At 34.5% G+C, this 54,656-nt stretch carries 49 protein-coding genes, 1 rRNA gene and 3 pseudogenes; 32 read left to right on the top strand and 21 right to left on the bottom strand.

The annotated features are described in order from the left end of the window. Positions 1 to 488: hypothetical protein (locus tag M3183_RS21450; RefSeq protein WP_251472812.1), on the top strand; the 488-nt coding region annotated here is incomplete at its 5' end. Positions 489 to 907: 419 nt separating this feature from the next. Beyond that, positions 908 to 1,027, top strand: a complete 120-nt coding sequence (locus M3183_RS21445; protein WP_251472811.1) for an anti-repressor SinI family protein — start codon at positions 908 to 910, stop codon at positions 1,025 to 1,027. 86 nt (positions 1,028 to 1,113) lie between these two features. Here the strand turns inward: M3183_RS21445 and M3183_RS27625 are convergent. Both M3183_RS27625 and M3183_RS21440 read right to left on the bottom strand, forming a co-directional pair. Beyond that, positions 1,114 to 1,515, bottom strand: a pseudogene (locus tag M3183_RS27625) (hypothetical protein). A gap of 339 nt (positions 1,516 to 1,854) precedes the next feature. Then, complete coding sequence (locus M3183_RS21440; protein WP_251472810.1) at positions 1,855 to 2,283, bottom strand: hypothetical protein; 429 nt, start codon at positions 2,281 to 2,283, stop codon at positions 1,855 to 1,857. A gap of 887 nt (positions 2,284 to 3,170) precedes the next feature. Here M3183_RS21440 and M3183_RS21435 point away from each other — a divergent pair. Beyond that, positions 3,171 to 4,373 (top strand): MFS transporter, encoded by a 1,203-nt coding sequence (locus tag M3183_RS21435; RefSeq protein WP_251472809.1) that lies wholly within the window; start codon positions 3,171 to 3,173, stop codon positions 4,371 to 4,373. 86 nt (positions 4,374 to 4,459) lie between these two features. Here the strand turns inward: M3183_RS21435 and M3183_RS21430 are convergent, their stop codons facing one another. From M3183_RS21430 to M3183_RS21415, 4 genes are read right to left on the bottom strand one after another with little or no spacing between them, the layout of a single operon-like run. Then, positions 4,460 to 5,455: an NAD(P)/FAD-dependent oxidoreductase gene (locus M3183_RS21430; protein ID WP_396953748.1), complete on the bottom strand. Its 996-nt coding sequence runs from the start codon at positions 5,453 to 5,455 to the stop codon at positions 4,460 to 4,462. Between the two features lie 11 nt (positions 5,456 to 5,466). Next, on the bottom strand, positions 5,467 to 6,291 hold the full coding sequence (locus tag M3183_RS21425) for an ABC transporter ATP-binding protein (RefSeq protein WP_251472807.1): 825 nt from the start codon (positions 6,289 to 6,291) through the stop codon (positions 5,467 to 5,469). Positions 6,292 to 6,305: 14 nt separating this feature from the next. Further along, entirely contained in the window at positions 6,306 to 7,325 is a 1,020-nt protein-coding gene (locus tag M3183_RS21420) for a FecCD family ABC transporter permease (protein ID WP_251472806.1), read from the bottom strand. After that, complete coding sequence (locus M3183_RS21415) at positions 7,325 to 8,371, bottom strand: FecCD family ABC transporter permease (protein WP_396953747.1); 1,047 nt, start codon at positions 8,369 to 8,371, stop codon at positions 7,325 to 7,327. The genes M3183_RS21420 and M3183_RS21415 overlap by 1 nt, the downstream gene beginning before the upstream one ends. A gap of 250 nt (positions 8,372 to 8,621) precedes the next feature. On the opposite strand from M3183_RS21415, the gene M3183_RS21410 reads away from it, so the two are divergent. Continuing rightward, on the top strand, positions 8,622 to 9,575 hold the full coding sequence (locus tag M3183_RS21410; RefSeq protein ID WP_251472803.1) for an ABC transporter substrate-binding protein: 954 nt from the start codon (positions 8,622 to 8,624) through the stop codon (positions 9,573 to 9,575). A 437-nt stretch (positions 9,576 to 10,012) separates the two neighbouring features. Here M3183_RS21410 and M3183_RS21405 read toward each other — a convergent pair whose 3' ends face one another. Further along, the gene (locus M3183_RS21405; protein ID WP_251472800.1) at positions 10,013 to 10,477 is read right to left on the bottom strand and encodes a CBO0543 family protein; all 465 of its coding nucleotides are present in this window, start codon (positions 10,475 to 10,477) and stop codon (positions 10,013 to 10,015) included. A 1,581-nt stretch (positions 10,478 to 12,058) separates the two neighbouring features. Continuing rightward, the gene (locus tag M3183_RS21400) at positions 12,059 to 13,177 is read right to left on the bottom strand and encodes a hypothetical protein (protein ID WP_251472797.1); all 1,119 of its coding nucleotides are present in this window, start codon (positions 13,175 to 13,177) and stop codon (positions 12,059 to 12,061) included. A gap of 1,483 nt (positions 13,178 to 14,660) precedes the next feature. Between M3183_RS21400 and M3183_RS21395 the strand changes: the two genes are divergently transcribed. The 3 genes from M3183_RS21395 to M3183_RS21385 all read left to right on the top strand — a co-directional run bounded on the left by M3183_RS21395 (position 14,661) and on the right by M3183_RS21385 (position 18,743). Continuing rightward, the gene (locus M3183_RS21395; RefSeq protein WP_251472814.1) at positions 14,661 to 16,121 is read left to right on the top strand and encodes a DHA2 family efflux MFS transporter permease subunit; all 1,461 of its coding nucleotides are present in this window, start codon (positions 14,661 to 14,663) and stop codon (positions 16,119 to 16,121) included. Positions 16,122 to 16,593: 472 nt separating this feature from the next. Continuing rightward, a complete protein-coding gene (locus M3183_RS21390; RefSeq protein WP_251472794.1) occupies positions 16,594 to 17,079 on the top strand; it encodes a hypothetical protein in 486 nt (161 codons plus the stop codon). Then, complete coding sequence (locus tag M3183_RS21385; protein WP_251472792.1) at positions 17,076 to 18,743, top strand: helix-turn-helix domain-containing protein; 1,668 nt, start codon at positions 17,076 to 17,078, stop codon at positions 18,741 to 18,743. Before M3183_RS21390 ends, M3183_RS21385 begins: the two co-directional genes overlap by 4 nt. Positions 18,744 to 19,047: 304 nt before the next feature. Here the strand turns inward: M3183_RS21385 and M3183_RS21380 are convergent, their stop codons facing one another. Beyond that, positions 19,048 to 19,272 (bottom strand): helix-turn-helix domain-containing protein, encoded by a 225-nt coding sequence (locus M3183_RS21380; RefSeq protein ID WP_251472791.1) that lies wholly within the window; start codon positions 19,270 to 19,272, stop codon positions 19,048 to 19,050. Between the two features lie 203 nt (positions 19,273 to 19,475). Here M3183_RS21380 and M3183_RS21375 point away from each other — a divergent pair, with 203 nt between their 5' ends. Continuing rightward, a complete protein-coding gene (locus M3183_RS21375) occupies positions 19,476 to 19,967 on the top strand; it encodes a hypothetical protein (RefSeq protein ID WP_251472788.1) in 492 nt (163 codons plus the stop codon). A gap of 201 nt (positions 19,968 to 20,168) precedes the next feature. On the opposite strand, the gene M3183_RS21370 is transcribed toward M3183_RS21375, so the two are convergent. Next, positions 20,169 to 20,798, bottom strand: a complete 630-nt coding sequence (locus tag M3183_RS21370; protein ID WP_251472786.1) for a hypothetical protein — start codon at positions 20,796 to 20,798, stop codon at positions 20,169 to 20,171. Continuing rightward, positions 20,779 to 21,273, bottom strand: a complete 495-nt coding sequence (locus M3183_RS21365; RefSeq protein ID WP_251472784.1) for a hypothetical protein — start codon at positions 21,271 to 21,273, stop codon at positions 20,779 to 20,781. Before M3183_RS21365 ends, M3183_RS21370 begins: the two co-directional genes overlap by 20 nt. A gap of 714 nt (positions 21,274 to 21,987) precedes the next feature. Here M3183_RS21365 and M3183_RS21360 point away from each other — a divergent pair. After that, complete coding sequence (locus tag M3183_RS21360) at positions 21,988 to 22,182, top strand: hypothetical protein (RefSeq protein WP_251472783.1); 195 nt, start codon at positions 21,988 to 21,990, stop codon at positions 22,180 to 22,182. Continuing rightward, on the top strand, positions 22,182 to 22,835 hold the full coding sequence (locus tag M3183_RS21355; protein ID WP_251472782.1) for a zeta toxin family protein: 654 nt from the start codon (positions 22,182 to 22,184) through the stop codon (positions 22,833 to 22,835). Before M3183_RS21360 ends, M3183_RS21355 begins: the two co-directional genes overlap by 1 nt. Before the next feature lie 269 nt (positions 22,836 to 23,104). Here M3183_RS21355 and M3183_RS21350 read toward each other — a convergent pair whose 3' ends face one another. The 4 genes from M3183_RS21350 to M3183_RS21335 all read right to left on the bottom strand — a co-directional run bounded on the left by M3183_RS21350 (position 23,105) and on the right by M3183_RS21335 (position 26,674). Next, positions 23,105 to 23,650 carry a JAB domain-containing protein gene (locus M3183_RS21350; protein WP_285880696.1) on the bottom strand — a complete coding sequence of 182 codons (546 nt, stop codon included), beginning with the start codon at positions 23,648 to 23,650 and terminating at the stop codon, positions 23,105 to 23,107. 1,129 nt (positions 23,651 to 24,779) lie between these two features. After that, positions 24,780 to 24,929: a hypothetical protein gene (locus tag M3183_RS21345; protein WP_251472780.1), complete on the bottom strand. Its 150-nt coding sequence runs from the start codon at positions 24,927 to 24,929 to the stop codon at positions 24,780 to 24,782. Positions 24,930 to 25,410: 481 nt separating this feature from the next. Further along, entirely contained in the window at positions 25,411 to 25,908 is a 498-nt protein-coding gene (locus M3183_RS21340; protein WP_251472779.1) for a hypothetical protein, read from the bottom strand. Beyond that, positions 25,874 to 26,674 (bottom strand): ParA family protein, encoded by an 801-nt coding sequence (locus tag M3183_RS21335; RefSeq protein WP_251472777.1) that lies wholly within the window; start codon positions 26,672 to 26,674, stop codon positions 25,874 to 25,876. The genes M3183_RS21340 and M3183_RS21335 overlap by 35 nt, the downstream gene beginning before the upstream one ends. A 1,564-nt stretch (positions 26,675 to 28,238) precedes the next feature. Between M3183_RS21335 and M3183_RS21330 the strand changes: the two genes are divergently transcribed. Further along, on the top strand, positions 28,239 to 28,571 hold the full coding sequence (locus tag M3183_RS21330; protein WP_251472775.1) for an MmcQ/YjbR family DNA-binding protein: 333 nt from the start codon (positions 28,239 to 28,241) through the stop codon (positions 28,569 to 28,571). A 294-nt stretch (positions 28,572 to 28,865) separates the two neighbouring features. Here the strand turns inward: M3183_RS21330 and M3183_RS21325 are convergent, their stop codons facing one another. Continuing rightward, positions 28,866 to 29,051: a DUF2187 family protein gene (locus tag M3183_RS21325; protein ID WP_251472773.1), complete on the bottom strand. Its 186-nt coding sequence runs from the start codon at positions 29,049 to 29,051 to the stop codon at positions 28,866 to 28,868. A 462-nt stretch (positions 29,052 to 29,513) separates the two neighbouring features. On the opposite strand from M3183_RS21325, the gene M3183_RS21320 reads away from it, so the two are divergent. Together M3183_RS21320 and M3183_RS21315 are read left to right on the top strand one after the other, a co-directional pair. Continuing rightward, entirely contained in the window at positions 29,514 to 30,542 is a 1,029-nt protein-coding gene (locus M3183_RS21320) for a DNA/RNA non-specific endonuclease (RefSeq protein ID WP_251472771.1), read from the top strand. 499 nt (positions 30,543 to 31,041) lie between these two features. Further along, positions 31,042 to 31,260 (top strand): NUDIX hydrolase, encoded by a 219-nt coding sequence (locus tag M3183_RS21315; protein ID WP_251472769.1) that lies wholly within the window; start codon positions 31,042 to 31,044, stop codon positions 31,258 to 31,260. A gap of 257 nt (positions 31,261 to 31,517) precedes the next feature. Here M3183_RS21315 and ltrA read toward each other — a convergent pair. From ltrA to M3183_RS21300, 3 genes and pseudogenes are all read right to left on the bottom strand, one after another. Next, positions 31,518 to 33,315 (bottom strand): annotated as a pseudogene (gene ltrA / locus M3183_RS21310) (group II intron reverse transcriptase/maturase). 820 nt (positions 33,316 to 34,135) lie between these two features. Further along, entirely contained in the window at positions 34,136 to 34,825 is a 690-nt protein-coding gene (locus M3183_RS21305; RefSeq protein WP_311315396.1) for a class I SAM-dependent methyltransferase, read from the bottom strand. A 126-nt stretch (positions 34,826 to 34,951) separates the two neighbouring features. Continuing rightward, entirely contained in the window at positions 34,952 to 35,140 is a 189-nt protein-coding gene (locus M3183_RS21300) for a hypothetical protein (RefSeq protein ID WP_251472767.1), read from the bottom strand. 378 nt (positions 35,141 to 35,518) lie between these two features. Between M3183_RS21300 and M3183_RS21295 the strand changes: the two genes are divergently transcribed. Both M3183_RS21295 and M3183_RS27485 read left to right on the top strand, forming a co-directional pair. After that, the gene (locus M3183_RS21295; RefSeq protein ID WP_251472765.1) at positions 35,519 to 36,097 is read left to right on the top strand and encodes a hypothetical protein; all 579 of its coding nucleotides are present in this window, start codon (positions 35,519 to 35,521) and stop codon (positions 36,095 to 36,097) included. Positions 36,098 to 36,423: 326 nt separating this feature from the next. Beyond that, positions 36,424 to 37,035 (top strand): CBO0543 family protein, encoded by a 612-nt coding sequence (locus tag M3183_RS27485; protein WP_396953746.1) that lies wholly within the window; start codon positions 36,424 to 36,426, stop codon positions 37,033 to 37,035. A 265-nt stretch (positions 37,036 to 37,300) separates the two neighbouring features. On the opposite strand, the gene M3183_RS21290 is transcribed toward M3183_RS27485, so the two are convergent. Next, positions 37,301 to 37,495 (bottom strand): helix-turn-helix transcriptional regulator, encoded by a 195-nt coding sequence (locus M3183_RS21290; protein WP_251472813.1) that lies wholly within the window; start codon positions 37,493 to 37,495, stop codon positions 37,301 to 37,303. 319 nt (positions 37,496 to 37,814) lie between these two features. Between M3183_RS21290 and M3183_RS21285 the strand changes: the two genes are divergently transcribed. The 16 genes and pseudogenes from M3183_RS21285 to M3183_RS21210 all read left to right on the top strand — a co-directional run bounded on the left by M3183_RS21285 (position 37,815) and on the right by M3183_RS21210 (position 52,190). Further along, a complete protein-coding gene (locus M3183_RS21285) occupies positions 37,815 to 38,291 on the top strand; it encodes a hypothetical protein (protein ID WP_251472763.1) in 477 nt (158 codons plus the stop codon). A gap of 332 nt (positions 38,292 to 38,623) precedes the next feature. Continuing rightward, positions 38,624 to 39,448: pseudogene (locus M3183_RS21280) on the top strand (ComEC/Rec2 family competence protein); the annotation flags it as partial. A gap of 326 nt (positions 39,449 to 39,774) precedes the next feature. Further along, positions 39,775 to 39,987 carry a DUF3006 domain-containing protein gene (locus tag M3183_RS21275; RefSeq protein WP_251472759.1) on the top strand — a complete coding sequence of 71 codons (213 nt, stop codon included), beginning with the start codon at positions 39,775 to 39,777 and terminating at the stop codon, positions 39,985 to 39,987. A gap of 723 nt (positions 39,988 to 40,710) precedes the next feature. After that, positions 40,711 to 41,088: an IS200/IS605 family transposase gene (gene tnpA / locus M3183_RS21270; RefSeq protein ID WP_251472757.1), complete on the top strand. Its 378-nt coding sequence runs from the start codon at positions 40,711 to 40,713 to the stop codon at positions 41,086 to 41,088. A 465-nt stretch (positions 41,089 to 41,553) separates the two neighbouring features. Next, the gene (locus M3183_RS21265; RefSeq protein ID WP_251472754.1) at positions 41,554 to 42,342 is read left to right on the top strand and encodes a hypothetical protein; all 789 of its coding nucleotides are present in this window, start codon (positions 41,554 to 41,556) and stop codon (positions 42,340 to 42,342) included. 14 nt (positions 42,343 to 42,356) lie between these two features. Further along, a complete protein-coding gene (locus tag M3183_RS21260; protein ID WP_251472752.1) occupies positions 42,357 to 42,686 on the top strand; it encodes a CagC family type IV secretion system protein in 330 nt (109 codons plus the stop codon). Positions 42,687 to 42,702: 16 nt separating this feature from the next. Beyond that, complete coding sequence (locus tag M3183_RS21255; RefSeq protein ID WP_251472749.1) at positions 42,703 to 43,107, top strand: hypothetical protein; 405 nt, start codon at positions 42,703 to 42,705, stop codon at positions 43,105 to 43,107. Continuing rightward, positions 43,094 to 43,753, top strand: coding sequence for a TrsD/TraD family conjugative transfer protein (gene trsD, locus M3183_RS21250; protein WP_251472746.1), 660 nt, complete (start codon positions 43,094 to 43,096; stop codon positions 43,751 to 43,753). The genes M3183_RS21255 and trsD overlap by 14 nt, the downstream gene beginning before the upstream one ends. A 21-nt stretch (positions 43,754 to 43,774) precedes the next feature. Further along, positions 43,775 to 45,748 carry a VirB4 family type IV secretion system protein gene (locus M3183_RS21245; RefSeq protein ID WP_251472743.1) on the top strand — a complete coding sequence of 658 codons (1,974 nt, stop codon included), beginning with the start codon at positions 43,775 to 43,777 and terminating at the stop codon, positions 45,746 to 45,748. Between the two features lie 17 nt (positions 45,749 to 45,765). Further along, positions 45,766 to 47,115 (top strand): type VII secretion protein EssB/YukC, encoded by a 1,350-nt coding sequence (locus M3183_RS21240; RefSeq protein ID WP_251472740.1) that lies wholly within the window; start codon positions 45,766 to 45,768, stop codon positions 47,113 to 47,115. After that, a complete protein-coding gene (locus tag M3183_RS21235; protein ID WP_251472738.1) occupies positions 47,116 to 48,171 on the top strand; it encodes a bifunctional lytic transglycosylase/C40 family peptidase in 1,056 nt (351 codons plus the stop codon). Positions 48,172 to 48,183: 12 nt separating this feature from the next. Further along, positions 48,184 to 48,780, top strand: a complete 597-nt coding sequence (locus tag M3183_RS21230) for a hypothetical protein (protein ID WP_251472736.1) — start codon at positions 48,184 to 48,186, stop codon at positions 48,778 to 48,780. A 38-nt stretch (positions 48,781 to 48,818) separates the two neighbouring features. Further along, a complete protein-coding gene (locus M3183_RS21225) occupies positions 48,819 to 49,268 on the top strand; it encodes a hypothetical protein (RefSeq protein WP_251472735.1) in 450 nt (149 codons plus the stop codon). Then, entirely contained in the window at positions 49,258 to 50,808 is a 1,551-nt protein-coding gene (locus M3183_RS21220) for a VirD4-like conjugal transfer protein, CD1115 family (RefSeq protein ID WP_251472733.1), read from the top strand. The genes M3183_RS21225 and M3183_RS21220 overlap by 11 nt, the downstream gene beginning before the upstream one ends. Before the next feature lie 36 nt (positions 50,809 to 50,844). Then, positions 50,845 to 51,333: a hypothetical protein gene (locus M3183_RS21215; protein ID WP_251472731.1), complete on the top strand. Its 489-nt coding sequence runs from the start codon at positions 50,845 to 50,847 to the stop codon at positions 51,331 to 51,333. Positions 51,334 to 51,347: 14 nt separating this feature from the next. After that, on the top strand, positions 51,348 to 52,190 hold the full coding sequence (locus M3183_RS21210) for a conjugal transfer protein TrbL family protein (protein WP_251472730.1): 843 nt from the start codon (positions 51,348 to 51,350) through the stop codon (positions 52,188 to 52,190). A 652-nt stretch (positions 52,191 to 52,842) separates the two neighbouring features. Here the strand turns inward: M3183_RS21210 and M3183_RS21205 are convergent. Further along, the gene (locus M3183_RS21205) at positions 52,843 to 53,616 is read right to left on the bottom strand and encodes an SDR family NAD(P)-dependent oxidoreductase (RefSeq protein ID WP_251472728.1); all 774 of its coding nucleotides are present in this window, start codon (positions 53,614 to 53,616) and stop codon (positions 52,843 to 52,845) included. Between the two features lie 915 nt (positions 53,617 to 54,531). Here M3183_RS21205 and M3183_RS21200 point away from each other — a divergent pair. Continuing rightward, positions 54,532 to 54,656 (top strand): 16S ribosomal RNA (locus M3183_RS21200); the annotation flags it as partial.

Genomic DNA, 54,656 nt, shown 5'->3' with positions numbered 1-54,656 from the left:
CGTACCCATGTGATGGAATAGTTTCACATAATATAAAAATATTGTTAGAAAATCGTGTCGAAAAATATTTTTTTGACACCCCACCAACGGGTCAAACCGTTGATAAATCAACATTTATAGAGGGAGGTTGTATCTTAATGGATACTCATTTATTGACAGTAAATGTTGAAAAGGCAAAAGGTAGAATTGAAAAATTACAAAACAAAATTGAGGAATTTCAATCTTTTATTGATAGTGCTAAAAATTATGATCCTTGTACTTTTGAACAAACAGTGATTAAGGAATACGCCAATTTAGGCAGCATTGCCAAAGTACTTAATCTAGTGAATGAGAGGAATTATACGAAGATACAGGATAAAAAGTATACTTCAAGCGACATTACAACGATTTTAGAAAGTAAGCCAATGGATGAATTACATAAGTATGTACAGAAAATATATCGAACAAACAAAAAGAATGGACATCAAAAAAAGCGTGGGTATTATTGATGATGAAAAGAGATAAGTGAAAAAAAGGAAGAAGAGTCAATTCAATCTGGACAGGTAGAATATAAGAATACGGGGACTAAATGAGTAAACTTAGGAATGTCCTTTCTATTAATTGAAAAATCTCAATATATCACTATAAATGACATTTTAATCAACTATCCCGGCTTTAACATAAAAAGTAATAAAATTAAAGAGCCTAATTAGGCAGACCCTAAGCTTATTGTGCATTAGGCTCCTTTTCCATTCGTAAATAAAGCTGACATAAACAGCATTGCATTAATTAGTTGCCGAACACATTTTGTCCCATACTTTCTTTTGATTTATAGATCCTACTTAATCCTTTTTTAAAATTCCCTTCTCCTTTTCACAAAAGGTTTCGACTGTGTTTTTACTCCCATAAGGGGGGCCTGCGGAATATTATGAATGCAAATACTAGTGAGGAAGAATTAGATGAAGAATGGGTAAAACTTATTAAAATGACTCTTGAGTTAGGAATAGCAGCTGATGAAATTAGAAATTTTCTAAATAAGTCTTCTTGATCTCTACGAGGGCTTTTTTTTGCACAGTTTTCATCAAATAATTAACTATCTTAATAAATTGAGAAGGGCTTTTTCCTTCTCTTAATTCATTCCAAAAATAAATGTCTTAATCTTTTTATGCCTTCAAATGCCATAGCAGACGTCCAGAACCTCATTCGTCCTTCATAACCATGTGGAAAATAAGCATATTCCACAAAATCTTCATTTACATTAACAGGTTCAGAAACCTTAATTTTAAATTCTTTCATCTTACTTTTTAACTGAACTAATTATTTTCGCAATTCCTTTAATTTTAATTTAATAAAATTCCGATAGACATCCGGTATTTTAAAATTCAATGTGCGTGTTACACTACAGTCTTTTTCAAGAATTTGTATCAAATATGTTGTGTAAATATAGTCAACGATAAGGTTCTCCTCAGCTTCGTGTATTGGCGCCTTCACTATGATTGTCTCCTCTTTTATTAAATGGTTGGAATCTAATAACATACACTAGTTTTTAGGATATTTGTTGTTTTAACTTTCCCATACATTTTATTCTTACCTCATGCATTGAGGTTAAGCAAACATGAAATTTCCCTTTTTTTATTTTACAAAATCAGTTTATTTTCATTGAAAAATAAACTAATTATTCTTGGGATGTTAGAAATAAAATAAAACTCATCTCATATATTATTCTAGTCCTCATTTAATCGATTAACTTTGTATATATTATAAGCAAATTAGGATTAGCTAGTAAAAAAAATGGTTAAAATTAAATCGTTAGAATAACTTAAAACGCCTTTAAATGTAAAATGGAAATAAAAAAGTAGCTATGGTAAACCATGGCTACTTTTTCTGCAAGTTTGAAACAAATTCAATCAAAGAATTAAGCTTTTCTTTAAGTTTATCGTATTCTGCTTTTAATTCTTCATATTGCTGCTTATCACTTTTCTTCTCAGTTAAAAAATTTATGACCTCATCATAAGTCAAATTGCTTTTAGATATGTTGGGGAATTCCGGCTCTTTAACCTCAATAGATTGGTCCTCGTTCTGTTTACTTTTCTTTAATCCCTTTAAATCCACATCAATTTCTTTACGGAGTTTCTTATTCCACCTGAACCCAACTGAACCGGCAGTTCTATTTAATTTGGCAGCAACGATTTCAAATGCATCTAATAGCGTTTTTCCTTCCTTTATGGCACCAATAACTGTTTCTTTTAGTAAGTTATCTTCATCGGCAGACCAGGTACGTTTTTTACTTAATGAGTTTGTCATTTTAAAACCTCCTCTAAATGCCTTCAATTTTAATATATTATTGAAAGAGGTTATATATGATTTTCAGCCAAAGAAGGAGCGGTTATTATTAAGTTTAAAAGGCAAATATGGAACCATATGCAATATTCAAAAACGCCGAACCACTTCTGAGACATTAGAAATACGAAACGAATTCTTATAGGAAATAGAAGCTAAATCAGTGTAAGTCGAAACCAGTACTTTCGTATTTATAGTAACATGCTGAATATGAATCTTTCGCTCGTTGTTTTTGAGGTTCATTGGTTGTTTTTCGTGTTGTAAGCCTTAATTTGGGCAAACTCTTGTAGTCTGTTGCTAGATCAATGCATAGCAGAGCAGTTGGATTAATACAATTTCTTCAGCTTTGACCACCCTGGACAAACTTTTAGGGTATCGATAGATTATGTTCTGTGCCTCTCTTACAATGAATTTTTGTTATAAATTCCATTTTTTATTTAAAACCTTGACCTTACGCTATGTTAACTTCTCTTCCACCACTACCGAATACAATATTTTTACCACAGCAGCGAGTAGATGTCATTGCATCTTCAATACAAAGCTTGCACTCCTTCTTGTTCTGTTTCATTTACAGCACCAACTTTTATTAACTGCTACATTGCCAGTTAATTAACTAAGCGCTCTTTTAATTTTATTTAGATCAAATTCAGAAATAGTAATTAAAACTCGCAATTGGTTTGCGAGATCTTCAATTACATCAGCATCTAAATCCCTTTACGAATACTATATGAGTCTGTAGCGTCAGTCACTTTTTTTAATCCTTCATCATTTACTAATTTTTTTCCCTTTTAATAATGTACTGACTGTAGTATTTTTGAGGGTGGGATATAAGTTGATTGAGAGGGCCTATTATGTGGAGAAACAGAAATGTGTGGATTATTTTATCAGGAGAGTTTATTACCGGTCTCGGCCTCTGGATGGGTATTATCGGTAATTTGGAGTTTATGCAAGATAAGCTACATTCAGATTTCCTAAAGTCGCTTTTACTGGCAGTCGGAATTCTTGCAGGGGTGTCTGTTGGGCCATATGCAGGCAGACTTACAGACCGGACAAAAAAGAAAACGGTGATGCTGATAGCTGGAATTGTCAGGGTAGTCAGTGTCGTGTTTATGTTCATTGCTATTGCTACAGGGTCCATCTGGTGGATGGCCGTTTTCCTTGTTTTACATGAAATTTCAGCGGCATTCTATTTCCCCGCTCTTCAAGCAGCTATCCCGTTAATCGTGGATGCTTCGGATTTACTTCGGCTAAATGGCATTCATATGAATGTTTCGACCCTTTCACGAATAATTGGAACTGCTGCAGCCGGCATATTAGTAATCATTATGCCTTTATCCGTGCTCTATGCAAGTTCGCTTGTCGCTTATATCGGACTTTTGATCCTTGCATGCTTCCTAAATATTGATGAAAGCAAGACTTTACAACAGGAACAGGTAAGTACCTTTGGTGGAAGCAATTTCAAAGAAATTTTCCCTTTAATAAAAGCTCTGCCGATTGTTTTTATAACTCTAATCATGACGCTGGTTCCTGTTCTTTTTCTCGGAGGATTCAATTTGATTGTTATTAATATCAGTGAAATTCAACATAATTCTGCGATTAAAGGATGGATATATACCGCTGAGGGGACTTTCTTTATGATTGGTGCATTATTCATTAAAAGAATTAGTGAGAAGATCTCACCCTACGTTATTTTGTTTTCCTGCTCATTACTGATTGGTCTATCCCAGTTTCTTCTATTGTTCGCTGAATATCCAGTAATAAGCGTGGCTGCTTTTGTAGCGTTCGGTTTTTCTGTTGGGTGCTTTTTTCCGACAGCTGCTACGATTTTTCAAACAAAAGTACCAAAGGATTTCCATGGTCGTTTCTTCTCCTTCCGAAATATGCTGGATCTGCTAAGTTACCAGATTATCCTCCTTATAACCGGTCTTTTGCTGGATATAATTGGCCTGCAAAATACGTGTGCCCTTTTCGGAGGCTTATCAATCCTGATCACCACAGTCTTCTTTATACGGCACAAACAATTTAAATCACATAACCTCAGACAAGAAAAATAATACAAACAAGGCACGAACCAACTATATGGATCGTGCCTCTATACATAATTGGCCGCAAAAGGTGCTGATTCTAAAATACCACCCAATTAAAAGTGGGTGGTAGAGTAGATTGGTTTTAGTTCTTTTTCCGGATGGATATAGGCTTTGGCACTGTTGACGGCAGTGGGGCCTTCAAAGAATCCTCCTGCAATTAAATGCAGTTTGTTTTGATAGCTTGCAATATCACCAGCAGCGAAGATTCCTTTAATATTTGTTTGCATGAACCGGTCCACTTTGATCCCGCCTTTTTGAAATTCCAGACCCCATTCCTTCATTGGACGTGAATCTATTAAAAAGCCATGGTTCACAAGTACTTCATCCGCTTCAATCATATGCACCTTTCCTGTTTCTAAATTTTTCACAGAAGCACAACTGAGATTCTGTCCATCTCCGTGAAGTTCTTCTATTATATATGGCGACAAAATAGCTGCCGAAGAGTTTCTCAGGTTGGTGATATATCTTTCAAGTCCGGAAAATTCATTCCGACGGTGGACAACGGATAACTGTTTCGTAATGGGCAGCAACTCATTTGCCCAATCCAATGCTGAATTGCCCCAGCCTGAAATTAACACACGTTTGTCTTTGAAGCATTCCAGGGATTCCACGGTATAATGCAAGTGGCGTCCTTCATACTTCTCTGCACCTTCGACATCAAGTTTGGTACTTTTTAATACGCCGAATCCTGTCGCTAAAATGATCGTTTTTGTATGATGCTTTTCCCCGATATGGCTGGTTAGCAGAAATGTTCCATCCTCCAACTGTTCTAACCCGACTACCTGTTGGTTCAAGACAATGGTTGGGTCAAAGGTTCTCGACTGTTCCTCCAGCTGTTTAATCAGTTCCTCACCAGTTATTGCCGGAATACCACCAATATCACGAATGGTTTTCTCAGGGTAAAAATAGGAAACTTTCCCTCCTAGAAAAGGCAAATATTCAATAATTTTTGTTTCCATTTCCCGCATCCCACAATAAAAAGCAGTGAACAAACCAATTGGACCACCGCCAATGATGGTCACATCGTATAGTTTCATTTCATTCCCCATCCATTCAACTATTAAAAGTTTACAACCTTTTGTTTATCCGACTGCTGATGCTTTTGGATTAAATCATAAGAAAGACATACAGGCTTTTTCGTCCTTGGATCCTTTACTATTTCCGCATCAATTTGAAAAACTTCTTTTAACACATTTTGGGTCATGACCTCTTCAGGTGTTCCTTCCTTCACCAAATTTCCCGCTCGAAGGGCCGCCATATGGTGGGAAAAACGGGCCGCAAGGTTAAGATCATGAATGACCATCACAATAGTCCTTCCTTCCTCCCTATTCAATTTTTCCAACAGTTGCAAAATCTCCAATTGATGGGCCATATCTAAATAAGTAGTTGGCTCATCCAAAAGCAATAGGTCTGTTTCTTGAGCAATCGCCATGGCAATCCAAGCACGCTGCCGCTGTCCTCCCGAAAGTGCATCAACAGGCCGGTCCGCAAAATCTGACAGTCCTGTGACATCCAAAACCCAATCAATAACTCGCTTATCCTCATTTGACAGTCTGCCAAAGCCGCTTTGATGGGGCGAACGTCCGAATGAAATTAATTCATATACCGTCAGACCGGTTGGTACTTCCGGGCTTTGCGGCAAAACCGCCATCTTTTTAGCAATTTCTCTTGTAGGAATCTTATGAATCATTTTACCATCAAGATAAATAGAACCTGATTTGGCAGGGTGAACGCGGGCAATTGTCTTTAAAATGGTTGATTTTCCACAGCCATTTGCACCGATAATCGTAGTAATTTGTCCTTTATTAATCTCCAAATTCAAGCCTTCGACAATGACTTTGTTTCCATACCCGATTTGAAGATTTTCTGTAGAAAGTGAAACCACTTTTTCGTTCCCCCTTATTTTGCTTTCATTAATAAATATATAAAATATGGTGCGCTAAAAACCGCTACAATAATCCCAACTGGTATTTGAGTAGGCGCCAGCAGATTTTTTCCAAGAGTGTCTGCCAAAAGCACCAAAAATGATCCCAATAAAGCGGTTAATGGAAGCAGGAGCTGGTGTCTCGGTCCAATCAGTCTTCTTGCAATATGCGGGGCAACCATGCCTAAAAAGGCAATTCCTCCTCCCGCTGCCACACTAAATCCGGCAAGTCCCACTGAAATAAGAAGCAAGAGCCGCCGTTCTTTTTCTACTTTTAATCCAAGACCAGCCGCTACTTGTTCTCCTAAGTTTAGTTGATTTAGGATGTGACCTTTATAAATGGCAAAGGGAAGCAGCAAAAGTATTAGCGGAGTCAAAACGCTGACCATTTTCCAATTTGCTCCCCAAATATCACCAGAGAGCCATACAGCTGCTTGCATAAAGTCTTGCGGATTCATTTTTAATTGAAAAATAATAATCGCTGCACCAAAAGCAGCATTAACACCTATCCCGACTAGGATTAAACGGACCGGATCAATTCCCTTTTTCCATGCTAAGAGGTAAATCATGAGTGCCGCGGTAACCGCTCCAACTAGACCAAAGAGAGGCAATAAAAAGATGCCTAATGTACTGATACTATTCATTGATCCTTGAAAAAAATAAATAAACAAAATCACAGCGAAACCTGCGCCAGTGTTAATTCCCAATATCCCCGGATCAGCCAAATCATTTTTGGCTACTCCCTGTAGAATGGCTCCAGCCGTCGCTAATCCTGCACCAATAAGCAGGGATAAAACCATCCGCGGCAGCCGGAAATCGACTAAAACCAGTTGATCCCGGTCTGTCCCCATTCCAATAAGCGTTTTAAACACATCCAGAGGAGCAATCCGAACAACACCTGTATTCAGACTAAAGATAAAAACGATTATTGTCATGATAAGCAAAAGGCTAAATATTAAAATAAACCTATGAAGTTTTTCTCTTAGCACATTCATTACAGCCCTCTCCTTTCTCCTCGTGCAAGATATAGGAAAAAGGGAACACCAATGATGGCTGTTATGGCACCAACCGGCGTCTCAAAAGGGGCGTTTACCATTCTTGCCGCAATATCGGCGAGAACTAATAACAGCCCTCCAAATACGGCAGATAACGGAATAATCCAGCGATAATCCGAACCAATCATAAATCTGGTAATATGAGGGATCACAAGACCAATAAACCCAACAGCACCTGCAATAGACACCGCTGCACCAGTCAACGCCAAAACTACAATCACTCCGAGTGATTTTACGAGAAGTGTATTTTGGCCCAGCCCTTTTGATACTTCTTCACCAAGGCTTAAAATTGTAATTGAACGTGAAATAAACATGGCAAGTAAAAGCCCGATAATTCCCGCAGTAATCAAAATTTTAACAGATCCCCAATTAACCATTGTTAATCCCCCAGCATACCAGAAGCTCATATCTTTGGCCACTTGAAAATGCAAAGCTATCGCATTGGAAATCGCATTTAACATCGCTCCGACAGCTGTCCCGGCAAGTGCTAGTTTTACGGGGGTCAACCCTCCTTTAGAAAAAGCGCCAATCAAAAATACAAGAACGACACCAAGCCCCGCACCTATAAAAGAAGAGAAGGTAAGAATTATAATAGAAGCAGCTGGGAAAAATGAAAGTGTAACGACCAGGGCAAACGCAGCCCCCTCTGTAACTCCCATAATCGAAGGAGAGGCAAGCGGATTGCGTGTCAATCCTTGCATCACAGCACCAGAAACCGCAAGTAACGCTCCTGTTAACACCGCTCCTATTGCTCTAGGTAATCGGATTTCCCGTATGATTTGATGTGAAGAGGCATCCGGATTAAAGTGGCTAACTGATTCCCAAACCGTAGCTAGTTTAATGTCGGCAGCGCCATAGGCAATCGAAAAGCCAATCAAGATAATGATCAATAAGAGACCTGTTATTAGCAATATAATACCTTTAATCGATGTTTTTAATATTGTTTTCTTATAGTCATGTTGTGATAAAGTGGCATTTTCATTCAAAAAAGAGCACCCTTTCTATAATAAACCACTTACTGATGATAAAAATAATGATAATCATTATCATTAAGTATAATAATGGATCATTAATTTTTCAATAATATATAGGATAAAAACGATCATACAATAAATACCTTCAAATAATTTTCATAATTTAAGGGAATTTTACCGTTTTCCTATTGACTCCACAGTTGAAAATGATTATCATTTGCAGTATTGGAAAGAAATAATACTATTTGAGGAGGAAAAATCAATGTTAGCAAAACGTTTTTATTTATCTTTTTCCCTTTTGGTGATGTTATTTTTAATATCCGCTTGCAGTGCAACAGATAAATCTGATACTGCTAAAACTAAAGACGCTAAAAAAACGGAAGTTACATTAACCGATGCTATGGGAAAGGTGACAATTCCTGCAAATCCCAAACGTATACTGGCCCCGTATATGGAAGATTCTTTGATTGCTTTAGGGGTGAAGCCTGTTGCGCAGTGGTCTATCGGGAATACAGTATTGGATTATTTACAGCCGGAGCTTAAGGGTATTCCGAAAATCAGCTGGGACCTCCCTCTAGAACAAACCATCAACCAAAACCCTGATTTAATCCTATTCAGTTCACCCACTGCTATTCAAAAGGGACAATACGAAGAATATAGAAAAATTGCGCCTACATATGTTTTTAAGGATGAGGTAAGTGCAGATTGGAGGAAACAGCTTACACAAATGGGAGAAATCCTAAATAAACAACAAGAAGCCAAAAAGGCTCTGGAGAAATATGATGAAAAGGTTTTGGAGGCAAAGGGAAAAATTCAGAAATCCATTGGTAATCAAACTGCTGCTATCCTCTGGGTCATGGCAGATAAAATTTATTTAATGGAACATGATCGGTTTAGCGCAAAAGTTCTTTATAACGATTTGGGCATCATACAGCCTGATTTCGTCAAAAATTTAGGACCTGCCGCAACACAATGGGATCCAATCTCTCTTGAAAAACTGCCTGAAATTAAGGCAGACCATATCTTCTTAGTAAGTAAAAAAGGAGAAGCCGGGTTAGAAATTTTATCAAAAAGCTCTATTTGGAATGGACTAGCTGCGGTCAAAAACGGGCATGTCTATGAAATGAATGACCCTAGCAATTGGACCATCAACGGACTAATCGCCAGTGAAAAAACTGTAGATGATGTGGTAGAAGCATTAACTAAAAAATATTAATACACTTAAAAGGTCTACCTGTGAAGCTGTAGACAAATACCATTCATAACAAAAAGAAGATGAATTCCTTTAACATCTAGGGTTTATCTTCTTTTTGATTAGTGTCAGGAAGTGTAACAATTTAGTTGTCATACCCCCTTATTTAATTCTTTCCTTCACTATCCTTACCCTCTGTAGATGCAAAATAAGTTCCTGGTATCATTTTTAAAAAGTAATAAAAAAAGAAACTTTAGGTATTTTCGAATCCACAACAAAGCGTTCCAAGTAAAACATAAATGGAACCATATGAAACTGATATATGCTAAGTTCTTATGATAAAAAAAATATACTTCAACAGTAATCGAACTAATGGAAGGCTATAATCACTCACTAATGGGCCTCCTTGAAAATAGAAGTGCAATCTACAATCTTTAGTTTGTATAGTCGATTTCATAATCCTAGACCATATTGTTCGACTGTCTAACAAACTTTCGAACTAATTTTAAAATAAATGCAAGAAGATAGAAGAGAGCTGGATAGCAAAAGGCAGAGTACCAGTAATTCCACCCATTATGATAGAAATAACCTGATTTTACAGCTGCAAATTCATAAAGAACTGCAAATCCACTCCAACCAAATATATATCCTAGTTTATATATCACTTTTTTGTGAAAAGGATAGTAATTTAGAAAAATTGTGGTGATTGCGGGATAAATCCCTATAATAGCTATTAAGGCAGACCATTGGGGGCCTTTTGTGAAATACCCATATAGATTTAATTTTAAATCCAGATAAACATCTACGTTATCTTGCAAAGTTGCCGCAAAGAATATAGTGGAGAATATCTCAATTGGTGTTAATTTTTTTGGCATAAAAATGGAATATAAACTAAATACAAGTGCGGAAAGTATAAGGAACCACATCGATTATTTACACCACCTAAGCGTACTTAGTTTAACTAATAGGGATTTACAAGTTGCTACTTATACAATAAATGCGCCTTTCCATTTATTGTATTGATTGTAATCAAATCTGTATAATCAAGAATTAAAAATGCAATTTATTTCATTTCACCAATTTTCACATCAAAAATATTTAACAACGATACAATAATTATTATTGATAATAGCCAAGCTGCCAGAGGTCTTTTGTGATGTATAGGCAAAATAAAAAAAATAATACCTGTAAATAAAACCGACCACCACATATTCCATCCATTATGATATGTAATAAATCCAAGTTTATTGTTAAAATACTCTGCACCTATATATACATACCCATAACAAAAACCATAATAACCGTTTTTTCCATCCTTCAGGAAACCTTCCTAGGTATATTAATACAGTTGCAGAGTAACATAGAACCATAGCTAAAATTGTAATCATTGTATGATTAGGTAGGATTAAGTCGTGGAAAATCCACATCGGTTTTTTATAAAGTAAAAATTATATAAAAGATCTCCAATAATTAAATATAAAATGGATGGATAATACCTTTTCCAATTTCTCAAATTGCCCCATATTATCCCTGCTATGATATAGAGTGCGTTTATTAAAATATACATAATTTCATTCCTTTAGAAAGATTAATACTATACTTTCCAACAAGTATAAATTTTATAAACAACATACTCAGAGTAAATCAAATAATTTATATCTTAAAAAACATATTTAATAAAAAAACAATATTATTAAAAGAACCAAATAAAATAAAAAGACAAAATTAATAAGCGTTTAATGGAGGACCGGTTTATCCGTTTGGTAGTAAAGTATTGGGCAATCTTGGAGTATTGTAATACCAAAATTTGCACAATACCAGAGAGCTTGAAAAATAAAATGCACATAATTATCAAGGCTTCTTTTGAACTAGTTACATACTCACAACTTTATAATTTTTATATCTACTAATTCACAAGTAATTAGTCGGAATATGTATGCAAACAAATTATTCCCTTTCGATAAAAACAGTAAGTGATTAAAAAAGAATTGAGAAGGAATAATTGTTTAATTATGCAAATCTTTAAAATGTACTAATTAGCATGATTCATGAAATCAAATATCTAATATCGTAAAAAACATATTTAGTAAAAAAATCAATATTAATAAAAAAACCAAAATATAATAAAAAGACAAAACTAATAAGCATTTAACGGAAGAACGGCTTATCCGTTGGGGAGTAAGGGATTCGGCAACCTTAGAGTATAGCAATACCAAAGTTTTCACAATTTCACATAGATTCAAAAATAAAATGCACATAAATACAAGGTTTCTTTTGAATTAATTACATATTCACAGATTTATAATTTTTATATTCACTAATTCACAAGTAATTATTCGGAACATGATAAATGCAAAAAATTATTCCCTTTCGAAAATCTAGCTAAAGATTAGAAAAGGAATGTAGAAGGAATACATTTTTAATTATGCAATTTTATATATGTTTATTTTTACTAACACGAATAGCCTTCTGAAACATTAATTTTTTCACAAGGCTGATTTTTATTATTAAATTATACTGTAAAGTGTTGGAACTTGACCTTTCACGGTAAATTCTCTAATTTTAGCTTCATGGATTAGGTCGTATGGAACCTTTTTTAAAGCCTCTGGAAGATATCTTCTGAAAGCCATTCTGAAGAAGGCACCAATAGAGTAAAAGTGGAAGGATCCTTTTCTATCCACTTCTGTATGTATGTAAGTTCCAATCTGATCCATTGTTTCTAAAAAAATCTTTTTTATTAAACGATCACGTACTGTAAAGTTCTCTTTATCTTCATCTAAGAGATAGTTTAGTTTACTTACAACCTCTTGCTTAAAAGAAATCATAACGTCTATTTGATCTCTAGGTTTATATTTTACTTGATGGCCATCTAAAAAGTATGTAAGCTCATTTGCTAATTTAGCCATGAGAGGGTTAACATTAAATTCATCTGTGTTCTCTGCTACGCATTCAGGCTTTAAGGAAAAGGAAACTTTCTTTATCCACAATTGTTTCCCTCGAAGTTCAATTCCGGAATACTCAATCGAAAATAGAGCCTCTAAAACGCTTAAAATTTTACGGACACCTTTTGCATTTTTATTTAGTTGGGATTTAAGTGTTTTCATTGTTCGCTCTTGTGTTATTTTTTCCACTTTACCTGATTTGCTGAAAGACATGCCAGTTCGAAATTGGTTAAGTAGGGATAAAAGAAGTTCAATGCCTTCTGGATTTGACGTACGTACAAATTCAGCTAAGATATTTGTATCAAATAGAGCATGTGGAATGATTAAGTAGTTAAGCACCCCCCCATTACGTTCAGGAGTATTATACTTTTCAACATCCTTTAATACCAAAACAGGCAATCCCTCGTGAATCTCCTCTTTTACAAAATGATGCTTTTCTAAAAATTTCTTACCTCCCCAAAGGGTAGAGTATGAGATTCCAAGCTTCTTTGCCCAGAAAGAAAGATTGTATTCTTTTAATATACCGCGTTGGTTTTGTTCAACATGCAATTGCTTTAACATGGTCAAATAGACAACGTAGGAAGAGGCAGCCGGACGCTCAAAGGATTCATCACGAAGAAAACGGAATTCTTCTAATATGGCATGATGCATTCTAAATCCGTCGATTCGTATTTTTTTCTCCATTTAGGCCCCTCCTCTCATCTATTTTCCTAGTTTGAATTATAGCAAAGTGGAATTGGAGGAAATTACGCCCTTTATTAGAGGATTTTAAAAGTTGCACAAAGCACTTCAATCCCTTGCAGGACAAGGGGTTGGAAAAAATTCGAAAAAATTTTATGTGAGAGGAAACGTCACGTTTTTTTGAAAAACATGCACATTGTGAGAGGAAACGTCAATGCCTTTCAATTCAATAAATGTAGAGAAATGCTGATATATCAACCTTTTCACCATGAAGTGCTACTAATAGGAAAAGAAAAAGCTAAATATCTGTACACCATACTGTGCAAGTTTGTGTGAGAGGAAACGTCATTTTTTCTCATATTTAAACAATGTGCAGCTAAAATTGTGCATGATTTTAGCTTTATTTGGGAATATACGTTATTTTTTTTGTTTATTTATGTCTTATATACTGACAGAGAAATGTAGTTCTATCATGGGTGCGTGCACATTGTGAGTGCTAGCGTCATAAAAACTATAAGATGCACATATGTATTGTTGGTTTTGTGTGATAGGAATCGTCATAGATAGTGATTACCTTAAGAATAGTGTGCAAGTAAATGTACTGTGTTGAAAGTTGGTACAAGTAATTGAAATTGTCTCAATAGGTATTACTATTAAAGTGCACATTGTTAATCGAGGCGTCATAGAGAAGGTGTTATCTCTTATGTACAATTTACATTTAGCTTTCATAAACGGTGGAAGGCGGGCCAATTGTTATGTTGAGCGTTAAAGATAATTGTGCACATTGTGAAGGGAAACGTCATAGGAAGAAAAAGTTCTGTGTGCAAGATACAGGAATGATTTCAAAAACGCCGCAAGGAACAAACTGATACTGAACATCTTAACTTAAAAAATGTGCACATTGTGAAAGAAACCGTCATACAAGGAAAAATATAAAACCTAAAATGCACAACTACATTTTATTTAAAACTACTGCTTATAATTATGGTGGAATAATTTTTTAACGGGAAAAGTTATGTGCAGATTGTGAGAGGAAACGTCAAATGAGATCTTTTTAATTGCCAATATGGCTAGCTTTCTTATAAGTATCTGGATAATCGGGCTTTAAAAATAAAATCATATTATTCCATTAAAGAGCAATATTCTTGATTAACATATTGAAGAAAATGGATCTGAACTTTAAAGATTAGAGTAGGTACTGGTTTATTTATTCGAAGCAAAATTCTTTGGGAACTTATTGACACAATTTATAATAATAAACGGTAAATAAACAATTTAAAAGCTTTCCTTACTACAGGAAAAGCAAGAATATTTCATTACAAGTTTTCCTTCTTATCTCACGATAAAGTCTAGAGAAACTTTAGGCTTTCGTTTATATAATCATTTACTTAAGGAATAATACAAAATACAAAGAGGGGGAATTTACTTGTCAGCCGAAGAAAAAAAATCAACGCAGCCACTCCGAATAATACCCATTTTTACAGTTATGCTGGCCGGTGGCTTTGTAGCATTTTTAAATCAAACCGTTATTAATGTGGCTCTGCCCCCAATTATGAATTCCTTTAAAGTTTCAGCAGATACTGCCAACTGGTTAAGTACTATTTTCTTATTAACAAACGGTATTGTTATTCCGATTACTGCCTTTTTAATGCAACGATTTACAACTAGACAATTATTTTTGTTTTCAATGGGCATTTTCTCAATTGGAACCATTATATGTGCGGTGGCACCTGCCTTCTCCGTTATCTTAGTAGGGAGGGTTGTTCAGGCTATTGGCGCAGGAATTCTTTTTCCATTAATTACGAATGTTATTTTTACGATATTTCCAATAGAGCGAAGAGGGTTTGCCATGGGGATATTTGGGGTCGCTCTAAATTTCGCACCGGCGATAGGACCGACATGGGCCGGCTGGATGATCCAAACCTATTCCTGGCATGTAATGTTTTATGTTATTGCACCGATTGCTTTTATTGACTTTATTTTGGCTATTTTCTTTGTGAAAAATGTTACGGAAACCAGTCGGCCAAAGCTTGATGTACTGGGTGTGATTTTATCAACGATTGGATTTGGCGGTTTACTTTATGCTTTTTCAATTGCAGGAACAAAGGGCTGGGGAGACCCAGAGATTGTTACTTTGTTTATTATCGGTGGGGTAAGTTTGATCTTGTTTGTATGGCGGCAACTAACGGTAGATTATCCCATTTTAGAATTCAGGATTTTCAAATATAAGATGTTTTCGTTAACTACTCTCATTAATGTTATTATTACAATGGCCATGTTCTCAGGCATGATTTTAACGCCTATCTATATGCAAAATGTCCATGGCTTTAGTCCTATGGAAGCTGGCCTATTGCTCTTGCCTGGCGGAGTGGTGATGGGTGTTATGTCACCAATTACTGGAAAACTTTTTGACCGATATGGGGCAAGGTGGTTAGCCATTATCGGCTTAGCGATTACGATTATTACCACCTACGGTCTGACAAAGCTTCAAACCAATACAGCCTTTTCTTATGTTTTATGGGTTTATACGATAAGAATGTTTGGTATATCCCTTCTAATGATGCCAATCTTTACAGCAGGTCTTAATGACCTAGGGATTAGTTTGAATAAATATGGTACTGCTATGATTAACACATTAAGGATGGTTGCTGGGGCTGTCGGATTGGCTTTTTTTGTCTCCATCATGACCAATCAAGGGAAAAGCCATTTTCAATCGATTATGAGTCAAAATCATATTTCTCCCACGGATAAAGTTCATATGGCGATGGCTGTTAAGCAAGGAACGGTGATGGGAATTAATGATGCATTTATGGTTGCTACCTATCTAACTATTTTAGCCTTTATATTGGCATTCTTTATTCGAACAGGAAAAAATGCAAAAGAGGGGGAAGTAGCTAATCAAAGGAGAGGTATTAGGAAAGTACCTGGGTCACATTCAACCATCTAACGTAGGGCCGATATGAAATTTTGAACATTAGATGACTTGGTTAAAGTAAGAGTATCCCCACCCGCGATAGCCCCAAATTGGATCTACTTATGGTTTTAAAGTAGCGGAATGTGATGGGAAAAGGTGGTCTTTATTTAAAAAGTTCATGTTTAACGGGTGCTTTAGTAAAAAAACAATTGGATTGCTGTTTCGGCAGTCCTTTTTCATTTCGTTATTCAAGTAATGGTGCTTTTCTGGAGTAACGCAATGATTCTCCATAGTAATAAGAAGAAATTGGTCTTTTTTATATTATTGCTGTTTCCTTAACGTTGTAATTCGCATCTTTCTGACCTTTTCGCAACCTACCTTTTAATGATCCGTATTGAGGAAGATATAAAGATATCAAATGTGGGGATTAAAAAAACAAATGTTGACAAAGGCAACAATTACAACTCATAATAATCTTATACTTTATATTATGAGGAGATAAATAATGGATTTCTTAGTGGGGGTAAAGGAAGCTTCTGAAATTCTTGGATGGGATCGGAGAAAGGTCTCTACTTATCATTCGCGTGGTGTGTTACCTAAACCAATAGTTAATTTATCTAGCGGACCTATATGGTTTAGAAAACAAATAGAACGGTACAAAGCTGGTAAAGAGGGCGGTATAACTGCTTATTATATTTCTGGTGAGACTGTATATGAATGTAAGCAAAATCATCCAATTAAAGAAACTTGCTATTCACCTGATGAAATCTTAGAATCTAGTGGTGATTACAGCGTCTTTTTAGAAAAGGAAATTGAACAGCTAAAAAATATAATTTTAGAAAAAAAACCGATTATTCAATTCCTTTCTTTAGAATCCATAAACTATTTACATGAATTAGGTATTTTGGAGACGGAAGTTTACGGTCAATACGCTCAACATTACTCTTGTACAATAGGAAACTCTAGGGAAGGACGGAATGAACAACCATGATAAATACTCTCCAAAGTAAATTTTTAAATGTTATAAAGGAGATCTTTCCAGACTATCCTCAGTTGATTGTTGAGTGGAATGATGACATCCGACAACTTATGATAAATCAAGAAGACTTCCAGCCTAGCCAATCCTTAAAAGCGTTTATTGTTATCATGGATCGTTTAACTAAAGAACATCAATTAAATATTGAGGATTTGGAAAAATGGGCATCTAACTATAAAAGTGAGATAAGAGGGTTTGTTCTTCCACATATACGAATAATAGAGGAGGAAAATGCTCAGTATTCCTTAAAATCTAACAATAGACAAGTAATAAACTCATTGTTAAATCAGAATTTTGTAGAATCCGGTTCAGCTTTATTATTTCATAGATTAAGAGAAACAATCAGTAAAAATGAATTTGATATCGCTACAGAAATTCCAACAGCCCGCATTGCTGAAAAGGCAATTGAAGCGACTGCCCAGGTGAGATCTGAGAATGCCAACCTAAAAGTGAAGTCCCATGCTGCAATTGAACAATGGAAGAACTTAACCTCACAGGCCATTACTTCAATGGATGATTTAACAGCAGATATTTTTGATATTGTTTCAATTCTATGGATGCAGCAAGCAACTCATAAAGACCAAATGATTCATTTCCATACAGATGACGCTTTAAACCTTCGTCGAATACAAGGACGAAAACAGGAAACTGACGGTTATCAATCCTCTTACCGAAAAAAAGAACGTGATGATATTATGAAGAGGCTGGCAGCTCTTACCACCATATGGATTCGGATTGAACGGGAAAATCTAAGATTTATTAATGAGGACCAAGAAAGTTTTGACGAAATTGGCCGAGTGCAATTTAATCCTTTGTTTGTGGTTGATAGTGTTACGGTAGCCTATCGTGGAGAGAAGCCGATTGGTATATATGAATGCAGTATTCGTCCAGGGGAACTGCTCTCGAACTTTTTATTTGGCTCACAAAAAAGTAGTGGGCTGTTGGCATTAAAGACTTTAGAATACCATCCAACAAAACAAAAATACCACAAACGATTATCAAGATATTTATCCTGGCAGTGGAGAATTCGGCAAAAGAGTGCAGACTATTTAAGGGCCTATCACATTGGCGGAGAGAAGGGGCTGCTAAAGGTCATGGATTTGGAGGTAAATCCGCGGTACGGATCAAGAATTAAGGAGCAATTTGAGGAAATTCTAGATACCTTACAGCAGGACGGTATTATTAAGGAATGGAGCTATAAAGAAAAGAATATTGAGCAGCAAATTGAGCAGGAACGAAATTGGTTTGCAAACACCTGGTTAAAGGCTCGTGTTCAAATCATCCCACCTACTGAAATCACGGGAATTGGGGATGATCGGGACATATTGCTAATTGATGACAATGACTACGAAACAGTAAATTTTTCGACCATGCTAAAAGGCATGACTCAAACTGAAACAGCTGCGGCTATAGAGATAATTGAAGAAAAGGGGGTTACCCCTGAATCCATCCACGATGAAAGAAAGAAACGGGGATTAACCATTGTAGAAGCAGCAAATGAACTAGGTATGTCACATAGCACTTTGTCCAGGTACGAAAGAAACCTAATAAAGCGTCCATATAAGGAAAACTTAGAAAAAATGAAAAAATGGTTAAATGAAAAAAAAGCATCAATTTGATGCTTTTTTTTTCATTTAACAACTTTATTCTGTTCATCAGTAAGCGAAACAAATCAGTAGTTAATAGTCAGAAGTAACGGAACTTAATAAGAGCATCACAAGTATATAAATATACGTTAATTTTGACAAAAAACACAATTATGATGTTACACTTAATGTTAACATATATTTTAATACTAACATTATAAATAACATATATTACACAAACAATGATTGATTAATTTTTTATAGTGATAATTTTTACACTATTATTTTGATTGTGTTCTCCCCTTCTAAATAAATAATAGGTGAAAAGGAAAATAATTTATAAATCCCAAAAGTCACTCATTTTCGCATTCGGGTCTATTTTTCTTATTGCCTTCAATATCTTTTTTATGACGTCTTGACGAGGGATGTAGTCACTATCACTGCATGCTTTCGTAACTGTATTTTTACTGATATTGGCATTTTTTGCGAGATCTTTCTGTTCTAGCCCGTTGTGATCCATCCACTTTCCCAATTTACTTCTCCGTTTTCCTATACCCCACATGATAAACTTCTCCCCTTTCATTTTTTTGTACAAACAGTCTCGACTGAAAATCCCATTAATATTCAATTGAATCCCAAAAAGTTGGGAATATTGGACAGGCTTATCATCATATCTTGTACTAAAGGACGTCATATGGCGTCAATGGACGTCAAAAGAAGGGTGATATTTTTGAGGAATTAGGTGAATGGGAATTTTATGGATGATTGGCAAAATGGTTATTCATGGTTATTGTTTCTTATCATATGATTGGGGGTTTTACAGTGGTATATAGACCGACTGTACGATATGATGAATTATTTAGAGACTATGTAGATTCTTTATTTCATGCGACTCATTTAGACCGGAATCAAATTATAAGAGGTGCCCTTTTTGCGGCTGCACATTCTAAGGAGTTTCATTTATTATTAAATTCTTACAAAAAGAGAGACGTCCCTATCCCCCCTGCTCCTTGGTTACTCGAGGAACAGAGTTTATGGCTAAATCAGTCTCATAAGGGAATAAAAGAAGAGAAGAACATTGAAATGGTTTCAAATAACGAAGGAGACGCAGTAAACAACACTGATAAAATCTTAAAGCAACATATAGACAGTGCAGAAAAACAACTAATTCCTGGTGAACAAGAGATTAAGCAGGCTGGAGAGATTCCTAGTTTACCAATTAAATGCACCGGTGGATTGTTCTTTAAGCTTGAATAACATTAAGAAATGTAGAGGCAAAATAAAGAGTTTAATATTTATAAGTGAATTTAAGGCAGGAAAAAGAGGATTTTTAGCTTAGATATTTTTGGAAAATTCGATAATAAATATAATGTTTAAATGTCTAATTCAGAGGGATTTATTAGAAAAGCTATATAGTACACCATCCGCTTAAAAAATAATGGTTTCTCACCTGGATCATTATTGTGCTGATTTCAGGTGAGAAAGAATGTTTTTTTGAACTTTAACAGAATTCCCTTCCTCTTTTACTTGAGCAATGAAATCTAAATAAAGAATCGTTAATAAATCCTCAATGGTTATGTGTTGGTCGTTAAGATATGGGGAAAGGTCATGAAGGAAGATCTCTCCTCTTAGGATTTCCGTTTCTTTCATTTGTATTGTGATATGGGCTTTCTTTTCTTTTTCAAAGTCTTCCTCAATGACTTCCTTCTCAATGGTTTCGAATGTAAATAAGTGATCCGACAATGCCTTCATCACTCTTTTTTCTACTTTTACCTCCCCCATGTATTGTTCTTTTTTTGACATTAAAAACCCAGCAACCTGTTTGTTTATATTCCCTTTTTTGATTTGGTTCAAGAAATCCTTATAAAGAAGATGAATAAGGACAGCCAAATTAAACCCATGTGGGACGTCTTCATACATATCGAACATATCGTCAATAAATACTTCCCCTCTAATATAATCATAATATCCAATAATAATCTTTAGGTACCTTCGGTTGCCGAATATATAGTCAAATAAGCCTTTAGAGGGAGACAGGCCTTGTAATTTTCTTTGAAGAAGATTTAATCTACTGTAAGATTTCTTCAAGAGAACCACCCTTTTCAATCCAATTTATGACGCTCATCATAATAAAGAAAACAACTTTGCGTTCGGAAAGCTGCTTCTGAATAGCAAGACCATAAGGCCCTCCAATGGTTTGATAAAGACTTTCTTTTAGCATGGTATGCATATATATTTTTGTATCTTCATAGTCAATATTCCAGTCAACTATTTCCATATGATGTAATCCAAATTGTAAAAGTGAAGTATTAAAAGCGGTTTGACTGAGGGCTTGTCCATCTTCCCTTTGGTAAAATCTCTTTGTTTGTTTACAGTAGGTGCGCAGCTTCATCTGCATAATGGGTGTTACAGGGAATTTTATATTGTGACACTTATCTGATCGTGTTTTTCTTTTTTTCTTTTGCTGATATTCAGGAACTTTTTTTTCTACAACTTCTTTTTTTGAAATTATTTTTTTGTTATTTGCGTTTTGGAACATCGGATTTAAGCTCTCCACTTTCAAGACTCCCCCCTCTATTTTTTTATTTACCTCATGGTCACTTTTCCATTTTTCCATGTTTTATTAGATATATAGTAAGGGGGGAGGAAGAATAGAACCCTTTTGAATATTTTTTTAGAATAAGGGAATAATGGTTACTACAATTCTCTTAAAGGAAGGAAAGATAGGAATATGCCGAAAAAAAATAAGGGGAAAAATGTATCAAAACAGATAAAAAAAGCAGTGAAAGATGCAAAAAAGGCCGGAGTGAAATTGGTTAAAGTAGAGATTCGCTAAAAAATCAATTACTAGAAGTGATTAAATTTTATCTTTAGCTGAGGACAGCATCACCGGGTAACCTCCAGCTAAAGAATCTAATAATTTATTTCTGATACTTGAAGACCTAATAATTATTATCATTGTACACATACAACAAATTGCGTGAATAAGCCGTTATGTCCAATGGAACTTAGATGGTAATAACCGATAGTAATGTTACTTATATTTTGTATACATTTTTGTAAACATAAATTTTATAGTCTTTTAAATTAAAAAATGAGGATGAATGCATTATTAACATATATGTTATTCTTAATGTTATTAATGATATATATGTTATTGATAATAGCGTGACGTTTTTAATGGTAACAATATTTACATTTCTTTAAATAGGCCTATGAGAACTACTTATAAAATGAGGTTAGAATCTGATATAATGAAACAAAGGTGGTGTTTTATATGTTAGAGGAACAAAACAGTGAACCTAAGCGAAAATATGCCTGGATTGGTAAATGGGCAAAAATGACGGGTGAACGAGCAAGAATTGATGCAAAAGTGAACAACACCTATATCATATATGAAAAGAACGGGAAACTTGTAAAGGAATTTCCGAATGGGAATGTTATTCCGTTTCAAAAAGATGGTGAATCTTAATGCATTCGCATCAACCAATCTTTTTTGTATTCGCCGGCAATAATGGAAGTGGAAAAAGCACCTTCCGCAACTTAATCATTGATAAAATAGGTCTTGATATAAATCTTGACCCTGATGCAATTGCCAGAAGAATCGATTCGGAAAATCCAGAAAGTAAAAGATTAGCTGCTGGTAAAGAAGTGATTAAATCCGTTAAAAAGTACATGAAAGAAGGTAAAGATTTCTCAATTGAGACAACACTTGCTGGGACCAATGCCATCAGACAAATTCAAGAAGCAAAAAAGATGGGATATGAAGTCACCATGTTTTATGTTGCTCTTCGTCATGTAAACCAAAATATTGAAAGGGTAGCCATGAGAGTGAAAAATGGCGGCCACAACATTCCAACTGAAGATATCCTTAGAAGAAATACCACCTCTTTCAAACATCTTTACAAGTATGCCCATATGATTGATAATCTGATTTTAATCGATAATAGCGAAGACCGTGGTGATATTGTATTAGAAATAAATGATGGTTGTATCACCTACCAGGCGCATCCCCTTCCTTCGTGGGCCCTTCCAGTTGCGAACAATTTAAGGGAGATCAATAAAAAACGCTTAAGACAAAATATACCCGGTTTACTTAATGATGGAATGGACCATTTGCCTTAGCAAGTGGTTTCCTTTCTCCCTTGAGCCTTCTTTCAAATGGTTGCGCTAGCAACCGTAAAGCAGGTTCGATGCCTGCGTTTTATAATCAAAAAAAACGGATGTTTTTTACCATTCGTTGGTGAAAAATTGATGCTGATTAATCCAGTATTTTTTAAGGGCAAACTCCCCTCTCCCAATTCTTCTTCACATCTTTAATCTGAAATACCAAATAATGATAAATTATCTTCAATGCAAAGGGGAAAGTTCCCCTTTGCTAGATACATAGTTTTTTAGAGATATCCTTTTTCCTTTAAGCTAACGTGCTTACCGGTATGTGTGACAATAATATGGTCAAGCACTTCGATTCCTAAAACTTTCCCTGCTTCTGCAAGCCTTTTGGTTACTTCAATATCTTCTCTGCTAGGGGTGGGGTCTCCGCTTGGGTGCTGATGACTAATGATAATTGATGCTGCATTATTGAGAATAGCGCATTTCATTACCTCTCTAGGATGAACAATACTTGAATTTAAACTCCCTACATGGGCTCTATGTAACCCTACTACCTGATTTTTCGTATTTAGCATCAACACAAGTAGCACTTCCCGGTCCTCATCCGCTATGTAAGAAGCTGCTAACTGCTGCGCATCTTCTGGTGAGCGGATAGAATACTGTACAAACGGCTCCTGAGATTCCTTAATTTCCTGCTTGATTCGTACTACTTCAAAGATTGACATAAATTCCATTTTTCCTAACTCCCTTTCTTTTTGTTTTTTCATTTTTCTTGCCTTGCGAAGCGAATAATTTCCCCAAAGGGAATTATTTTTCCCCTTTGGCATGGAGAAACGAAAAACACGCATAGGCGGTCGGTCAAGGGATTAGCATAAAAAGTTTTTTTCTGTTGCGTAAGCGCCCCTTAAGGAAAAAAACTTTTTTGCCCCTTGATTGGCCGAATAGCCGTCTTATCTTTCAGCCGGGAAGGTTCGGGTGCCCTAACGGATGAAGGATTAGACGGCTTGCGATGTTTTACGATTCGTAAGGCAAAAGGGAAAAATAAACAAAAAATAGCAGCCTGAAGGCTGCTTTCCTATGGCCATTATGTATTTGGGTCTTAGGTTCGTTTGGTACGGCGGCATGCCGTAAATGGAACAGGAACCTACGGAATGTTGGCTCTAGCCTTACAGACCGTGGTTATCGGGCCATTTAGTGCCAAAGCGACACGTACAAACTGTTAGAAAGTTGTCTTCCTTCTTACAGTTTGTAGTGCTGCCTCCCAGGATAAGAATATGGGGTTTTATTTTGGAAAGGATTTAACGCTTTGAAAAGTATAAAACTCTTTTGCTAAAAGATTTTTATTAAAAATCATGATTCCCTGGGCAAAATGGAGAGGTCTTAAGGAAAATATCAACTTATGGTGAGCGAATACTTAAATAGACTTTATTGAAGGATGTGTTAAAAATGGTTGATTTAAATCGTAAAGAAGAAATTGTAGGATTAAATTTAAAGTATTGCCATATTGAACATGATATTAGAAGATGATTTATATAACAAAGAAAAGATGAACCATGATTTAACAAATCTTGTTGCCTATCTTGCTTTACTGGGATGAAAAGGTTGTAGGAATGAATCCAAATTTTTAGTCAGCAGTATCAATAATGGTAAAGAGAATTCGAATTCTAATTTGTAAATTTGAAATAAGGTATTATCTCGTAAACAATCTTTGGGTAAAAAAGAGGATCGTCCCTATATTGGGTAAACGATCCTTTCTATATATATTCAAATATTGGTTAAGAAAATATCCCTCTTTGTTGCTTTTTTCCATAACGAACTCCTAAGATGTACATCAATAACATTAGCATGTATTTAGAAATTCCCATTACTAACATCTTTCTTCTTATTTCTAAGGCTATTTATTCAATCAATATCAATATTTTGGTGGTTGTGGACCGGTTCATTTTTAAGTGCAGCTTATTTTGTTGCAATCCATTGATTTATTTTATCTTCCCCTTGCTTTGATACATCCTTCAATTGGTCAATTAGATAAGTAAGATAGGAATTGAGATCAAATCGATCGTTATGAATAAATTCAGATAAGAGTTGATTATTTTCTAAACCCATTTATATTCCCCTCCGTTTTTTCTTTCCTTATCTACATGTTTCCCAAGTTATTAATCTTTTATACATACAAATTACAAATATATTTTTAAAAAATCTATTTTGAACAGTATGGATCCTAAGAATTTCCAACACCATTCGAAAAAGGATTTATTTACTTCGCTTCGCTATTCTTTAGCGGCAGCCTTATACGGTGTAATTATGTTTATCATCAGTAATGATAACAATCTTAATTATAAATTAATTGTTATTGCTAACATATATTATATTGTTGTTGATGTATTATATATAAACGTAATTTAGACTGGTCACTTCAATTACAACTATTGAAAATGGCAAGGTGTTAGATGTTTGTCCAATAATAGAAACTTTATTTATAATTAAAAAAGGACACCCTTTAATAAGGGAGTCCCATAATCGGTTGGATTATGAATAATTAATCTTATTAACTCAATGTTTTTTATAAAATAAATATAGAATAAGCTTATTTTTTTTCAATAGCCCCATATTCTTCTAACAATTTTCTTATTCCCAAGTTAATTAATTTTGATTTGTCTCCTTTTTCGCCTCTTGCTGCTATTTTGTCAACAATTACAGCTAAGTCTGGATCCATATAAAACGAAGTGAAAACTTTCTTGTTTTTCTTTTTTATTGGTTTTTTTCCTGTAGCTAGTTCCCTAAGATATTCATCGTCTTCAACATGATCAACATCAATGATATTAACAACATTGTTATCATTAACATATGTTTTGTCATTATTTATAGCATTAGTTTTCTCAATATTATTATTAACGTTTTTAAGTTCAATATCATTTTCGGCTTTATTGTTATTTACCTTTTTATTTGCATCATTAGCAATATCTTCATTTTTATTTTTCTCAATATTGCTATCGTCATCAGTATTAGTTTCATATGAATTAAAGAATGCTTGGGTAGCATTTGGTTTCTTAATTCGATCCTTGAGGTTGTTTTTGGCTGACACGTTTTTTCAACTCCTTCACAAATGGAACATAATATTCTAACGCATTTCGTAACTCTGAGTTGCCATCAAAGCCTTCAATCGCTAACCGTCTAGTAGAAGCTTTTCTTTTTATAATGGTATCGAATTTTAAATTAGGATAATCCTCCTCAACAGCTTCAATCATTACTTCGTTTTCCTTGGCTCTAGCATCAATTAATGAAAATAGAATACCGGCTGTTTCTAAGGTAGGATTATAACGTTCCTTTGCCCCTTCGATAATTTCTAAAAACTTTGGAATAGCATAATAAGCAAACATGGAACCGTCAAACATTACTACAGCATAACTCCCTGCCTCTGAATATGTACTTAGTGGAATAACAGTTTGCTCAGAAAGTGCAGGTGGAGTATCAATTATAATCCAATCATAATCGTCCATAACTGGCTCTAGGGCGCTCTGTAAAGCATCTAATTTAAGATGATTTTCAAACATTTTTCTTGGTAGCGTGGCAAGAAAATCGTTAGCCGGAATTAAATCAAGATTTTTGTTGATTTTAATAATATATGGCCTTGCATCACCATTTATAATGGCTTCCAAAATAGTTCTCTCTTCAAATACAGTGCATATATCATATTCACCGGTTAAAAAGCTGGTTAAGTTTCCTTGCCCATCCATATCAATAGCTAAAACCCTCTCATCTTTACTCAGAAGATAAGATGTAATCCCACTGCTAGTGGACTTAGAGCATCCGCCTTTACTGATTCCAAAAGTAACTATTTTTGCGGTCAATACATTCACTCCTATTAATGTTAATTGTAAATGATAAATCTTGCTATTATTCTAGCATATATTCTATATGTATAAAAAGATGTTTATACCAACATTATAGTTCATATTATTACATAGTTTGATAATAATTCAAAACATATGTCAACATATATATTGATCTATATTTTAATTATACTCTATATTCTTATAAATGTAACATTTTTTCCTAATATATAAGGTGATAATTTTTATTAACCAACCTTTCTTAGGGGAAATATGAGATTAAATAAATATAGAAAAAAGTATATGACGATATATATGTTGTCGTTAATTATGTAGTATAAATAAACATTTTTTACATTAATAACAATACCAACATTTTACAAAGGATTTTCAACATTATGAAATTAGCATTCTAAAAAAATAACCACAAATAATATTATAAGTTGCAATAAACTTCGGCATACAATTTAGTAATTACAAATTATACAATGTTTGTTATAAACTAAATTAACTTGTTCTTTAAATCCAAATATTTAAAGTGAGGAGTCTTTTTTTAGTACGTAACAACATATATGAATTAAATAAATATATTAGACTGTCATATCAATCAATGTAATTATTGTTGTATATAATGATATATATATATATATATTAATAACATTATTAGGTGATTAGATCGTAATAGAACTATTAGTACTAATAGTAGGGGAGAATTAAAGTATATTTTTTTCTTTTTTTGAGAAATTCACAAGAATAATGAAACATAGAAAAATGAATATAACATGATTAAAATAATATATGTTAACATATATTATAATGTTGATTTTGATGAATCGAATATAATATATATTAAAATATTATTTGTAATATAAAATACTGTATGATAAAAAGTATATGATGATATTGAGATTATTTTTAATATTAAATAGGTTATGGTAATAGAAATCATATTTAAAGTATAAAATATTTTATATGTTTTAATATATATTAACATCGTTATTAAATTTGTTTTCTATTTCAGTATACATATAATTAGTAGCAAAAATTGTTTATTTGATTTCTAATAAAAGCGAATAGATAAGTTGGAGAAAAAAGGGGAGGAAGGAAGGTACTATATATAACAACATATATTTCAAATTATATGTTGTTATTGAAAGTGTATTTAAGTTTATTGTTTTTTGTATATTTGATGAAAAATTAAGAGTTTAGTTCACGGTTCTGGTTTTAACCTTTCTTAAGCTAGGAGATATTGATCTAGTACTCTTAATAAGGGCAATGTTTAGTAGAGGAATTGGAAAATCGGTTTAATGCTTTGTTAATGTAGGATGGCACCTAATGTATAACCTTAAATTTTGTAACCTAGGAGAACGAGCTTCTCATCCTTTTAAATTACATATGGAATAGTTATAACTCTGATTATTTTAAATTTCATTAAAGGACTTTATTATTGGTGATCTCCTTAAAAGCAGTTTAGTTCTCTATGTTGATTTTGAAGGTTGTGAAATTATACACTCAAAGAATAGGTCCAGGTTTAACGGTTAATTTGAAGAGTTGCATACAGTAGATGTTGTAGAGGTGAAAAATGAAAACTAGAGAGGAAGCAATTAATTATTGTTTGACATTGGAAAACACCTATGAAGATTATCCGTTTAGTGATAAGAATTGGACATTAATACGACATAAAGAAAACAAAAAGGTCTTTGCGTGGATTTTCAAAAGGGATAATCGTATTTGGATTAACCTGAAGTGTGAAAACGGCTGGTTAGATTTCTATCGTCAGAATTATTCTTCAATAGTTCCTGCCTTCCATCTTAATAAAGCTCATTGGAATTCAATTATTCTTGACGGTACTATTCCAGAGGAAGTTATATACGATCTGGTTAGACGAAGTTATGAATTAACAAAGGAAAAATAAGTTGAGCTAGTTACATTACCTAATATATTTTTAACTAAACATTAAAGCCCCTGTATGAGAAAGAATGTACGGAAAAGTAGTTACACAACACATACAGGGTTTTAACGCAAGAAAGAATAGAATTAGAGAGGATCTATAAAATGCTGTTATTATGCACTACTAAGCAGGCAAAAAAAGCAACCAAATTCACGCATAAATCTCATATTATGAAATGCTAATTTATATTAATATAAATATCAATTATTATTGTAATTCTTAACAAAAGCCCTTTATCTAAACCAGGCTCATTTAATATTAAATTGTTACTTGTTTGAGAATTTGATAATTTTTATGGTTGATAACGGTTACATTATTCTCGTATAAAACTCCGGTTCGATTTAAAGCAATTTTAATCATAACCGAGTTTTCATATACCTTTTCCACAATACCAACGATTCCTTTTTTAGAACGGATCCGATCATTTATTTTAGCTGTTTTCAATTTGTTTCACCCTTTTTAATAAAAATTTACAGAATATTGTGGTTAATATCAAGTATTTATTGCTAATAAGTAATTAAAATCCAAAATTAAAATAACTTTATTGTAACTTTAAAATTATCTAGTTTTTAACTAATGAAAAAAGATATATTGCAAACGTTGTTTTTGACAACCTTGATAATAACATCATCAATAACATATATAGCATGTTTACTTTTAATAATATTGGTCTTATATATAGCATTATCAATTAATCCTATTATTTAATTGTTTTTTAGTTACGTCATCGCGCAAAATTGTTCATTTAAAGACTTATATTAGCAAAATAGATAGTGAACTAAAGAAAAGAGGGCAGAGGCGGACAATAAACCAGAATATACCACAACATTTATTCGTTTTGTGAAGCATTTTAGCAGTATAATAGTATTGGTATTTCAACAGATATTTACAAAAAGGGGACAATTTATGAAGAAATTAACCTACTTATTTATGGCTTTTTTATTAGTTTTCCTTGCAGCTTGTTCATCAAATGAAACAACTAGCAAAGGGGAAAATGCTGAAACAAAGAAAACAGAAATTAAAATAAATAAAACTCAAGAAGTAAGTAAAAATAACGCAGCCACTGTTGAAAGCAAAAAAAGTATACCTGAAGATAAAGCTGAAAAAACGACTAGTGAAAGCAAAGTCAGTCCAAGCGTTTCTGCCACTAGTACACCAAACACAACAAGTGTTAATGGTGACTTTGACTACAGTAAATATACGTTAATCGAAGTAGATGGAGGAGATATGTCAGGATATAGAAAGCCGAATGTCAGAGTTGATGTCGGGTTTGGCGACAGGGAATATTGGGCTTTTACAAATGAATACGGACAACTAATTCGTGTTGAGGCAAAAAATATAACACTCCAAAATCCGAATACTGAGCATGTTTCATCTTCTGGGAGATACTATTCTGATGAAGCGAAGGTCCCTGGCACAGAGAGTCCAACGTTAGATGAAGGGCATGTAATTGCTGATTCACTTGGGGGAGTATCTAACGCATATAACATTACACCTCAAGACAGCATTCTCAATAGACACGGTGATCAAGCTTATATGGAAAAAGTAATTCGAGATGCAGGGGGTTGTACTGATTTCGTAGCAGTGATTCAATATCCAAATACTCAGACGCAAATTCCTAATCATTATAAATTCACATACAAAATTCAGGGCAGATCCATTACAGATGAATTTGACAATGTAAACCCAGATGAAGTGAATAAAAATTTAGGGAAAACGACAGGTACGAGCAGTAAGCCGCCGAAATCAGACAATGTAACAGCAAACGAAACTGTAAGTAGTAATGAAAATGTTAGTAAGGTGGATACCAATCATAATGGTCGTGTTACAATCGCTGAAGCCAAAGCTGCTGGCTTTAAAATGCCAATTACGCGCGATTCATGGCTCTATAAATATATGGACGATCGAGATGGTGACGGACTAGTAGGTGAGTAAACAAATCAGATATTTATAAAAACATGTAACACAAAAGTGAAAAAAATCGGCAAAAATAGGTGCTCTCGGTGTCTTAAACCTTGATCAAATAATTGAGTTTCTAGCATACATGAAAAAAGGCAATTAAACAAATAAAGGATATCATTAAAGCTTTTAGGTAAACAGAAGGGATAAGCCTTCTGTTTTTTATTAACTAAGCACAAGAGGAGCTATAAGAGACAAGGTCGAGAGTGACAGATGCAGAAACAGAAAATGGAAAAAACTACAAGCCGCATTGTTTATGAAGAAAGATAACAAATGTAATTAATAGTCTTCCATTCAGGTCTATCGCTTTAGGAGTAATTGTAGAGATAGAAATTCCACCACATAATCTTTAAAACATTTATTATGAAGAAATGTACTTACATTAAACGGGGGCAAAACCTTAAGTTGGAATAGCTTCGGCGGTCTCTTTTTCTTGTTGTGCGAACGGGGCAAGTTAAAGAAGGAAATTCAATGAATGGAAAACGATGGAGAGCAGTTAGGATTTTATTTCGTAAAAATACAGGGGGGAAAAATGACTCAAAATCCCATTGTTTTAGTTGTTAGTGTGTCAATAATCAAAGATGAAAGGGTTTTAATGATTAAAGAAAATAAATTAAATGTTATTAATAAGTGGAATTTTTCAAGTGGACGAATTGAACCAGGAGAGGATATTCTCTATGCAGCAAAAGGGTAGTAAAAGAAGAGACAAGATGTATTTGGCAATTAAAAAATGCTATATACGGTAGTCTGTTTTTTGAATGTAAAAAGAGCCGATATACGCAAGTAGTGCATAAAAACTTGCATATCTTAGGCTCTTTATTTTTATTCCTTATTATGCTAAAGCAGGATAGTTTAATAGCAATAGGTAAGACTTGATGTTATCTCCATCTTTTCCCCTGCTCCACACCCAACGTGCGACTTTCACCGCATTAGGCGTTCTATCTTATTCTTTTAGACTAAAGCAACTAAATTACAAACTTTACGAAATTGGTTTAGCTTCTTCAATTGTTTTCCATCTAATTGAAGAGTGTTCCTATATCGTTCAATCGTCTTTTCACTTGTAGCATGGATTAATCTATGAACATCTTTATGTATGATTACAAGATTATTAAACTCATCTGTACCTCCCATAAATCTGGGTAATTTATGATGACAGTGTACCTGATTGGATGTTAAAATTCCCCTGTTACTGCACATTTGCCTAATTGCATAGAATACCTTGAGATTCTGTTATCTGCAACCTCCAGGTTGTCTTTACCGTAAGGTACTTTTAACATTTTGTTTATTTGTACGGCAACGTCGGCTATAAGATTTTGATGAAGTTTAAGCCTTTCTTCTTTTGTATAATTACATATATTTTGACTGAAGTTCATGGCATTACTTGCTTGAATATCCCCTAATGGAAATAAATATGCACCAGCAATTTTATATGTTCTGAAATTATTCTTATGAAGTCTCTTGTATGTTTCTGATGGCTTTATAGGCTTTCCATATTTGCCAATTGGTTTTAGACGATTATACATGGTTTTCAATAGACGATAGGCTATTTTTCCAAAATCTATATTGATATGAGTCGCAACCTTGAAGTAATTTTTTATTCCGAGAAAATAAGCGTTATAATCCATGACAGTATGTGGTGTTGGCTTATTTTGGATTTTGCGAATGAAATATCTAAGTTTTTCTAGTATATCATTCATCTTTTTATCCATAACGTGTGTATTGGCTAATATTTATTACGCTTGGTTACTGCTTTAAGAGAAAGACCTAAAAAATCAGATTTCCTCCTTCTAAGATTAGTAATCGCTGATTTCTCAGTTGATATATCAAGGTTTAGCTGATTTTTTATGTATTCCTTGGTAGCGTGAAATATTTTGATAGCTGATTGGTGAGAATTTGTGAAAATCTTAAAGTCATCTGCATATCTAACGATATACATTTGTTTGAGATTCGTTTTCCTTAACGCTCTTGTCTTACTATTGGTTGCGTAAGCATGTTTTGTTTTTAGGCATTCCCATTGGTTGGCTATCCACCAATCTAAGTCATTTAAAACAATGTTTGATAAAAGAGGAGACAGGATTCCTCCTTGCGGAGTTCCTTTAGTTGGAACACCAATGCCTTTGATTGGTGCATTTAGCATTTTCGAGACAATCGTTAAAACTCTTTTGTCCCGTATGCCTATACTGTACATTTGTTTAATTAACTTTGAATGGCTCACGTTGTCAAAGAAACCTTGTATATCAATGTCTACTACATGATGCAACTTCACATTATTGACTAAGAACTGACATCTAGCCATTACATGGTGAGTTGACCTATTTGGTCTAAAACCGTATGAATGGTGATAAAATTTAGCTTCACATATTGGCTCTAATACTTGTTTGAACATCTGTTGAATTAGTCTATCTCTCATAGTCGGAATACCTAATGGACGTTTCTTTCCATTCGGTTTAGGTATCTCAACCCTTCGCACCGTTTGAGGTTTATAATTCTGTAATACTTTTCGAATTTCCTCGATAAATTCATCAGCGTTTTCAATCTTGTATTGGTCAATCGTGATGCCATCAGTTCCAGCTGTTTTTGAACCTGTATTCGCTTTAATGTTCCGAAAGGCTAATAAGATATTGTCTTTTGATATGATATGTTCATATAGCCTTAAACCCTTTGTGGCATTGTTTTTACTTCGCTCATAAAGGTCATCAAATATGTCTTGCATACCGTAATATTCTGCATGTCGTAGAGCTGCACTCACCGATGGATTGTTTCTCCTTCCTTGCGGAAAATCCCATCATCTTACTCGACCCTGTGAGTTTCATTTAGTTATGTTAGTTTTCAAAGAGAAGACTTGGGACTATCCCTCCACGCTCGTTACACGCTTTAACGGTACTGTGTCCCTACTTTCGCAAGAGTAAAGTCACTTCGATATATTATTATCTTATAGACACCATCCCGATAGTAGTCGTTTAAAAGTGGATGTTTCTTACTTACAACGTTCCGATTAACCTAGCTTTGCATATATCCGTAGGTGCTCACTTTAAGCCTGCCAACCTATATCCTCATTTGTTAGATATCCCGAAGTTCCTATACACTACTCGTACTTTTCGGTGTTTGACACTGCGTTCGCAGCATACGTCTTTCGAGCGTATTAATTTCTAGACCCGTACATTCGCAAGTTCGTCAGTCCAGTTGGACATTCTCACCATAGATATTTTGTAGCATCCCGACCTATCACAAACCATATTCTAAGAAGCAACTTAGGTTCGTTTCAGCCGACTTCACATAGCTTCATACACATTCTGGCTACTACCTTCATGTGCATGTAGGAGGATCAGATAACCCGTTTCAGCTCAACATGACGACTTTCATTCCGAGTTTTAATTAATCAGTTGTAATTGCTTGATAGCAATTCTCCTATTTCGTGCTTTGGCACTTATAAGGAAACGTTTCGCTCAGTACATTTCTTCACAAACTATACATTATTCAAATTAAGTTTTTAACTTTTTTACACACATAAATCATCTCATAACTATCGTTTGTAATAGGGGTTTCTTTCCAATCCTTAAATATGTTTACTATCCAAAACCGTTAAATAATAGGATTCTTTCCATCTCTTTTGGAAAAACATAGCGTAATCTTATATTGGTTCTTTTTTCATCTATTATTTTTTCTTCTTTATTTATGTATTTTCTAATGGTTGTATAGTGTTGGATTTGACTCAAAGAATCATAATTACTAATCGTATATACATCCACCTTATTTTGAGTGTTTTTGTCTATATATGACTTCCAATATTCTTCAGTATCAGGTTGGATTAACTCTTCTGTACTTGGGAGTCTTGTGTTGAAAATAAAAACACCGTCAATTTCTAAATGTTTATTTACAGATGCTAATAGCCCATCCTGTTCCTCATTCGTAAGAAAGTGCTGGAATGAGTTTCCTACAGAGAATATAAAATTACTCTTAATATTTAAGTTAAGTTTAGTACAATCCTGTGCGACCCATTCGATTTGCAATTTAAGTTTTGATGACTTCTTTCTCCCTTCACATAACATTCCTTTATGAATATCAACCCCAACGAGTTTGTAACCTAACTTCGCTAAAGGAATGGTTGCTCGACCTGTTCCACAGGCTAAATCAATTATAGGTTCACCTTCGCTTTTTGAAGCCCATTTCATTAAATAAGAAAGGTCTTCAATATATTCTTCATTTTCCTTATCATATAAGATAGGGTCATCATACTCTTCCGAATTTGTTTTTAACATCTCCAAAAAACCCCTTTAAAAAATCTTACTTTTTCTAATTTTAACACATTGAACAGTAAATCTTCTTTGTTCAACTATCGCACCCGTTAGTCAACAAGAAAAAGCCGCCAGAATGGCAGCTCTTAGTTAATTTAATAAATTTAAAATAATTATTAACAGAATGGATAATGAAATGGAACCAATCGTAAAGTATCCAAAGTATTTCAAGGGTTTTGACAACTTTTTTATATTTGTTTTGGCAAGATTAGCAGCATTTCCTTCAATCTTGTTAAAATGGTCTATTACATCATTAAAAGGTTTATTTTCATCTTTCATTCAACCACCACCCATTTACTAAATTTTAACATATTCAGTCCTCAATATTGGCATTCTTTGTTTTTTTTCTTAAACTAAACTGCCGTTAGTGCAGTAAGCATTGCTTCACAAAAATGAATAAATATTAGTGTGTATAAAGTTTTACCCTTAAATAATGATTCATAAAGATTAATAAACATACTGCCAAAACCTACATCTATTAAATGCCAGAAACAAAACAAGATTAGATGTGGAACTAATTGATACAATAATTTATGATATTTATCCCATTTCTTACTCATTTGAGGAGAATTTACTTGCTTATGTCTATACATATAAATATAAAATTTTGGAAGAATATTTATGAGTAAGGGATAAAATTTAAGGATGATGGTAATTTTGGCAAAAAATCGAACGGAAGAATTTAATCAAATAGTGAAAACGATTAAAGCAACCTATGAGGATCTAGTTGATTATTGGATTGATTATTCCCTATATGCTTCATTTGAATACTGGATGGAATTAGCTTTGTTCATTCTTCCGCTAATTTTTCTATTTTTTAAAATTGATAAAACAAAAATTTTCCAAATTGGATTTTATGGTTATAGCGTTCATATGATAGCTCATTATATTGATATATTTGTAAGAGAGATGGGCTTTAGAAATCACCCAATCCCCTTAATTCCTTTTCTCCCTGGTTTTGCATTTGACTCTAGTTTAATTCCTGTAACATTCATGTTAGTTTACCAATGGACTTTAAATAATAAAAAGAATTATTATCTATTTTCTGGTATAGCTGCCTTATTATTTTCTTTTGTACTGAATCCTACATTTGTTTCAATCAATTTACTTAGACTGTACGGAAAGACAAACTATTTTCATGTGTTTTTAGGCTATGTAATAGTTATTATTGGTGCAAAGTTCATTAATGATGTTTTTTTATGGACTGAAAGGAAATTTAAAAAACCATCAAATTAGCAGTAAATTAGAAGTCCTCAAGAAGGATTATCCCTTATTTCCTAGCGGGGGAGTCCACTGGACCAATGATGTTCACAATTCTATGAATGGATTATTTATTATGAAGTGGTAACAAAAGGGTTTTAATATTCTTTATATTGAGTTGTTATCCGTTTTGCTAAAAAACTACCGACATCATAGTTCTTCCAACCTGCTAGTTAAAAACTAAAGGAAAATTTGTGAACATTTGTACTTAAGGCTGACGGGGGATTTTCTTCAACGGGAGAGACGTTTTTTACTAACGTTGGGAAACCTTTAACTAAGATTAATGACAGTTGGGGTATGAAATGAGAAAAAAACAGGAAATTAGAAATGGTCATATTCTACTGATACTTAGTGTTATTTTAGTAACCGTCTTGGGTGGTTCTTACCGTGAGATTTCAAAGTATTATAAAAATATGGTGTATGTTAGTTTATTTAATGCAATATATTATTTATTATGTAGAAGACATCTTGTCTGGGAGTTCATTCCTATTGGACTAAACTGGAATTTTATTAAATTAGTCCATACAGTTATAGTAACTCCATTATTAGTCCTTATATTCCTAAGTAAGATGCCAAATACGCTGTTGAAGCAATTTATTTACTTTATATCTTGGATTATAGGTAGTTCTACAGTTGAATATTTGATTCACAAAAAACGGTTAATTAGTTATTCCCACGGTTGGAATGCTTTTTGGTCGGGATTATTATTCATAAAGATGTTTTTGCTCAGCCATTTATTTACTAAACGACCTATACTCACATTATTCCTATCTTTGTGTTCAACTGTTTTTTTTATTTTCAAATTCAATGTTCCATTAAAGATAAGCCACATCTCAAGGTACTTTCAACCATTAGTTGATTTATACTACCATACAATTTTGGAGGATTTTTTTACAAGGAAAAAATCATTGTAAAAGTATTGGGGTTAATTTATGGTTAATCCCTTATTAAACAACTATGAAAATAAAATTCTGCAACATTTGGAAATTGCCAATCCTAAAGAAGACTCAGCTTTTTTTTAAAAAAGGAGGGCCTCATTCATTAATCAATAAGTTTGACTGGATTAAGATGCTTCAGATCCTTGTAGAGTAACTATGTATCCTAAACTTTCAAGTCTCCGAAGTGAATGCCGGACAATAGATTGACGTATTTGTTTATCCAAGGGGTCTTCAAATAAGTCTACATCCATCCTTTCTTTTTTAAAAAGATTTCTTCGACCTGAACCCCAACTGCTTTGGCAATTTTAAAAGACAATATAACGGAGGGTACATAATCTCCTTTTTCAATTAAGCCGATGGTTTGTCGTGTCACACCAATTTTCTTGGCCAAAACAACCTGTGACCATCTAAAAGGTGCCCGTAATTCACGAACTATTTTTAGGCATTTGTTATTTGTCTCCAAAAATTGGTTATTTATAATGTGATATTTTATATGCAAAATGTAAAGGATTATATGCATTTTGTGATAAATAATTGCAAAAAATTTTAACTCTCACGGGAAATAAGAAGAGGGCGGTGGGCAATGCTTGAAAACGTTTTGATTTGTGAAGTGGTGTACTTAAACGGGATGATTATGTTGGTGGGGATGGTTACGTAAATACCTATTCTTTTTCAAAAACGACAAGTAAGTTCAAGAAAAAGTGAAAGTTGAAATTTCTAATATGTTAAATATAGGAAAGGTATACAAATAAGGGGTGAAGACAATTTTACCAAGAAAAATAATATCAGCGTCAGTTTCTGGGACTATCTTTGCAATTATTTTAGGATTTACTCAGCCCGTACCCATTTTTGATAAAAATCTTAGTACAATCCAAAATTATTTATTAGTTACTAGTACGATTATTCCCATATATATGATGTATATTTTACCGGCAATCTTAATTTACGGTGTGTTTACGTCAATTATTAGTGATAAGGTCGGAGAATTTGTAGCAAGTAAAGTTAAAGAGAAAAAGGTAGAACATATTGTTTCTGGAGTCTTGCATATCATTTTTGGTCTGATATTGTTCTCGGTTAGTCTTGGAGCATCAATATTATTTTTTATTACCGATAGAATATTAGGAATGCGTTATAAAAAGTACAAGTGGTTGGAAGTAATTAAAAGTCTGACAATCCCTGTATTGGCGTGGTTATTATTTATGGGAATAGTTTGGGTGAATGATATTTTTTAAATTAGGGGATGATCGAATTCTTTTAAAAAGTAGGTTACTTTTACCTCCAAACGAAATTTTGTGAAATATTGCACTAAACAGGGGCTACAAACAGCTTTAAAGCCTTTTTTACGTACTCCTTAGCCTTCTCAAATCGCCTCATCTGTTTCCATTAAGAATATTAAAGATAAATATTAAAGATAATAAAATATAAGGTGAATATCACTAAAGCTGGCAAATTGCCAGTTTTCATTTTAATTAATTGGTAAGATTAATAGGTAAATATTCACATAAAAATATTTCTGGTATTTAATTGGAACATAAGTAAAATTAGTACTGAAGGGGGAGATTTATTGAAATCAAAACTAGTTAAAATCGTAACGGCACTATCACTATCTGTAGGTTTGTTATACGGTGCGTCAACAACCGAAGCAGCAACAAAGGATATGAAGGTTCACTTTATTAATGTTGGACAAGGTGACTCCATTTATGTCAAAACTGCTGCTGGTGATGACATTATCATTGACGGCGGAAATCGTGACGGCAGTGATATTGTTTCTTATCTTAAAAAACAAAAAGTGGGAGACATTGAAGTCATGATTGCCACACATCCAGATGCAGACCATATGGGTGGATTAGATGATGTTCTTAAAGTGTTTAAGGTGAAATCAGTGTACGCGCCTAAGGTAAGCAACAATACCCTAGTATTCGTCGATTTCTTAAAGGCCGTTAAAAAAGAAGGCTTGAAGATTAAAACTGCTCAAAAAGGTGTAAAACTACCATTAAAGGGCGTATCGGCAACTTTTGTAGGACCGGTAAAATCGTACAGTAAAAACGATACGAATGATTGGAGTGCAGTTTTACGATTGGTATATGGAAAGAAATCCTTCCTGTTTTCCGGGGACGCTGAAACCAAATCTGAAACAGATATGATTAACTCCAAACAAGCATTATATGCAGATGTTTTAAAAGTTGGCCATCATGGTGCTAAAACTTCCACAAGTGCTGCCTTCTTAAAAGCAGTAAAGCCAACTTATGCGGTAATAAGTGTCGGCAAAAATAGTTATGGGCACCCAACTGCCGAAACTTTAAATAGACTTAAATCTGGAAAAGTAAATGTGTTTAGAACTGACAAACAAGGTAACATAATAGCAACAACAAATGGAAATAGCCTTAGTTTTAATACAAAGCCAGCCGTAAATAATTCGTCACCGGCTCCAGCAGCAACATATAAACTAACAGCGAGTCTGAATACAACAAGCCCGAAACAATATAGTACCGTTTACTTATATACAAAGGGAATGCCGAGCGGCACATCATACAAAGCAGTTTTTCACTATAAAACAACAAATACAGCCTATTACGGAAAAGTTGGGACTTCGCTGCCGGTTAAAATTGGAAGAGCATCAACTAGTTTTAGAGTATATGTTGATGTAACAGCTTCATATAAGGGAAAAAATTATTCAACGAGAACGTCATTTATTCCCAAATAGGGGTGAGTAATATGAAAGGGATCATTGACCGATTTGAGGGGAAGTATGCGGTAGTCGAAATTAACGGGGTTACTAAGGACTTTCCTAAATCCATCTTTCCAAAAGCGGCGTCCGTTGGGGACGTAGTTGAAATTAACGGTGATAAAGTATCTGTATTAGAAGATGAAACAAAAAAGCGCCGTCAGGAAGTAGAAAAATTAATGAATGAAGTATGGGACGACTAAAACGGCCCCCATCTGCAGCCAGATGGGGGCCGTTTTACAGATGAGAGGTAAAATTAGAAAAGGGGGTGAATCCAAAGCTTTTATCCCCAATTCATTGATAGCACTTTGTGAAGGAGTGTACCGAAAGGGATGTTAGTTATGGAATAATGTATGATAGTTTAATCTTTAATGGGCTTTTGCCCATTATTAATAATATATATTATATACATTATCTTTTACAACTTTAATAATATTATCATTAATAACATATATCTTAACAATATTTATAACAATGATTTTGAATTAATCATTAGTCTTGCATTTATCTATACATTATATTGGTATTTTATTTATGAAAGGATCAATGAATTTGTTTTCATTTCCATCATTATCAACACTTATTCTGATAATTTACCATTAAGTGATGGTTTTTCTTCGTAAAATCTAATTGACTATTAAGTTAAGTCAATACTCACAAAATAGGTATAGAAATGCTGGGGAAGTATAAAAAAGTTTTAGAGGCTTGTCATAACTGCTTGTTAATATAGAACTATTTAGCTCACCTAAAATTGGTGGGCTTTTTTACCATAAACCTTTTGCCAGCCTATTTCCAAAGATTCATTTTTTATTAAATTGTAAGTTGACCTATTAAAAAAAGGGATTTATCTGGTAGAGTATAAATAGAACGAATATTCGGAGTATAAAGTAATATCAGCAAAGGAGATGAGGAGGAAAAATACATATATGATGATTCATTCAAACAAATACCATGTAAGTTACCTTCAATATCATATTGCGTTTTTTACCAAAAATAATATTTTGTTAAATGATGAAGAAATCGCTTTTGTAAAATCCTATTTTAAGAATGTTTCAATTCGGCATGAATTTAAAATCATAGAGATGGATATCTGGGCTTGTAGTGTGAATTTAGTTATCAGCTGCAAAACCACTCATTACATACCAAATATCATCAAGGCTCTTAAAGGCGGATCAGCAAGGTTTTTGTACAAGAAATTCCCAGATTCTAAATCAAAGAACGGTGGCAGTCTGTGGGACCAAAAGTATTTCATATCTACTGACTATCAGCAGCTGAAAAATCAAATTCAAGAATATAAGTCTTAAAAATGCTGATCCTCAAACTAAAAAAAGACACATCATTCAATTACTGATTAACAAAATAGAATCGTGTGCTCATACCTTCACAAACCTTTTTGTTTAACACTCAACTCGCTCTTGAAGGGAGATTATCTAGTGAGAAATGATGCTATTGAAAGATCCGTAAATGATTCTATGCTCACTATCGCTGATTACATCTTGCAATTGATTGAACAAGCGAGAAAAGAAAGAAATTTGGAATTACAAAGGATTATAGATCAGAAAGACAAAAGTTTACAAGTAGAATACCCCTCATTAACAAATGAACAGAGGGCAGATGCTGAATATGATCTATATTACGCCTTAATAAAGGATCAGCATCCGGATCTTTTTGAGATTAAAGGGAACTTGGTTGAATCATTTTCCATTGATAACAAAAGCAATTTTCAAATTTTTCAGGACCAAGATTCCTTTTACGGTGTTTATAATCAAATGTCAAAGAAACCTCTCAGGATCACCGAATCGTTCAGATCCAAAGAAGCGTTGCTTCAGAACACATTTGGAACCTCCAATTTTGAGAAATTCAGAAATCGAACATTCTTTCTTTTGGAAGATGGAAAAACATTTTCGCTTCATGATAACAAACAGTTTAGGTTTAATTTAGTAAAACCTATTAAACACCTATCAACCTTTGAAAATATGGAACAAGCTCGCCTCGGTGTTGTAAAGGACGAACTTAAAGACAATCCGAAAGTTAGAAGGCAAGCAATACATAGAACTCTGGAAAAACATTTCATTCCAATAGACCTTATGGGCAAACCAGTCACAGTAAACAGCATTTTGAAGGAAGATCAAGGTATTAAGATTTCTCTTGAGGATAATGGAAAGGAAAGACAAATCAAGCTGCCCGACCTTGCAGAAAAATGGATGGACCGAGTAAGGGAACAACCAAAACTAAAAGCAGCCTTTGATGAAATCATCATGGACAGCCGATTGATAGGAGAAGTGTTTCTTGCCTTTTATGATATCGAGATAAACAAAGTGCTTCAAACTAAGCAACATGACTTTGAGGTAATATCGGTCCAAAAGGGATCCTACATTGGAAAATTAAACTGCGATGGGAAGATAAAAAAATTATCCCCATATTTCCCTGAAAAGGAGGCAAAAAGGCAGTTAGAAAAATTGAATGTTCATATTCAAAGAGAAAAAGTGAAAAAGGGACGGGGAGACCTAGAAGTCGAACCATGTCTTGAATTTGAAGATATTAGTGCGGAAACCTAAGGAGGTACTTAAGTATGAAAAAGGTAAAAAGAATACAACCTATACTCTTCTTCGCTGCTGTTATATTGTGTTTTTATCTTCTACCAGATCAGGCATTAGCGGCGAGCGAAGTTGAGGCGAAGGTAAAAGAAGGATTAAAACAAATTCAATCCTTCTTGACGGGGATAGTGGTTATTGTCGGAATCTGTGTAGGTGTATGGATTGTTATCAAAAAATTACCAGGGGTTGATGACCCTCATACAAAGAACGAAATGTTCCGAGGAGTTGGAATGGCACTTGCCGGTGTGGGTTTAGCAGCAGCTCTTGTGTGGCTGGTGCCTTGGGTCTACAATTTATTCGCTTAAAGCAGAGGTGATTTGTTTGGCATCAAAAGAGGAAGTAAAAGAAGTTTTGATGGAATTACTGGGCCAAGGAGACAGTCGTAAGGGGAAAACATTTGTTTTCCCTGATAATGTAGATCGCTCTTATAACATCGTAAAGGGATTATCCTTAGTAAACTTTTTTAAATTTATCTTACCAGCGTTGGTCATTGCAATAATTATTCTGTTAATCCCTCCTTATTCATCAGGATTTATGATGATCAAAATGCTTTTCGTGGCATTGTTGCTGCTGGTTTCTTTTATATTTGCCGTATTGCGGCCAATTACATCACGGCCAAACATTACCTACAGCAATTACTTACAGCAGATCTTTAACTATAACAGTAGACAAAAAATATTTTTTCTAAAACCGAATAAAAAGGATGATTTCCGTGTTCACCCGTAAGAAGAAAATGGATCGAACAGAATTTGACTATGAGGTGGAAACCCTTTTAAAAAAAGAACAGAGAACCATTCAAGATATAAGCTTGATTGAGGGCATCTATAGAGACTATGTACTTTTGAAAAATGGTTATTTAATTTCCATTATGCAAGTTAGTGGCATAAACCTTGATTTATTAGCGGAATATGAACAAAATCGCTTATTTGAAGACTATGGGTCGTTTTTAATGAGTCAGGTCCACGACCAACTACAAACCATATCCATGACAGTACCAGTTGATTTGCGTTCCTATAACTTAGGATGGAAAAAGCGGTATTTGCAAGAACTTGAAAAGAAAGAAAATACACAAAATGAATATAAGCGAAAATTGATTGCTTCCTATATAGATCACTTCCAAAGGATTAGGATCAAAGATGAAATGTCTACAAAACAACATTTTATTGTGGTAAGAGAGAAAATGAACAAACGTACATTTCAAGATTTAGATCGAACTGAGGTCATTCTCGCCAAAAAGGTTGAGGAATTAACAACTTCCTTACGATCCACGTTTGAATCTTATGATATTAGAATTAATAAATTGTTTGGAAAAGAGATCTTAACACTTCTGTATCGATACTTTGATTTTGAAATGTCAAAATTATACGGGTAAACCGCCGGAAAGGAGAAAAGCATGCCCCTGACTATTGCTTCATTATTTTCATCAAAAAAACGAGTAGATAAACAAGAAGACCAAATGAATCAAAATCGTCAAGATCTTTTACACGGGGTTTTAGAAACGGAGGATCTCAACGCTATTTACCCTTTCGTCTGGAAAGAAAATAAGAACTTTATTGAAAGTGGGGGCAATTTTATAAAGGTGCTGGCGGTGGTTTCTTATCCAAAGGAGCAAAAAGGGAACTGGTTATCGGATTTAAAACGGCTAAAAGGGAATATTTCCTTTGTGCAATATTTAGAACCTGCTAATTCAGAAGGAATGATAGGTTACTACAACGATTCTATTAAAAACAAAGATGCGGAACTTTTGAAAACCAGAGATCCTGCGACCCGCATTAAATTACAATCTGAACTTGAAAGTGCCCGTTACCAACTGAATCAGGTATTAACAAACCGATCTAACTTTATGTATCTATACACTTATATTTTCATTCAAGCTACATCATTAGAGGATTTAAAGACCTTAGAACAAAATGTACAGAGGATTTTAACGAAACTCAGAATGAAAGCCTTAAATCCCCATTATGCAGCACCGATGGCATTTTGGTCGGCTCTTCCATTGGGTGACAACCAATTGAAGGATTACACCTACCAAATGTGTAACAGTGAGACAGCCTCTTCTTTCTTTCCGTTCGATGATTCAGAAATATGTTATCTAACCCCGACAGCACAAGTTGAAGGGATAAATAAAACAACTAATTCACTAGTTGCCATCGATTACTTAGATACACAGCGGACATTGAACCAAAATATGGTGGTCATCGGAACATCTGGGGTCGGAAAATCGACGTTTATGGTTCAAAAAATTCTGCGCTGTTTTGCAATGGGCATCAAAATATATATTATTGACCCGGAAAACGAGTACTCACAGATAGTTAATCTACTGGGGGGAGAAGTTGTCCATCTTAGCAGTAATAGTGCAACAAAAATTAATCCCTTAGAAATCTTTTCAACCGAAATTACCGATACAGAAGATTTTAATGATAAAGCTGAATTCATTAAAGACCTGGTGAAACAAAAGGTTCAACGCCTTAAAGCTTTTTTCAAAGTTCTTAAATCGGATCTCACCCAGGTGGAATCAAGTATTCTAGATAAGACATTAAGTAATCTATATAATCGCTTCTCAATCAATGAAGAAAGTGATTTTAAAAACCTAAAATCCACCGACTATCCGATTCTTGAGGACTTTTACCATGATTTAGGGAAACTGAAAGAAACCGATGAAGAACGCTATGAAAGGATTCAAGATTTTTATTTCATCCTAGAGAGTTATGTTCATGGCTCAAACTCCTTATTTAATGGACATACGAACGTCAATATCAATAATTCTCTCTTCTCATTTAATTTGAAGGCACTGCAAAACGAAGTAGATGTACAGGCTGCCTGTTATTTTAATATTTTCGGCTTTCTTTGGGACGAAATTACAAAGACGAAAGAAGAACTCATTTATTTGTTTATCGATGAATTTCATTTTCTATCAAAAAACCCCGATTCTATGAGATTTTTTTATCAAGCTTATAAACGATTCAGAAAGTATAACGCGGGGGCAATTGCTGGGACACAGCAGATCATTGATGTTCTGGATACGGTCGATAACTTGGGTGCAGCCATGATTGAAAACAGCCATACTAAAGTATTCTTCGGATTAGATAATAAGGGTGTAGATGATGTGATTAAAAAGATTAATCTATCATTCTCTGATGAAGAGATATCCCTATTACGGGCAAAACGACAGGGAGAAGCACTCATCACATATGGTTCTCAACGGGCATTTATCAGAGTCGAACTCACACAAGAAGAGCTTCGAATTTGGAATAAAAAACGTTACATAGAAATGTATGGATTAGATCCGGAGGATATCCCAGACTATGAAGCCAGGATCGAGATGACGCCGATTGAAAAAGAGGAAGTTCGAAACTTTGTCCTGTAAAGGGGGGACACAAAAAGGTGAAAATTCAATTATTTGAACATGGAACATTATTTATTCATCAAAATAATCATTGCCATTTGGAACTCTCAGCAAACAAGGTTTTAGCGGAACGTTCGGAAGATTTACTGGATCTTCTGGGAGAATCGCCTTATTTCTTTCCCCTCCTAGATGTAACAAACACAAATGGCCGATTTGTCCTTGAATTTAAAATTGTGGAAGGCTATAGGCCTCTTGTAGATGCCAAAAAATATTCTTCTGTACTTCGGCTTTCGTTATTAAATAAGCTATTAGAATTAGATCCATTACATAACTTCAAAGAAAGAGTCATGATTCATCCAAGAAACATATTTTTTAAAGATATGAAAACCTTAAAGTTTCTTTATAGAAGTAACCAATGGTTACCATATGAAGATCATTTAGATAAACTGGAGCAATATAAAATTTTAATTCTATCCATGTTTTCCCGTTTCTCGTATGAAAAATATAAAAGAGAAAAAGGGAGTTTGCTAAAAAAGGAGACAGATGAGTTCCTTTTCCATATTGAAAATGCCAGGTCCGTTCAAGCTTTAAAAAAGTTAATAGCAATTAAGCTGCAAAATGAGGAAAGCCAGCATTTCTTCCGTTGGGAGAACGAAAAGCAAAAAGTAAGAAAACAAAAAATGATGTGGATGGGAACTTCAATTGGGATTTGTGCCATAGGGATTGTTTTAGCCCTTTTTCTTCAACAATCTGCAGTAAATAAAGTCCAAACAGCGTACGCAACTGAATTAAAGAAGGCAGAAGATGAATCCACATTTTATAAATTGCTAAGTCGAGAAAAATACGATGAAGCTTTAGCCCTTTTAAAACAAGGAAAAGGAAGTAAAAAGGAAAAGGCTGAATTGTATTTTAAAACCGGTCAATATCAAAAAGCGATTGACACGGATAAAGCTTTCATAAAACCCACCGTCGAAACTTTATATAAGTTGAATAAAAAAGAAGAAATCATGGGGTTGAAGGCAGACAGCAATTACCTTGAGATTGAAAAGAGAATTGTTAGCTATGATTATAGTGTTTTGTTATCAAAACAGGCGTTCTCAAAGGATAAGGATCAACAAATTCGTATAGGAATGGCTTTTGCTGAACACGGGGACTTAGAAGACGCAAAAATCTTAAATAAAAGTCTAAACAACAAGGAATTAGCAGCTATCATTCAAAAAAAGGAACTTGAAAAACAAGTAGCTTCCATTAATCAGCAGATTCAAGAAATTCAGGAAAGCGACGTGCCTACGGAAGAAAAACAAGCCCAACTTAAGCCCAAAAACAGGGAGATTACTAATCTTAAAACACAGCTTAAAGAGGTCAATAACGAATTGGAGGTGGAGTAAGTGGCAGCCATTGCTGCAGTAAAGGGGGCTGTTTTTGCAGTTCGAAATTGGAAGGAAATAACGATCGGCGTTGTATTTACCTTAGTCCTTATGTGCGGCTTATTGTTAGGAATTCAGACGTCGCAGCAAGATCAAGTATCGAACATTAACTCACCATTCGGCACGGCTAATGTGCCCCCTAATATTGCGCAATGGAGAGGGCTGGTACTAGAATATTCGACCAAGAACGGAATACCAGAGTACACAGATTTTCTTTTAGCTCTTATGTATCAAGAAATCGGAAGTTCTCAAACATTAGATATAATGCAAAGTTCAGAGTCTACCGGGTTACCCCCTAACGCCATTCAAGACCCTGTAATGTCAGTAAATGCGGGCGTCCGACATTTTAAATCTGTGTTAGAAAAAGGGGAGAAAGCAGGAGTTGATTTTGCCACAATCGTTCAATCTTATAATTACGGTACTGGATACATTGATTTTGTGGCCGCGCGTGGAGGGAAACATTCAGTTGAATTGGCACAGCAATTTTCTCTAAATCAATCAGGGAAACTAGGATGGAGCTGTTCAGATTGGCGGGCGCCTTACTGCTATGGGGATTTCACGTATGTCCAAAAAGTACTGAAAAATTTAATGCCGGGAAGTGTTCCTGTTGGAGGTAGTGATGTTTCCCCGCTGGGAGAAAAAATCTTTGACGCTATTATCTCTGAGGCCCAAAAATACGTTGGGTGGCCCTATGTATGGGCAGGAGCTAATCCTAATACAGGATTTGATTGTTCAGGCTTTACGCAATGGACATTTGCGAAAGCAGGCATAAGGTTACCGCGAACAGCTCAAGAACAGTACGATGAATCTTCTAAAATACCTCCTGCAGAAGCAAAGCCGGGCGACTTGGTATTCTATACAAGTACATACAAGACAGACAAATACATTACACATATAGGCATTTATATGGGAGATGGAAAAATGTTTGATGCTAACGGATCAGGTATTGGAATCCATGACATTAATGATCAATACTGGAAATCTCATTTGGTGGGGTTTGGGAGAGTAATACATTAGGAGGGAGGCACTATGTTTAAATTTATATCTGCGTTGTTGGGAGCATCCGTCCTAGCAAATATCATTTTAGGTTTTCTGTACCTAGGCCAGAAAACCATAACCGCACAAGCTGGGGAAAAAAACGAAGAAATACATAAGCAGATGGTTCAACTAAAAAATGAAACGAAGAAAAGTGAAAAAGAGCTGAATACATTTCAGCAAAATAAGGCCTATTATGAAATTGAACACAGCGAAGAGATAAAAAGCTTTGTAGATGATACCTTTAGAAAATTATTTAATTACGATAACAAAAATTATGTTGAGCGATTTGATCAAGTCCAAGACCGATTAGCGGCATCCGTAATGTCTAAATTAAAAGCTTCAGGGGAAAACGGCAGTACTCAAATAGAATTTAAAAATGAGGTAAAGGCGGTAAGCGTTTATCTTAGTGCAGTAGGAAATGACCGTGCAAAAGCTCTTGTAAACATGGAAACACAATATGCTGTTGGTGGAAGTGAGTTCCCCAGAAAAAATCAAATGTATGAGGTTACGCTTGCTAAGGATGGAAGTAAATGGCTAGTTGATAAATTAGAGTTAATGGGCTCTTTTGAACCATTTGAAGGGAGTTAAGTTAATGCTGAAATAAAAGGTATTAGAAAGGAGAGAAAATGATGAAAATGTTCAGCATCCGTTTACTTCTAACAATATTTTTATTCCTTATCCTTGAGCTGATTGTGATCAACATAGCCGGACTTCTTCCATTTATGGCAATACACAAAGAAAATATAACGGATGCTCCATATATGGAATTCCTAATGGATAGCTTGCTGCATCCCCTTGAGAAATCCTCAGCTATGATGGAAGAAAAAAATCCCCTATTCTTTCTTGGAAGTGGCGGAGCATTACTATTAATTTTGTATGTTGTCTTTTTTGCAAAGGAACGCAAGGGGGAATATGAATTAGCTGATAAATATGGTGTTTACGGAAAGGCCCGGTGGGCTCGGAAAAATGAAATTTTCATAGATAACGAGACGGTGGGTGTGCCCGTAAAACAACTTATGCAGGATCTTGAAGCTAGTATGATGGAAGGAAAAGGGGATAAACGATATGGCCAATGACTACATGAGAAGCAATGGAATTATCTCTGGAATATTTAATCATTCTATGATCATTCAGCCGACCGATTCCAAACTGCCGAATAGAAATTACTTTCTAGCTGGAGGCCCCGGTTCATCCAAAACACAAGGATCTGTCGTAACAAATGTATTACACGAAAAAGAGTGTTCTCTAGTTGTCACTGACCCAAAGGGCGAAGTGTATGAAATGACTTCTGAAATTAAAAGAAAACAAGGATATGAGGTCCATGTTGTTAATTTTTCTGAAATGGAATACTCAGACCGATATAATCCCTTTGATTATGTAAGGGAGGAAATACAGGTTTCTACGGTGGCAAATGCGATTGTAGCCTCCAAAAATGATCCTAAGAGGAAGGATTTTTGGTATAACGCTCAATTCAGCTTGCTAAAAGCCCTAATCTTATATGCTATTCAGGAGTTTTCGCCACAGCAGCGAAATATGACGGGAGTATTGGATTTTTTGCAAGAATTTGACCCCGAAGAAACAGAGGATGGAGCGAGTGAGCTTGATGAACAGTTCTTACGGCTTCCTAAATCACATTCAGCAAGAAGAGCATATGAATTGGGATTTAAGAAGTCTCAAGAAAAAACCCGGGCAAATATCATTATTTCTTTGCTGACAACAATAGGGGATTTCACTTCTAGTTCTGTATCAAGATTTACAAGTTTTTCGGATTTCTTTTTAGGAGATGTCGGGAAAAGAAAGATTGCACTATATGTGGTTATTCCAGTAATGGATTCAACTTGGGAGGGTTTAATTAATTTATTTTTCAATCAAATGTTCCAGGAGTTGTATAAAATTGGTGCTCAAAATAAAGCTAAACTTCCTCAACCAGTAATTTTTATTTTAGATGAATTTCCGAATCTCGGGAAATTCCCGGATTATGAAAGATTTCTAGCTACTTGTCGCGGTTATGGTATAGCAGTTATTACGATTGTTCAAAATCTTACCCAATTGCAACAAATATATGGCAGGGAACAAGCCGAATCTATTTTAGGAAACTGTGCAATCAGAATTTGCTTAGGTAATGTCAATCAAACAACAGCAAAATACTTCTCGCAAGAAATGGGGAAAGCAACAGCCAAAATGGAAACAGGGTCTTCTTCCGAATCAAAAGGTCAATCATCTAGCACATCTTCTTCAAGCAGCTATTCTTATGTAGCACGCAACCTAATGAATGAAGATGAAATTTTAACCATGCATAAAGATGACTGTATCGTACTTATCGCTGGAAAGCGTCCGATTAAAGCGAAAAAGTCTTATCAATATCTTCTGTTTCCAAATGTAACAAATACCTTTAGGGTGAGCCAATTAGCTTACCAGAGCAGTACCTCAAAGGATGTTTTGGATTGGTTAAAGAAAAAACAAGAAGAGTTCGAAGAATACCTCCAATCCAATGACCGCAGGCAGGCTGTAGAAAAGACTGAGGCTGAATTACATGAGAAACAGATTAAAAAGGCAGAAATTGAGGCTGAAAGACAAGAGGAGCTAGCTATGAGCTTCTTTTCACAAATGAAATAATCTCTAATACCTCAACAAATGAGAGGAGCTCTTGAAATGAAAAAAATAATCCTATTTATGTCGATGGTAATGTTGTGTATTTACCTTGTTGCTTGTAGTAGTGGTGAAAAGTTTGATGCTGAAGCCGAAAAGAAAAAGGCTACTGAAGTAGTAAAGGGTGTTTTAACTTCCTTCAAGGATCAGGAAAAGATTGCTGAAGGGAAAAATCGCGATGAAACAAACCAAAAGGCATGGGAAAAAATTGAAAATATAAATAAAGAGGCATTATCAAAAAAATTAGGAACCGAAGATCAAAAGAGATTATTATATCTCGTCACTTCAAATAAAGCAGAGGATTTAGATAACGGTGGTATCCAGTCTAACCTGTTATTTACGCATGACACAGAAATTAGAAATATTCAACTTAATAAAGAAAAAAGTATATTTACATTTGATGTAGAGCGTAGTGGATTTGATCGTAATTTAATCACTCTCGAAAAGCAGGAAGGTGTTTGGAAGATAACCAAGGTAAAAGAGGCAAAATAAAAGGGTGAGCAATCTTGTTTAATTTTAAAGATAAAATTGTTGAAGCTATTCAGGGTATGTTGGAAGATTTCATAGAATGGTCACTTCTCATGTGTAATGATCTATTATTAAAGCAAAATGCTGAGATAGATCTTTTTGCTTCAATAAATGACTTTTTGCTTGCACTGACTTCTACTATTGCTGTAACAATTATTTTATTTAAAATAATAGAAGTTATGTCAAGGAATGCTGCAGGGGATGCAGTTTCTTACGGTCCAGTGATTGTAAACACATTGAAAAGTGCCTTATTGATCCCCGCAATGCCATTTGTTCAGAAGATCTTGTTAGAAAAGGTTGCTTATAATATTGGGAATTGGATAATAGGTGAAGGTAGTCAGGTAAGCAAGGAAAAGATAGAGTTAATGCTAAAACCAGCGAATTTTGCAGAGCTTCATTTCCAAGGGGCCGCGCTCATTATTTTACTTGCAGTGTTTGCCGTAGCATTTATTGCTTTTTTATTTTCCGTGGCTGTTTTCCATGCTGATGTCATGTTTCTTTATTTATTATGCCCTCTTGCTTGTGTATCGGTCATTGCCGATGACAACGAATACTTAGGAGTCTGGTGGCGTGAATTATTAAGTCAGATAGTAACAATTCTGGCGAAAATCTTTTTGTTTGTAGTTGCTCTTAGTATCTTAATCAACGAATCTATAACATTTCTAAATTTCTTATTACTAATGGGATGCTGCATTCTTCTTATCAAAAGTCCGTCCTTATTAAGAAACATGTGGTATTCTTCAGGCTCTGGAAGAGGAATGATGGGAGCTATGGGAGGAACATCAAAACTAGTAGCAAGAAGGTTCTTGTTAAAACGATAATGGTACTAATTATGGGCTATGATTGAATAGATCCGACACAAATTTGAAGTAAATTAAACAGGGATGTACTAGAAAGGATGGGGAAGGATGAAAACATGCTCTTATTGTGGAAGTAATATTGAAATCATTGGATCTTGACTTTTATTGTACATTTTGTGAGATGGAGTTGTGTAAAGAGGATACACAGCAGAATGGGAAACGCAAAAATATTCTTCCAAAATCGCAACCGTCCCTTGAGGATTTGAAGTGCAGTACACCGGAATTGATGACCATGAAAACAATAGATCTGTTATTTTAGTTGAAATTTGCTAGGGCCGAACGCAATACAGTATATGGACAACGAACCCTCTTTATAAAAGCTTTGAAAAAAGGATATACCGATTTTAAGAGGGTGAGCAGTACGCCTATGAGGAATATGAGTTCTGGACCCGAAAATGTTTTGTATTGGAGAACCTTATTCGTGACATCCGTAATTAACAGAATCCTATCTTCAAAACCTGGCAGCAAGAATGATTAATTCAACAAAAAAAGCGATGACTATTCAGCAACCAAAGCCAATTTTTTAATAGGGGTAAATAAGCTGCCAGTTTAATATATAACGGCAGCTTCTATCATTATAGAAAAGCATAAAATATAACTTTATAGTGAGAGATTATGAGCGGGCTCCCATGCCGCCATCAATTCGGTATTGTGCTCCCGTAATAAAGGAACTTTCATCGCTTGCTAGGAACAAAACAAGATTTGCAATATCGTCTGATTCGCCATACCGTCCTAACGGAATCTTTTGTGTTAATAGTTCTTTTGCCCCTTCAGCGTCTTCAGGAGCAAAGCCAGCTTCTAAAGAACGCATCATTCTTGTGTTAACTGGTGATGGATGAATAGAATTTACTCTAATGTTACTGCCGGCTACTTCAATAGCTGCAACTTTTGTCAGTCCTGTAACAGCATGTTTACTTGTAACATACGGAGCAACGCCTGCGTCTCCGTCAAGACCCGAAATGGAAGAAGTGTTGATAATACTTCCTCTTTCTTGTTTAGTCATAACAGGTATTACATATTTTAAGCCTAAGAATACGCCGTTAACATTAACATGTTGTACTTTTTCAAAATCTTCAAGGGATACTTCAACAATTGGTTGAACTTTTCCTTCGATGCCAGCATTATTAAAGAAAACATCAATTGTACCAAACACTTCAACGGATTGGTTGACATAATGTTTTACATCTTCTTCTTTTGACACATCTGCTTGTATAGCCAAAACTTCTCCTAAATTAGATAATTCTGCCTTCGCTTTATCAAGTGCTTCCTGGAATAAGTCGACTAATACTACTTTAGCGCCTTCTAGTAAAAAGCGTTTAGCAACTACTTTTCCAATGCCACCTGTTCCACCCGTAATAATCGCTACTTTTCCACTTAATCTTGACATTTAAATCCCTCCATATCTATTACTTGCAACAAAAATAAAGCGTTTCCAAAATATAATGATGAATATTCAGATAATAGGTTTTATTAGCTATTAAATTTTGTTTTTTATGGTTGGGTTACATGGAAATGAAATTGTTTTTATAGAGAGGAGTTTGCAAAGACTTAGGCAATTTTTAAAATAGATACAACAAAAATAGAGGAGCTTCGACAAAAAAACCGGGCTCCTATAGAGTTAAAGTATCAATAGAGAAATTAAATTGGCTGGCTAGCCGATTTGATCATTTACGGCAACCTTCTCATCCTTATGACGAATCTCATTTGTAATTAAAGAAGAGAATAATAGTATAGGTAAATCCTTAGATAATGGGTTCTCTTTGTAAAATGAATCCCGTCCATCTTAGTCATTTCGACATAGGTAAAAAACAAATCAACAACATCAGTTACATTTTTGTCTGAAGTATGCCTGAATCTTCTGCAATATATAACATTTTGTCTACTCTCTATTTTTGTCATCTACTATATCTACTTCTTCCTTATAAGAGTTTACATTGCTAGGGCTGATCTCATAAACTAAGAAGCTGGTTACTCGATTTGAGGCCGAGAGTTACGATAAAATTATATGTACTCCATTTACGATATCCTTGCAAAGAAATGCCTAAAAAAAATTAAATTTATTGTTGACTATTATAATATGCCCTAGTATAATATATAAATGTCGCTGATGAAACTGTTGTTGCTTTGAAAAACAATGGTTGACAGTTAAGAGTTGAGATGATATGATATTCATCTCCTCAAAAATTGTTCTTTGAAAACTAAACAAACAAAAACGTCAACAAACAATAAACTATCGAGTTTCTTCTATTATATATAGATAAATTCGAGCCAACGTAACTTTTATGAGCTAATCAACTCATCTTTTTTGGAGAGTTTGATCCTGGCTCAGGACGAACGCTGGCGGCGTGCCTAATACATGCAAGTCGAGCGAATCTTTGGGAGCTTGCTCCCAAAAGTTAGCGGCGGACGGGTGAGTAACACGTGGGC

Origin of the sequence: Neobacillus mesonae (assembly GCF_023715155.1) — a bacterium.
Lineage (GTDB): Bacteria > Bacillota > Bacilli > Bacillales > Cytobacillaceae > Neobacillus > Neobacillus mesonae_A.
This window is presented reverse-complemented; position numbering and strand designations above follow the sequence as displayed.

What these genes read in the sequence shown, in the direction of transcription:
- M3183_RS21300 (WP_251472767.1), bottom strand. Translation starts at nt 35,140, where the DNA reads ATGAAAGATGAAAATAAACCTTTTAATGATGTAATAGACCATTTTAAC.
- M3183_RS21320 (WP_251472771.1), top strand. Translation starts at nt 29,514, where the DNA reads ATGAAGAAATTAACCTACTTATTTATGGCTTTTTTATTAGTTTTCCTT.
- M3183_RS21440 (WP_251472810.1), bottom strand. Translation starts at nt 2,283, where the DNA reads ATGACAAACTCATTAAGTAAAAAACGTACCTGGTCTGCCGATGAAGAT.
- M3183_RS21405 (WP_251472800.1), bottom strand. Translation starts at nt 10,477, where the DNA reads ATGTGGTTCCTTATACTTTCCGCACTTGTATTTAGTTTATATTCCATT.
- M3183_RS21380 (WP_251472791.1), bottom strand. Translation starts at nt 19,272, where the DNA reads ATGTGGGGTATAGGAAAACGGAGAAGTAAATTGGGAAAGTGGATGGAT.
- M3183_RS21390 (WP_251472794.1), top strand. Translation starts at nt 16,594, where the DNA reads ATGGATTTCTTAGTGGGGGTAAAGGAAGCTTCTGAAATTCTTGGATGG.
- M3183_RS21345 (WP_251472780.1), bottom strand. Translation starts at nt 24,929, where the DNA reads ATGGGTTTAGAAAATAATCAACTCTTATCTGAATTTATTCATAACGAT.
- M3183_RS21275 (WP_251472759.1), top strand. Translation starts at nt 39,775, where the DNA reads ATGAAAGGGATCATTGACCGATTTGAGGGGAAGTATGCGGTAGTCGAA.
- M3183_RS21315 (WP_251472769.1), top strand. Translation starts at nt 31,042, where the DNA reads ATGGAAAACGATGGAGAGCAGTTAGGATTTTATTTCGTAAAAATACAG.
- M3183_RS21330 (WP_251472775.1), top strand. Translation starts at nt 28,239, where the DNA reads ATGAAAACTAGAGAGGAAGCAATTAATTATTGTTTGACATTGGAAAAC.
- M3183_RS21430 (WP_396953748.1), bottom strand. Translation starts at nt 5,455, where the DNA reads ATGGGGAATGAAATGAAACTATACGATGTGACCATCATTGGCGGTGGT.
- M3183_RS21260 (WP_251472752.1), top strand. Translation starts at nt 42,357, where the DNA reads ATGAAAAAGGTAAAAAGAATACAACCTATACTCTTCTTCGCTGCTGTT.
- M3183_RS21230 (WP_251472736.1), top strand. Translation starts at nt 48,184, where the DNA reads ATGTTTAAATTTATATCTGCGTTGTTGGGAGCATCCGTCCTAGCAAAT.
- M3183_RS21350 (WP_285880696.1), bottom strand. Translation starts at nt 23,650, where the DNA reads ATGCCAAAGGGGAAAAATAATTCCCTTTGGGGAAATTATTCGCTTCGC.
- M3183_RS21410 (WP_251472803.1), top strand. Translation starts at nt 8,622, where the DNA reads ATGTTAGCAAAACGTTTTTATTTATCTTTTTCCCTTTTGGTGATGTTA.
- M3183_RS21395 (WP_251472814.1), top strand. Translation starts at nt 14,661, where the DNA reads ATGCTGGCCGGTGGCTTTGTAGCATTTTTAAATCAAACCGTTATTAAT.
- M3183_RS27485 (WP_396953746.1), top strand. Translation starts at nt 36,424, where the DNA reads ATGAGAAAAAAACAGGAAATTAGAAATGGTCATATTCTACTGATACTT.
- M3183_RS21385 (WP_251472792.1), top strand. Translation starts at nt 17,076, where the DNA reads ATGATAAATACTCTCCAAAGTAAATTTTTAAATGTTATAAAGGAGATC.
- M3183_RS21305 (WP_311315396.1), bottom strand. Translation starts at nt 34,825, where the DNA reads ATGTTAAAAACAAATTCGGAAGAGTATGATGACCCTATCTTATATGAT.
- tnpA (WP_251472757.1), top strand. Translation starts at nt 40,711, where the DNA reads ATGATGATTCATTCAAACAAATACCATGTAAGTTACCTTCAATATCAT.
- M3183_RS21220 (WP_251472733.1), top strand. Translation starts at nt 49,258, where the DNA reads ATGGCCAATGACTACATGAGAAGCAATGGAATTATCTCTGGAATATTT.
- M3183_RS21265 (WP_251472754.1), top strand. Translation starts at nt 41,554, where the DNA reads ATGTCAAAGAAACCTCTCAGGATCACCGAATCGTTCAGATCCAAAGAA.
- M3183_RS21245 (WP_251472743.1), top strand. Translation starts at nt 43,775, where the DNA reads ATGCCCCTGACTATTGCTTCATTATTTTCATCAAAAAAACGAGTAGAT.
- M3183_RS21445 (WP_251472811.1), top strand. Translation starts at nt 908, where the DNA reads ATGAATGCAAATACTAGTGAGGAAGAATTAGATGAAGAATGGGTAAAA.
- M3183_RS21400 (WP_251472797.1), bottom strand. Translation starts at nt 13,177, where the DNA reads ATGGAGAAAAAAATACGAATCGACGGATTTAGAATGCATCATGCCATA.
- M3183_RS21215 (WP_251472731.1), top strand. Translation starts at nt 50,845, where the DNA reads ATGAAAAAAATAATCCTATTTATGTCGATGGTAATGTTGTGTATTTAC.
- M3183_RS21435 (WP_251472809.1), top strand. Translation starts at nt 3,171, where the DNA reads ATGTGGAGAAACAGAAATGTGTGGATTATTTTATCAGGAGAGTTTATT.
- M3183_RS21360 (WP_251472783.1), top strand. Translation starts at nt 21,988, where the DNA reads ATGTTAGAGGAACAAAACAGTGAACCTAAGCGAAAATATGCCTGGATT.
- M3183_RS21355 (WP_251472782.1), top strand. Translation starts at nt 22,182, where the DNA reads ATGCATTCGCATCAACCAATCTTTTTTGTATTCGCCGGCAATAATGGA.
- M3183_RS21205 (WP_251472728.1), bottom strand. Translation starts at nt 53,616, where the DNA reads ATGTCAAGATTAAGTGGAAAAGTAGCGATTATTACGGGTGGAACAGGT.
- M3183_RS21225 (WP_251472735.1), top strand. Translation starts at nt 48,819, where the DNA reads ATGATGAAAATGTTCAGCATCCGTTTACTTCTAACAATATTTTTATTC.
- M3183_RS21420 (WP_251472806.1), bottom strand. Translation starts at nt 7,325, where the DNA reads ATGAATGTGCTAAGAGAAAAACTTCATAGGTTTATTTTAATATTTAGC.